57 protein-coding genes and 1 riboswitch (2 of these 58 cut by a window edge) are annotated in these 55839 nt (G+C 73.3%); of the genes, 23 read left to right on the top strand and 34 right to left on the bottom strand.

Annotation, left to right across the window (positions count from 1 at the left end):
* A protein-coding gene (gene purB / locus OG422_RS00955; protein ID WP_143940434.1) for an adenylosuccinate lyase crosses the window boundary here: on the bottom strand, positions 1–217 show its beginning. 1217 nt of this gene lie to the left of the window's left edge; 217 of the gene's 1434 nt are visible here — the first part of the coding sequence; the start codon lies at positions 215–217; its stop codon lies off the left edge, out of view.
* A 100-nt stretch (positions 218–317) separates the two neighbouring features.
* Positions 318–1088 carry an SGNH/GDSL hydrolase family protein gene (locus OG422_RS00950; protein WP_405738529.1) on the bottom strand — a complete coding sequence of 257 codons (771 nt, stop codon included), beginning with the start codon at positions 1086–1088 and terminating at the stop codon, positions 318–320.
* A 77-nt stretch (positions 1089–1165) separates the two neighbouring features.
* Here OG422_RS00950 and OG422_RS00945 point away from each other — a divergent pair, with 77 nt between their 5' ends.
* Positions 1166–1789 (top strand): TetR/AcrR family transcriptional regulator, encoded by a 624-nt coding sequence (locus tag OG422_RS00945; RefSeq protein ID WP_405738527.1) that lies wholly within the window; start codon positions 1166–1168, stop codon positions 1787–1789.
* A gap of 109 nt (positions 1790–1898) precedes the next feature.
* Here OG422_RS00945 and OG422_RS00940 read toward each other — a convergent pair whose 3' ends face one another.
* From OG422_RS00940 to OG422_RS00915, 6 genes are all read right to left on the bottom strand, one after another.
* The gene (locus OG422_RS00940; protein WP_405738524.1) at positions 1899–3122 is read right to left on the bottom strand and encodes an FAD-dependent oxidoreductase; all 1224 of its coding nucleotides are present in this window, start codon (positions 3120–3122) and stop codon (positions 1899–1901) included.
* A gap of 184 nt (positions 3123–3306) precedes the next feature.
* Positions 3307–4326, bottom strand: coding sequence for a hemolysin family protein (locus tag OG422_RS00935; protein ID WP_143940427.1), 1020 nt, complete (start codon positions 4324–4326; stop codon positions 3307–3309).
* Positions 4323–5666, bottom strand: a complete 1344-nt coding sequence (locus tag OG422_RS00930) for a hemolysin family protein (RefSeq protein WP_143940426.1) — start codon at positions 5664–5666, stop codon at positions 4323–4325. Before OG422_RS00930 ends, OG422_RS00935 begins: the two co-directional genes overlap by 4 nt.
* 295 nt (positions 5667–5961) lie before the next feature.
* Complete coding sequence (locus OG422_RS00925; RefSeq protein ID WP_405738520.1) at positions 5962–7221, bottom strand: acyltransferase family protein; 1260 nt, start codon at positions 7219–7221, stop codon at positions 5962–5964.
* 225 nt (positions 7222–7446) lie between these two features.
* Entirely contained in the window at positions 7447–7881 is a 435-nt protein-coding gene (locus tag OG422_RS00920) for a GNAT family N-acetyltransferase (RefSeq protein ID WP_143940424.1), read from the bottom strand.
* 131 nt (positions 7882–8012) lie between these two features.
* Positions 8013–8909: a TIGR03621 family F420-dependent LLM class oxidoreductase gene (locus OG422_RS00915; protein WP_405738517.1), complete on the bottom strand. Its 897-nt coding sequence runs from the start codon at positions 8907–8909 to the stop codon at positions 8013–8015.
* A gap of 348 nt (positions 8910–9257) precedes the next feature.
* Here OG422_RS00915 and OG422_RS00910 point away from each other — a divergent pair, with 348 nt between their 5' ends.
* Positions 9258–9440 carry a hypothetical protein gene (locus OG422_RS00910; protein WP_405748074.1) on the top strand — a complete coding sequence of 61 codons (183 nt, stop codon included), beginning with the start codon at positions 9258–9260 and terminating at the stop codon, positions 9438–9440.
* Between the two features lie 91 nt (positions 9441–9531).
* On the top strand, positions 9532–10758 hold the full coding sequence (locus tag OG422_RS00905; RefSeq protein WP_405738514.1) for a cytochrome P450: 1227 nt from the start codon (positions 9532–9534) through the stop codon (positions 10756–10758).
* A 63-nt stretch (positions 10759–10821) separates the two neighbouring features.
* Here the strand turns inward: OG422_RS00905 and OG422_RS00900 are convergent, their stop codons facing one another.
* Positions 10822–11460, bottom strand: coding sequence for a GntR family transcriptional regulator (locus OG422_RS00900; RefSeq protein WP_143940420.1), 639 nt, complete (start codon positions 11458–11460; stop codon positions 10822–10824).
* 172 nt (positions 11461–11632) lie between these two features.
* Here OG422_RS00900 and OG422_RS00895 point away from each other — a divergent pair, with 172 nt between their 5' ends.
* From OG422_RS00895 to OG422_RS00880, 4 genes are all read left to right on the top strand, one after another.
* Positions 11633–12670, top strand: coding sequence for a multidrug resistance efflux transporter family protein (locus OG422_RS00895; protein ID WP_405738511.1), 1038 nt, complete (start codon positions 11633–11635; stop codon positions 12668–12670).
* Positions 12671–12775: 105 nt separating this feature from the next.
* A complete protein-coding gene (locus tag OG422_RS00890) occupies positions 12776–13048 on the top strand; it encodes a hypothetical protein (protein ID WP_405738509.1) in 273 nt (90 codons plus the stop codon).
* Positions 13045–13416: a fic family toxin-antitoxin system, toxin component gene (locus tag OG422_RS00885; RefSeq protein WP_143940418.1), complete on the top strand. Its 372-nt coding sequence runs from the start codon at positions 13045–13047 to the stop codon at positions 13414–13416. Before OG422_RS00890 ends, OG422_RS00885 begins: the two co-directional genes overlap by 4 nt.
* A gap of 211 nt (positions 13417–13627) precedes the next feature.
* A complete protein-coding gene (locus tag OG422_RS00880; RefSeq protein ID WP_143940417.1) occupies positions 13628–14899 on the top strand; it encodes an MFS transporter in 1272 nt (423 codons plus the stop codon).
* Here the strand turns inward: OG422_RS00880 and OG422_RS00875 are convergent.
* From OG422_RS00875 to bioB, 4 genes are all read right to left on the bottom strand, one after another.
* Entirely contained in the window at positions 14865–15164 is a 300-nt protein-coding gene (locus OG422_RS00875) for a hypothetical protein (RefSeq protein WP_405738505.1), read from the bottom strand. The genes OG422_RS00880 and OG422_RS00875 overlap by 35 nt on opposite strands.
* 135 nt (positions 15165–15299) lie before the next feature.
* Positions 15300–16001, bottom strand: coding sequence for a dethiobiotin synthase (gene bioD / locus OG422_RS00870; RefSeq protein ID WP_143940415.1), 702 nt, complete (start codon positions 15999–16001; stop codon positions 15300–15302).
* Positions 16002–16141: 140 nt separating this feature from the next.
* A complete protein-coding gene (locus OG422_RS00865; protein WP_405738501.1) occupies positions 16142–17446 on the bottom strand; it encodes an adenosylmethionine--8-amino-7-oxononanoate transaminase in 1305 nt (434 codons plus the stop codon).
* Entirely contained in the window at positions 17439–18623 is a 1185-nt protein-coding gene (gene bioB / locus OG422_RS00860; protein ID WP_143940413.1) for a biotin synthase BioB, read from the bottom strand. The genes OG422_RS00865 and bioB overlap by 8 nt, the downstream gene beginning before the upstream one ends.
* A 201-nt stretch (positions 18624–18824) precedes the next feature.
* On the opposite strand from bioB, the gene OG422_RS00855 reads away from it, so the two are divergent.
* Both OG422_RS00855 and OG422_RS00850 read left to right on the top strand, forming a co-directional pair.
* Positions 18825–20030, top strand: a complete 1206-nt coding sequence (locus OG422_RS00855) for an 8-amino-7-oxononanoate synthase (protein WP_405738497.1) — start codon at positions 18825–18827, stop codon at positions 20028–20030.
* Positions 20031–20306: 276 nt separating this feature from the next.
* Positions 20307–20735, top strand: a complete 429-nt coding sequence (locus OG422_RS00850) for an ATP-binding protein (RefSeq protein WP_405738494.1) — start codon at positions 20307–20309, stop codon at positions 20733–20735.
* Positions 20736–20752: 17 nt separating this feature from the next.
* On the opposite strand, the gene OG422_RS00845 is transcribed toward OG422_RS00850, so the two are convergent.
* Complete coding sequence (locus OG422_RS00845) at positions 20753–21217, bottom strand: C40 family peptidase (protein WP_405738491.1); 465 nt, start codon at positions 21215–21217, stop codon at positions 20753–20755.
* Between the two features lie 4 nt (positions 21218–21221).
* A riboswitch (cyclic di-AMP (ydaO/yuaA leader) is annotated at positions 21222–21422 on the bottom strand.
* Between the two features lie 423 nt (positions 21423–21845).
* Positions 21846–22787 (bottom strand): M28 family metallopeptidase, encoded by a 942-nt coding sequence (locus tag OG422_RS00840; protein WP_143940409.1) that lies wholly within the window; start codon positions 22785–22787, stop codon positions 21846–21848.
* A 525-nt stretch (positions 22788–23312) separates the two neighbouring features.
* On the opposite strand from OG422_RS00840, the gene OG422_RS00835 reads away from it, so the two are divergent.
* The 6 genes from OG422_RS00835 (at position 23313) to OG422_RS00810 (ending at position 27989) form a co-directional block, all read left to right on the top strand.
* A complete protein-coding gene (locus OG422_RS00835) occupies positions 23313–23615 on the top strand; it encodes an urease subunit gamma (protein ID WP_143940408.1) in 303 nt (100 codons plus the stop codon).
* 17 nt (positions 23616–23632) lie between these two features.
* Complete coding sequence (locus OG422_RS00830; protein WP_143940407.1) at positions 23633–23944, top strand: urease subunit beta; 312 nt, start codon at positions 23633–23635, stop codon at positions 23942–23944.
* Positions 23937–25658, top strand: a complete 1722-nt coding sequence (locus tag OG422_RS00825; RefSeq protein WP_405738486.1) for an urease subunit alpha — start codon at positions 23937–23939, stop codon at positions 25656–25658. The genes OG422_RS00830 and OG422_RS00825 overlap by 8 nt, the downstream gene beginning before the upstream one ends.
* Before the next feature lie 51 nt (positions 25659–25709).
* Complete coding sequence (locus OG422_RS00820; protein WP_405738483.1) at positions 25710–26384, top strand: urease accessory protein UreF; 675 nt, start codon at positions 25710–25712, stop codon at positions 26382–26384.
* 73 nt (positions 26385–26457) lie between these two features.
* On the top strand, positions 26458–27159 hold the full coding sequence (gene ureG / locus OG422_RS00815; RefSeq protein ID WP_143940404.1) for an urease accessory protein UreG: 702 nt from the start codon (positions 26458–26460) through the stop codon (positions 27157–27159).
* Positions 27156–27989, top strand: a complete 834-nt coding sequence (locus tag OG422_RS00810; RefSeq protein WP_405738480.1) for an urease accessory protein UreD — start codon at positions 27156–27158, stop codon at positions 27987–27989. Before ureG ends, OG422_RS00810 begins: the two co-directional genes overlap by 4 nt.
* Before the next feature lie 5 nt (positions 27990–27994).
* On the opposite strand, the gene OG422_RS00805 is transcribed toward OG422_RS00810, so the two are convergent.
* The 4 genes from OG422_RS00805 to OG422_RS00790 form a co-directional block, all read right to left on the bottom strand.
* A complete protein-coding gene (locus OG422_RS00805) occupies positions 27995–28369 on the bottom strand; it encodes a hypothetical protein (RefSeq protein WP_143940402.1) in 375 nt (124 codons plus the stop codon).
* Between the two features lie 111 nt (positions 28370–28480).
* The gene (locus OG422_RS00800) at positions 28481–28870 is read right to left on the bottom strand and encodes a roadblock/LC7 domain-containing protein (protein ID WP_143940401.1); all 390 of its coding nucleotides are present in this window, start codon (positions 28868–28870) and stop codon (positions 28481–28483) included.
* Between the two features lie 58 nt (positions 28871–28928).
* Positions 28929–30341, bottom strand: a complete 1413-nt coding sequence (locus OG422_RS00795; RefSeq protein ID WP_405738476.1) for a hypothetical protein — start codon at positions 30339–30341, stop codon at positions 28929–28931.
* Positions 30342–30451: 110 nt separating this feature from the next.
* Positions 30452–30838 (bottom strand): hypothetical protein, encoded by a 387-nt coding sequence (locus OG422_RS00790; protein WP_030281373.1) that lies wholly within the window; start codon positions 30836–30838, stop codon positions 30452–30454.
* 541 nt (positions 30839–31379) lie between these two features.
* Here OG422_RS00790 and OG422_RS00785 point away from each other — a divergent pair.
* The 3 genes from OG422_RS00785 (at position 31380) to OG422_RS00775 (ending at position 35223) form a co-directional block, all read left to right on the top strand.
* Entirely contained in the window at positions 31380–33017 is a 1638-nt protein-coding gene (locus tag OG422_RS00785; RefSeq protein ID WP_405738473.1) for an alpha/beta hydrolase, read from the top strand.
* 187 nt (positions 33018–33204) lie between these two features.
* The gene (locus OG422_RS00780) at positions 33205–34182 is read left to right on the top strand and encodes a LacI family DNA-binding transcriptional regulator (RefSeq protein ID WP_405738470.1); all 978 of its coding nucleotides are present in this window, start codon (positions 33205–33207) and stop codon (positions 34180–34182) included.
* Between the two features lie 291 nt (positions 34183–34473).
* On the top strand, positions 34474–35223 hold the full coding sequence (locus OG422_RS00775; RefSeq protein WP_405738467.1) for a dienelactone hydrolase family protein: 750 nt from the start codon (positions 34474–34476) through the stop codon (positions 35221–35223).
* A 138-nt stretch (positions 35224–35361) separates the two neighbouring features.
* Here the strand turns inward: OG422_RS00775 and OG422_RS00770 are convergent, their stop codons facing one another.
* From OG422_RS00770 to OG422_RS00730, 9 genes are all read right to left on the bottom strand, one after another.
* Complete coding sequence (locus OG422_RS00770) at positions 35362–35496, bottom strand: hypothetical protein (RefSeq protein ID WP_405738464.1); 135 nt, start codon at positions 35494–35496, stop codon at positions 35362–35364.
* A gap of 33 nt (positions 35497–35529) precedes the next feature.
* Positions 35530–37368 carry a carbamoyltransferase gene (locus tag OG422_RS00765; protein ID WP_405738461.1) on the bottom strand — a complete coding sequence of 613 codons (1839 nt, stop codon included), beginning with the start codon at positions 37366–37368 and terminating at the stop codon, positions 35530–35532.
* Between the two features lie 22 nt (positions 37369–37390).
* Positions 37391–39595, bottom strand: coding sequence for an iron-containing redox enzyme family protein (locus tag OG422_RS00760; protein ID WP_405738458.1), 2205 nt, complete (start codon positions 39593–39595; stop codon positions 37391–37393).
* A gap of 215 nt (positions 39596–39810) precedes the next feature.
* Positions 39811–40842, bottom strand: coding sequence for an SGNH/GDSL hydrolase family protein (locus OG422_RS00755; protein WP_405738455.1), 1032 nt, complete (start codon positions 40840–40842; stop codon positions 39811–39813).
* A complete protein-coding gene (locus tag OG422_RS00750; protein WP_405738452.1) occupies positions 40839–41618 on the bottom strand; it encodes an AfsA-related hotdog domain-containing protein in 780 nt (259 codons plus the stop codon). Before OG422_RS00750 ends, OG422_RS00755 begins: the two co-directional genes overlap by 4 nt.
* Positions 41619–41638: 20 nt before the next feature.
* Entirely contained in the window at positions 41639–41914 is a 276-nt protein-coding gene (locus OG422_RS00745) for a hypothetical protein (protein WP_251076510.1), read from the bottom strand.
* Complete coding sequence (locus OG422_RS00740; protein WP_405738450.1) at positions 41908–42672, bottom strand: SDR family NAD(P)-dependent oxidoreductase; 765 nt, start codon at positions 42670–42672, stop codon at positions 41908–41910. Before OG422_RS00740 ends, OG422_RS00745 begins: the two co-directional genes overlap by 7 nt.
* Complete coding sequence (locus OG422_RS00735) at positions 42669–44015, bottom strand: class I adenylate-forming enzyme family protein (RefSeq protein ID WP_405738447.1); 1347 nt, start codon at positions 44013–44015, stop codon at positions 42669–42671. The genes OG422_RS00740 and OG422_RS00735 overlap by 4 nt, the downstream gene beginning before the upstream one ends.
* A 694-nt stretch (positions 44016–44709) precedes the next feature.
* Positions 44710–45354, bottom strand: coding sequence for an ATP-binding protein (locus OG422_RS00730; RefSeq protein ID WP_405738444.1), 645 nt, complete (start codon positions 45352–45354; stop codon positions 44710–44712).
* Positions 45355–45541: 187 nt separating this feature from the next.
* Here OG422_RS00730 and OG422_RS00725 point away from each other — a divergent pair, with 187 nt between their 5' ends.
* The 3 genes from OG422_RS00725 (at position 45542) to OG422_RS00715 (ending at position 49416) form a co-directional block, all read left to right on the top strand.
* Positions 45542–46915 (top strand): NCS2 family permease, encoded by a 1374-nt coding sequence (locus OG422_RS00725; protein ID WP_405738441.1) that lies wholly within the window; start codon positions 45542–45544, stop codon positions 46913–46915.
* 26 nt (positions 46916–46941) lie between these two features.
* Positions 46942–48666 carry an adenine deaminase gene (locus OG422_RS00720; protein WP_405738438.1) on the top strand — a complete coding sequence of 575 codons (1725 nt, stop codon included), beginning with the start codon at positions 46942–46944 and terminating at the stop codon, positions 48664–48666.
* A gap of 333 nt (positions 48667–48999) precedes the next feature.
* Positions 49000–49416, top strand: a complete 417-nt coding sequence (locus OG422_RS00715; protein WP_143940923.1) for an SSI family serine proteinase inhibitor — start codon at positions 49000–49002, stop codon at positions 49414–49416.
* Between the two features lie 30 nt (positions 49417–49446).
* Here the strand turns inward: OG422_RS00715 and OG422_RS00710 are convergent, their stop codons facing one another.
* The 5 genes from OG422_RS00710 to OG422_RS00690 all read right to left on the bottom strand — a co-directional run bounded on the left by OG422_RS00710 (position 49447) and on the right by OG422_RS00690 (position 53965).
* Entirely contained in the window at positions 49447–49605 is a 159-nt protein-coding gene (locus OG422_RS00710) for a hypothetical protein (RefSeq protein WP_185994003.1), read from the bottom strand.
* Positions 49606–49707: 102 nt separating this feature from the next.
* A complete protein-coding gene (locus OG422_RS00705; RefSeq protein ID WP_405738433.1) occupies positions 49708–50658 on the bottom strand; it encodes a cytochrome c oxidase assembly protein in 951 nt (316 codons plus the stop codon).
* Between the two features lie 116 nt (positions 50659–50774).
* Entirely contained in the window at positions 50775–51800 is a 1026-nt protein-coding gene (locus tag OG422_RS00700) for a 6-phosphofructokinase (protein WP_143940925.1), read from the bottom strand.
* 168 nt (positions 51801–51968) lie between these two features.
* Positions 51969–52697, bottom strand: coding sequence for a type 1 glutamine amidotransferase (locus OG422_RS00695; RefSeq protein WP_405738430.1), 729 nt, complete (start codon positions 52695–52697; stop codon positions 51969–51971).
* 29 nt (positions 52698–52726) lie between these two features.
* Positions 52727–53965, bottom strand: coding sequence for a MurT ligase domain-containing protein (locus OG422_RS00690; RefSeq protein WP_143940927.1), 1239 nt, complete (start codon positions 53963–53965; stop codon positions 52727–52729).
* Between the two features lie 188 nt (positions 53966–54153).
* Here OG422_RS00690 and def point away from each other — a divergent pair, with 188 nt between their 5' ends.
* On the top strand, positions 54154–54711 hold the full coding sequence (gene def / locus OG422_RS00685) for a peptide deformylase (RefSeq protein ID WP_143940928.1): 558 nt from the start codon (positions 54154–54156) through the stop codon (positions 54709–54711).
* Positions 54712–54721: 10 nt separating this feature from the next.
* Here the strand turns inward: def and OG422_RS00680 are convergent, their stop codons facing one another.
* Positions 54722–55366 carry a TetR family transcriptional regulator gene (locus OG422_RS00680; protein WP_405738426.1) on the bottom strand — a complete coding sequence of 215 codons (645 nt, stop codon included), beginning with the start codon at positions 55364–55366 and terminating at the stop codon, positions 54722–54724.
* A gap of 162 nt (positions 55367–55528) precedes the next feature.
* Here OG422_RS00680 and OG422_RS00675 point away from each other — a divergent pair, with 162 nt between their 5' ends.
* A protein-coding gene (locus tag OG422_RS00675; RefSeq protein ID WP_405738423.1) for an acyl-CoA dehydrogenase family protein crosses the window boundary here: on the top strand, positions 55529–55839 show its 5' portion. Its footprint extends 916 nt past the window's final position; the window shows 311 of its 1227 coding nt (coding positions 1–311); its start codon is at positions 55529–55531; the stop codon falls past the right edge of the window.

Here is a 55839-nt window from a genome sequence, read left to right as displayed (position 1 = left end):
CCGCGATGGAGGCGAGGTCGACGGTGTCGAGGGCCCGCTCGTAGTCCGCCAACGCCTCGTCCGGGACCTCCACGCCCAGGTCCTTCTGCGCGCGCAGAACGGCGAGCCACAGCTTCCGCTCCAGCTTGACCTTGTACTCGGGGGACCACAGCACGGCCAGCTCGGTGGAGGCGTAGCGGCCGGCCAGGACATTGGGGATGCGGGGCTTCGCAGTCACAGCAGTCACATGGCCAGAGTCTACTGTCGCTTTCCGCAGGCCGGCGCCCCGGTCCCGGCTGTACGTTCCTCCAGGTCCGCCGCCGGTGGCCGCCGGCCGCTCAGCCGTCGTACGGCAGCAGCGCGGGCCGCTTGGCGGGGCGGCCGTCCCCGGAGGAGCGGCCGGTCAGCCGACGGCTGATCCACGGCACCAGATGCTCACGCGCGAACCGCGCATCCGCCGAGCGGCGCGCCCGCCAGCCCGGCGCCACCGCGGGCGGCAGCGGGGCGTCCCAGTCGCTCTCCGCGCCGAACCCCAGTGTCTGCCAGACGGCCTCCGCCACCCGCCGGTGGCCCTCGGCGTTGAGGTGCAGCCGGTCGTCGGCCCACATCCGCGGATCGGCCAGCGCCCGGGACGCGTACAGATCGACGACGAGCGCGCCGTGCCGGGCGGCGACCGCGTCGATGTGCGCGTACAGCTCCTCCATCCGCGGCCGGAAGCGCTCCAGGACCGGGCCCTGACGGCCGGGGCTGCGCATCAGCACCGGCTGCCCGCCGCCCCTGGCGAGGACCGCCGCCGCGGCGGAGAACCGTTCGCACACCTGTGCCACATCGCATGTGGGCCGCAGTACGTCGTTGAGCCCGCCGACCATCGTCACCAGATCGGCGCCCATCGCCGCCGCGGGCCCGGCCTGATCGTCGGCGATCTGCCCGATGAGCTTGCCGCGGACGGCCAGGTTGGCGTAGCGGAAGCCGGGCGTACGGGCGGCGAGGCGGGCCGCGAGCAGATCGGCCCAGCCGCGGTAGGAGCCGTCCGGCAGGCCGTCCGACATTCCCTCGGTGAAGCTGTCGCCGACCGCGACAAAACTGGTGTAATGGGCATTCATCTCCATGGCGCGGCGATCCTATCCCGCGGTGTACCGTCACCTACCGACCGGTGTGCACAACGAACGAGGAGGGCGGGTCCGCGATGACGCCTCGCCGCGGCGCGGGCGGCGCCACGCCGACCTTCACGGAGAGCGCCCGCAAGCAGCAGCTGATCGACTGCACGATCGAGCTGATCGCGACCCGCGGCTACCCGGCGACCTCGCTCGCCGCCATCGCGGAGCGCGCGGGCCTGTCCAAGGCGGCCGTTCTCTACCACTTCTCCTCCAAGGACAACCTCACCCGCGCCACGCTCACCCAGGTCCTGGAGGCGTTCGCCGCGTACGTCACCGAGCAGGTGGCGAAGGAGAGCGATCCGCGGGACGCGGTGCTCGCCTACGTCCGGGCGATGGTCGGCTACCAGCAGGCCCACCGCAGCCACGTCCGCGTGATCACCGAGATGCTGCTCGACGACGAGGGCGGCACCCGGCTCAAGACACCCGGCTCGCACGACGCCCACGGCCGCTGGCAGTTCCTGGCCGCGCTGCTCGCCGCCGGTCAGGACGCCGGACGGTTGCGGCGGTGCGACACCCGGACCGTCGCGCTCGCCATCGGCGGCGCCATCGACGGCGTGATCGCCCACTGGCTGGCCCACCCCGACCTCGATCTGGACGCGGCCACCGCCGAGCTGGAGACGTTCACGCGGTACGCGATCGAGCCCCGGGACTGAACGGGATGCGGGCCGCCGGGCCCGCACCGCCCGGCCCGCATCCGCCCGCCCCCGTGCGTCCTCGGCCCGGGGCGCGGCCGGACCCCGTACGGCCCGCGCCCCGGACCGCTCATCCCCGCCGGGCGAACGGCGGGGCGTGTTCCGGGCGGATCCCGATGGCGCCCAGATAGCCGGTGACCGTCCGCAGCGGCGGCACCCGGCGCAGCAGTCGCAGCATCGGCGGCAGACGGTGCGCGTCGAGGGTGCCGTCGAGGGCGGCGGTGATCAGCCCGTGCTCGGTGTGCTGGGCCTTCTGCGCGACGGTCAGCGGCAGCCGCCGACGGCGCTGGACGCGCGCCAGGTCGCGGACGGAGAGGGTGCCCGCGCGCAGCGGACCGGCGAGGATCCGGGCGGCCGCGACGGCGTCCTGGAGCGCGAGGTTGACGCCGACGCCGCCCACCGGCGACATGGTGTGCGCCGCGTCCCCGATGCAGAGCAGCCCCGGCCGGTACCAGCGGCGCAGCCGCCCGAAGGTGACCTCCAGCAGCTTGACGTCGTCCCAGGAGCCGATCGTGCCGGTCACCCGCGCGTCCCAGCCGAAGAGTGCGCCGAGCCGGTCGCGCAACCACTGGACGTCGTGGCGCCGCAGCTCGGCGTCGCGGCCCTTGCCGATCAGGTACGACGTCTGGAAGTAGTCGCCGCGGTCCATCGTGACGGCGGCCTGCCCGCCGCCGAAGCAGGCGAAGACCCGGCCGGACGTGACGGCGTCGGCCGGGGCGTCGACCTGTACCTGCCACACGTCCATCGGTACGTCGAACAGTTCCTGGCGCAGCCCGGCGGCGGCCGCCACGGCCGAGCCGCGGCCGTCGCAGGCGACGGTGAGGCCGGCGGTGAGGGTGCCGTCGCGGCCGTCCGCGTCGCGGAGGCGGACGCCGGTCACCCGGCCGCCCTCGGTCAGCAGGCCGGTGACCTCGGTGCACATCCGCAGTTCGAAGGAGGGCTCGGCGGCCGCGGCGCGGGCGAGCAGATCGAGGAAGTCCCACTGCGGCACCATCGCGATGTACGGATGACGGCCGGGCAGGCGCCGCATATCGGCCATCACGACGCTGGTGTCGTCGATCCGGACCCGCATCTCCTCCAGCCGCGGGAACGGGATCTTGGCGAACTCCGCGCCGAGCCCCAGTTCGTCGAGGAGGCGCAGCGTGGAGGGGTGGACGGTGTCGCCGCGGAAATCGCGCAGGAAGTCGGGGTGTTTCTCCAGGACGGTGACCTTCAGCCCCGCCCTGGCCAGCAGCAGGCCGAGCATCATCCCGGCGGGTCCGCCGCCCGCGATGCAGCAGGTGGTGCGTGCCATTTCCGTGCCCCCTCGGTGTCGGCCGCGGTCGTACGCCACGGCGGATCGACCGGCCAGGGCGTACGGCACGCCGTCGGCGCACCAAGCCTGACCGATCGGTCAGTAAACTAACCGATCGGTCAGACGGTGGGTGGTGAGGGGCCCCGTCCGGGCCGTACGGGGGTGTGGTTCGGCCCGGACGGGCTCAGGCCGTCGGCTGTTGCAGGACCAGTTCGCGCAGGACGTCCTCCATCGTCACCAGTCCGGCCAGCGTGCCGCCGTCGCCGATGACCGCCGCCAGATGTGTCCGGGAGCCGCGCATCGCGGTCAGCACATCGTCCAGCGGGGTCGCGGCGCGCACCCGGGCGATCGGCCGCATCGCCGGCACCGGGAACGGCACGTCCCGCGGAATGGCGTCCAGGGCGTCCTTGACGTGCAGATATCCCAGGATCCGGTGGGTGTCGTCGACGACCGGGAAGCGCGAGAACCCGGACGCGGCGGCCAGCCGCTCCAGGCCCTCCGGGGTGATCCCCAGACCGGCCGAGACGACCTTCTCCACCGGCAGCACCACATCGCGCACCGGCCGCCGGCCCAGCTCCAGGGCGTCCCGCAGCCGCTCCTTGGCGCGCTCGTCCAGCAGCCCCGCCGCACGCGAATCGTCGACCATCCGGGCCAGCTGATCGTCCGAGAACGTCGCCGTGACCTCGTCCTTGACCTCGACCCGCAACAGCCGGAGCGCCCCGTTGGCCAGCTTGTTCACCGCGAAGATCACCGGGCGCAGCGCGCGGGTCAGCGCCACCAGCGGTGGCCCCAGCAGCAGCGCGGTGCGCACCGGCTCGGCCAGCGCCACGTTCTTCGGCACCATCTCGCCGAAGAGCATGTGCAGATAGGTCGCGAGCGCCAGCGCGATCACGAACGAGACCGGGTGGACCAGCGCGTCCGGCACGGACACCGCGTCGAAGACCGGCTCCAGCAGATGCGCGATGGCCGGTTCGGCGACCGCGCCCAGCACCAGCGTGCACAGCGTGATGCCGAGCTGGGCGGTGGCCAGCAGCGCCGAGACGTGCTGGAGCCCCCACAGCACGCGGTGCGCGCGGCGGTCGCCCTCGTCGGCGTGCGGCTCGATCTGGCTGCGGCGCACCGAGATCAGCGCGAACTCGGCGCCCACGAAGAACGCGTTGACGACGAGGGTGAGCAGGCCGACGAAGATCTGTAGCACGGTCATCGCGCGGCCTCCCGTCCCGGCTCACCGGGCGGCTCCGCGGCCGGCGCGTGCAGCAGCACCCGCGCGGCGCGTCGCCCGGACGCGTCGAGCACGTCCATGGTCCAGCCCGCCACTTCCAGCGTGTCGCCCTCGGCCGGGATCCGGCCGAGACCGGCGGCGATCACCCCGGCCAGCGTCTCGTACGGGCCCTCGGGCAGCCGCAGTCCGATGCGGGCGAGCTGGTCGGTGCGGGCGGCGCCGTCCGCGTGGTAGAGAACGCGGCCCTCGGGGTCGCTGCCCGCCGCGGCGAGGTCGGGGGTCTCCATCGGGTCGTGCTCGTCACGGACCTCGCCGACCACCTCCTCGACGATGTCCTCCAGGGTGACGACGCCCGCGGTGCCGCCGTACTCGTCGATGACCACGGCCATGGTGCGCTTGCCGGAGAGCCGGTCCAGGAGCTGGTCGACCGGCAGCGTCGCCGGGACCAGCAGCGGTTCGCGCAGCAGCTCGGACACCGGGCGGCGGGTGCGCAGCCCGGCCGGGATGGCCAGCACGTCCTTGATGTGCGCGACGCCGACGACGCTGTCGAGGCCGCCGCGGTAGACGGGGAAGCGGGACAGGCCGGTCGCCCGCGTCGCGTTGGCGACGTCCTCGGCGTTGGCCTGCACGTCCAGGGCGGTGACCTGGACGCGGGGCGTCATGACGTTCTCGGCGGTGAGACCGGGGAGGTTGAGGGTGCGGACGAACAGCTCGGCGGTGTCCGGCTCCAGCGCGCCCTCCTTGGCGGAGTGCCGGGCCAGCGCCACCAGCTCCTGCGGCCCGCGGGCGGAGGCCAGCTCCTCGGCGGGCTCCAGCCCCATCCGGCGCACGGTGCGGTTCGCGGTGGCGTTGAGATGGCCGATGAACGGGGAGAACGCGGCGCTGAACGCCCGCTGCACCCCCGCGACCCGCTTCGCGACGGGCAGCGGGCTGGAGATCGCCCAGTTCTTGGGGACCAGCTCGCCGACGACCATCAGGACGACGGTGGAGAGCGCCGTGCCGAGGATCAGCGCCACGGACTGGGCGGCGGCGTCCGGCAGCCCGGCCGCGTCGAGCGGTCCGGCGAGCAGGGTGGCCAGGGCCGGTTTGGAGAGCATGCCGATGACCAGGCCGGTCACGGTGATGCCCAGCTGGGCGCCGGAGAGCTGGAAGGTCAGGCGGCGGACGGCCTTGAGCGCGCTCTCCGCGCCGCGCTCGCCGCGCTCCACGGCGCGTTCGAGATCGCTGCGCTCGACGGTCGTCAACGAGAACTCGGCCGCGACGAAGACGCCGCAGGCCAGCGTCAGAAGGAGAGCCAGGGCCAGGAGGAGCAGCTCGGTCATCGGGTCACCTCCGTCCCATGATCGAACAGGGTCCGGAGGTTCGCGCTCTGCCGGGAGCAGGCTCGGCAACTGGGAGGTTCGCCCATGGCTGGACGTTCACACACCTTTCGCTGGGGGCGTACGGGGCACCGTGTGCGCCTGCGTACGAGGGAAGAGACCCCACCATGGTAAAGGATCAGCAAAAGGCGGGGCGGTGCGTGCGGTGCGGGGTTATCGGGCACACGTAAGGGGCCGCCTCCCGGGAGGCGGCCCCTTGTGCTGTTCCGTGTGTGCTCGCGCGCCGGTCCCGCTCGCGTCACACGCCGCTGGGCACCGGCCGCGCGGCCGCCTCCGCGCCGCTCGCCGCGGGCTGCCGCGGCGGTGCGCCGGTGCCGCTCCGGCCGGTCGTGCGGTCCGTCGCGTTCATCCCCCGGGTGAGGTGGTGCCGCAGGATCCGCCCGGCGGGCCGGTCGACGAGGCGGTACAGGGCGTAGGCCAGCAGCAGGGCGAAGGCGAGGCCCGCCGCCACGGACGGCAGCAGACCCAGGCCCGGAGCCACCTGGAGCAGCCCCTTGGCCACCGGCACGCCGATGCTCTGGTGCACCAGATAGAACGGATAGGTGAGCGCGCCCGCCGTCACGAGGGCGCGCCACCGTATCCGGGCCAGCGGGCCGAACGCTGCGAGCGCCAGCACGACGAGGAAGAAGGTCAGCAGCGCGGCGCACGCGGCCCAGGAGAGCGCCCCGCCCGCGGCGGGCTTCACGGTGTGCCCGGCCACCCGGTCGTGCAGCACCGTCAGCTCGTAACACCAGGCGAACCCGGCCAGCAGCCACAGCACGATGTTCTGCCCGAAGCGGTGCATCAGGTAGAGCGCGATCCCGGTGACGAACAGGCCCGCGTACTGGCTCAGCACCACCGCGTCGAGCGCCTCGGAGTGCAGTTCGCGGGCGAGCAGCGCCAGGGTCAGCCAGGCGCCGCAGAACGCGATCATGCGGCGGTAGGTGAGCCCGAGGAAGAGCATCAGCGCCATCAACAGGTAGAAGCGCGCCTCCACCCACAGCGTCCAGGCGACACCGTCGATCAGCGTGAGCCCCATCGGCCCCGGCGCCATCGTCAGATTCCCCAGCACCGTCCGCGGATCGATCGGCGTCGCCGCGTCCAGATGCGCCACCCGCGCGGTCAGTACCAGCGCGATGACGAGCAGCACCGCGCACCAGTACGTGGGGAACAGCCGGGACACGCGCGAGACGACGAACTGCGCCGGGGTGCGCCCCCAGCAGCTCATGCAGATCACGAACCCGCTGATCAGGAAGAAGAACTCCACCCCGAGCCAGCCGTAGCGGCTGACCTCGTGCAGCACCGGAACGGTCTCCCGCAGGTCGTACGCGCCCCAGAAGTGCGGGGTGGTCGTGCCCAGGAAGTGGTACGCGGCCACCGCGGCGGCGGCCACCAGCCGCAGCCCGTCGATGGCGGCCAGCCGCGCCCCGCCGCCCGAGGCCGGGGGGGCGCCGCCCGTCCGGTCCGCCGCGGACGCGCGCCCCTTCCGGGCGGGAAGTAGCGAAGTGCCCCTGAGCACGGTGGTCCTCCAGAACGAGTCGAACGCCCCGCCGGTCGACGGGAAAGCCGACTATATAACGCGTGTATACGCGCAATGTATATACGGAGGGGATAGGGGAGTTCGGTGGGTCAACCAGCGGGCGTGGGAGGCGAGTTGAGGGGGGAACACGGAACGGGGGCTTCCCGCCGGACCTGGACGGCCCGGCGGGAAGCCCCCGCGGCTCGCTGTACGGCGCCGGGCGCCTCACCCCTCCACGGGCAGCGGTTTCACCCAGCGGCGCCAGTGGTCCTCGCGGTGGTAGCCCGCGGCGGCCCAGGTGCGGTGCGCCGGTTCGTTGGCCTCCAGGACCATCGCGTCGACCCGGCGGCCACCCAATGCGCGAAACCGTGCCTGCGCCGCGTCCATGAGCGCGGTCGCGACGCCCTGCCTGCGGTGGCCGGGGTGGACCGCCAGCCGGTAGGCGGAGCACCGCCAGCCGTCGAACCCGGCGATGACCGTCCCCGCCAGCTCCCCGTCCCGCTCGGCCAGGAGCAGGGACTCGGGGTCGCGGGTCAGCAGAAGGACCATGCCCTCGTGGTCGTCACTGATGCTGGTGCCCTCCGCGGCCGTCCGCCAGAAGCGGAGCACGGCGTCGATGTCGGAGAGGCGGGCACAACGGATACGGAGATGATCACTCATGGCGCCATCCCATCAACGACCCCGCGCGCACGTCGAACCCTTTCGTTGAGGGGATGGCGCCACGATGCGGGCGGCCGCCCGGTACCCGGCGCCGCGGGGCCCGGCGGCACCCGGCCGGACCCGCGGACGCGTCAGCCGCGCCGAACCTCCTCGATCACCGGCGCGAACTCCTCCATGACCGGATCCAGCACGGTGATGTACGAGAACCCGAACCGCTCGCGGCGCTCGCGCAGCTGGTCCGCGATCTCGGCGGACGTCCCGATGAGCACCGTCGGCGCCTGGAGCAACTGCTCCGCGTCGAGCCCCAGGCCCTCCGCCGCCAACTCCCGCGCCGCGGCCCGGCGGTCGTCGGTCACCACCACCCGCTGAACGAGGACGTTCCGCTCGGCCGGATCGGTGCGCCCGGCGGCCTCCTCGTACGTCGCGTAGCGGGCCACCGACGCCGCCACCTCCTCGGCGGACAGCAGCTCCAGCGTGCCCTCGGTGCGCCCGGGGGCCTGCCGGGCGCCGGAGAACGCCGTGATCTGCGCATGCGCGGCGGCCAGTTGCAGCATCCGCGGGCCGTTGCCGCCGATGAGCAGCGGCGGGCCCGGCCGCTGCGCCGGTCGCGGGGCGAACTCCGGGTCGCCCAGCAGCCGGTCCAACTCCTCGACGGTGCGGGTCAGATGGTCGACGCGCTCGCCCGGCGACCCGAAGGGCAACCCCGCCGTCTCGTGCTCGGCGCGGACGTAACCGGTGCCAAGACCGAGCTCCAGCCGCCCGCCGGTGAGCGTGTCGGTGGTGGCCGCCTCGCGGGCGAGCAGCGCGGGGTGGAAGAAACCGGCGTTGAGGACGAACGTGCCGACCCGCGGCCTGGAGGTCACCTCCGCCGCTGTGACCAGCGCCGGGAACGGCGCCGGACGGCCGAGATGGTCCGGTACGAGCAGTACGTCGTAGCCCAGCTCCTCGGCCCGTCGGCACGTCCGGCGCCAGGTCGCGCCGGTGTCGATGGTGAGGATGGCGAGTCCGAAACGGAACGGTCGGGACATGGGACCCCCTTGGCGACGGGTACCCAAGGCCCGGTACCCGTGGGCGCGTTCGGCTGCGTCCGAACGGAGTCATGCAACCACGGGAGCCGGTCGGGGCGGGATGGTCTCGGGGGAGTGCCTGGGTGAGCCCGGTGGCGTCGCTCGGCGTCAGGCGGTGCCATGTGGTGCCGTGTGGTGCCATCTGGCGTCATTGTGTGCCTCCTCTGGCGCGGGGGCGTGTGTGGTGGCGCCGTGAGACGAGTTGAATTTCCTGCGTTCTCGCAGTTCAGGCGGTTGCCTCTGCGTCTGTGCCGCGCGGGTTGTCGCTGGGGCTTGCGCGTGGCGCCATTGTGGCGCCATTATGGCGTCATGGATCTCACCCCGGTCGGTATCCGCGAAGGCGCCGCCGCCTGGATCGACGTCGCCTCCATCTCCGGCCAGGTCCGCAACGCGCTCACCGGCGCCGAAGCCCCGCAGAAGGCGACGGACACCGTCGAGGTCCACGCCCGCACCCGCCACGGCAACATCGACATCCTCCGCGCCCACGCCTGAACACTCGCCCCGCACCCCACCACGTACCGCCTCACGGGCGTATTTGTCATGCCCATATCCCCTCGCGATCGCCCTCACGAAAGGTCACCCCATGTCTCACGCCGACCCCGCCACCCGCGCCCTCCCCACGGAGCGCGACGCCGGTCCCTTCGACCCGCCCCGGGAGATAACCCGGATGCGCGAGGCCCGCCCCGTCAGCCCGCTGCGCTTCCCCGACGGTCACGAGGGCTGGATCGTCACCGGCTACGACGAGGCCCGGCAGCTGCTGGCCGACAGCCGGTTCAGCTCCCGCCAGGACATCGGCATCCTCCATGTGCCGTACGAAACCCCGGGGATGCCCGTGCCGACCGAACCGTCCCCGCAGGTGCCGGGCCTGTTCATCGCCATGGACCCGCCGGACCACACCCGGCTGCGGCGCAAGCTCACCGGCGCGTTCACCGTCAAGCGGATGAGGAGACTCGAAGAGCACATCGCCGACGTCGTCGAACAGCAGCTGGACGCGTTGGCGCGCCTGGCCCCGCCGGTCGACCTGGTCAAGGAGTTCGCGCTGCCGGTGCCCTCGCTGGTGATCTGCGAACTGCTCGGCGTCCCCTACGAGGACCGCGACACCTTCCAGACCAACTCCGCCCGCTTCCTGCTCAAGGAGCAGACGCTCGAAGAGAAGATGGCCGCGTACGGCGCGATGACCGCCTACCTCGCCGAGCTGGTCACCCGTAAGCGCGCCGAACCCGGCGACGACATCCTCTCCGACCTGGCCCGCCACGACGACCTCACCATCGAGGAGTTGACCGGCATCGCCTTCCTGCTGCTGCTCGCGGGCCACGAGACCACCGCCAACATGCTGGGCCTGGGCGCCTTCGCGCTCCTGGAGCACCCCGAGCAGCTGGCCGCGCTGCGCGCCGACCCGGAGCTGACGCCGGGCGCCGTCGAGGAGCTGATGCGCTACCTGTCCGTCGCCGACATGTTCTACCGCTATGCCACGGAGGACATCGCGCTGGGCGGCGAAACCCTCCCCGAGGGCTCGACCGTCGTCGTCTCCCTGCTGGCCGCCAACCGTGACCCCCGCCGCTTCGACGACCCCGACGCCCTGGACATCCGCCGCAACGCCCGCGGCCACCTCTCCTTCGGGCACGGCGTCCACCAGTGCCTCGGCCAGCAACTGGCCCGTATCGAGATGCGCGCCGGGTTCGACGGACTGCTGCGCCGCTTCCCGGACCTCGCCCTCGCCGTCCCCGCCGACGAGGTGCGGTTGCGGACCGACATGAACATCTACGGGGTCCATGCCCTGCCGGTCACGTGGACGGACACGGCCCGGTAGCCCGTCGGCCGCGCACCGGGCCCGCCCCGGGGACCGTTCCGCGCACGGTCCCCGGGGGCGCGCTCAGCTCACCGCGTCCAAGCCGCTCCAGATCTCCCCGGACAGCGCCACCGCGGCGTCCGTCGCGCCCGCCGCGCAGGCGTCGATCAGTGCGTCGTGCCGGGCGGCCGAGGCGCGCGCCGCCGCCCCGGAGAACCGGCGCCGCTCCCACCGGCGCAGCAACGGCGTGTACCGGCGGACCGTCTCGGCGAGCGCGGCGTTGCCGCAGACCTCGACCGGGACGGCGTGCAGCGCGTCGTCCGCGGCGAGCGCCGCCGTGGCGTCCTCGGCGTCCAGCGCGCGGACGAAGTCCTCGTTGGCCGCCCGCATCCGCGCCAGATCGGCGGCGGTCAGCCGCGGCACCGCCTCCCGTACGGCCAGCGCGTGCATCGCCCGCACCACCGCGAGCGCGTCCCGGGTCTCCCGCGCGTCGACCGGCGCGACCCGGGTATAGCTCTGCGGCTTCGACACCACCAGGCGCTCGCCGGTCAGCCGCGCCAGGGCCTGGCGGACCGGCGCGCGGGACAGGCCCAGGCGCGCGGCCAGTTCGGCGTCGTTGAGTTTCTGCCCGGGAGGCAGCTCACCGGAGACGATCGCCTCCAGCAGCGCGTCGTACGCCTCGTCGCGCAGCAGCCTTCTCGGGACCGGTTCCAGTGCGGTCACCCGGCGATCCTAAGGTGCCCGCCCGGGCGGGCCGCGGTGACGGGTGGGGGCGGGCGCCCCGGCCCGCACCGGGTGTCGTACCGTGACCCGACGCCACTGACATTTCAGATGTCAGTCACCTCGGCGCGCGCCCGCCCCGGCGCGACGGCCTCGACACACGGGAGAGACGACTGTGCGGATACGCCCCGGCCGCCCGCGCCGGATGCCGGCCCTCGCCACGCCCATGGGCCTCGGCGTCCTCGCCGCCGCCGGATTCGCCATGAGCTTCGTGCTCAACCGCGGGATGAGCCTGTCCGGCGGCTCGTGGATGTGGACCGCGAGCCTGCGCTACCTCTTCATGGTGGTGCCGATGACCGCCCTGGTCGCGGTGCGCGGCGGCCTGCCCGCCGTGCTGCGCAGCCTGCGCACCCGCCCCGCCCGGTGGCTCCTGTGGTCGACGGTCGGCTTCGGCCTCTTCTACGCGCCGCTCGCCTGGGCGTCCGAGGCGGGCGCCGGGTGGCTGGTCGCCTCGACCTGGCAGCTGGTCATCGTCGCGGGCATCGCCATCGGCGCGCTGGGCGGCGCCCGCGTCCCGCTGCGTACCGTCCTGGTCTCCGTGCTGATCGTCGTCGGCGTTGTTCTGACCCAGCTGGAACACGTCGGTGATACGGGCGCGTCCGCCGCGTTCACGGTGGTGGTGCCGGTGCTGATCGGGGCCGTCGCCTACCCGCTCGGCAACCGCATGCTGCTCGGCACGGACGGGCTCGACGGCGTCCAGCGCACCCTGGCGATGACGCTCGGCTCGCTGCCGCTGTGGCTGGTGCTGGCGGCCACCGCGGGCGTCACCGTGGGGCCGCCGTCCGGCGGGCAGGTGGTGCAGTGCGTGATCGTCGCGCTGGCCTCCGGCGTCCTCGCCACGACGCTCTTCTTCCGCGCGACGGACCTCGTCCGCGCTCAGCCGGCGGCGCTCGGGGCGGTCGAGGCGACGCAGGCGGCCGAGGTGCCGTTCACGCTGCTCGGCGAGGCGCTGCTGCTCGGGGTCGCGGCGCCCGCGGCGTCCGGCTGGCTCGGGCTCGCCCTGATCCTCGCGGGCCTGTGCGTGCACGCCCTCGGTCACGGGCCCGGCGACGGGAACGCCCCGCGGACCGTGGCCGCCGGGGGCCCGACGACCACGCGGGACGCGGCGGACGCCCCGCTCGCCCCGAACGGCTGTGGCACCCGTGGCCCCTGAGCCGCGCCGGGGCGTGTGCCGCGGGCCGGGGCGGGGCACACGGCTCCGGTTGCCGGGGCCGCCGACCGCTTGCCGGTGCTAGCGGATGCGCGCTAGCGTGGAGAGGTGGCGAAAACACAGTTGAACGTCCGCGTGGACGAAGCCACCGCCGAAGCGGCCCGGGAGCGCGCCCTGCAGCGGGGAGTGAGCGTGAATCGCTATATCGAGGAACTCGTCCTCCGGGACGCCGGGGAGGTCGGCCAGACCTTCGTCGAGGCGGCCTCCGACTTCATGAAGCAGTACGAGCGCGTCTTCGCCGAGGAATTCGGGCGCGGTGCGGCGGGGCCCGCCGCGCGCGGCGCGGCCGGCGGCAGGGAAGGGCACCCGGGCAAGAAGTGACCCTGCGCATCGACCTCGCCTGGCTCCTCCTCGTCGCCGAACAGCACACCCCGGGCGACCCCGCGATCACCGACTGGGGCGCCCTCGTCGCCGCCGTCAGCCGCCACGAAGCGGAGATCATCGGCGTCCCCGTCTACACCGACCCGCAGGACCGCGCCGCGGCCCTCCTCCAGATCCTGCTGCGGGTACCGGCGCTGGAGCGGTCCAACGCCCTGTTCGCGACGGCCGTGGCCTACGGCTACCTCGTCGCCAGCGGCCTCAAGATCGCGACCTCGCCCGAGCGCGTCCGTGACCTCGCCCGCCTCGTCAAGGACGACACCACCGAACTGGCCGCCATCGCCGACGAACTGCGCAGTTGGACGGTCTGACGCACCGCCGGGCCCGCCCCGGCCCCGTACGCACCCCTCGACCGGATACCCGTGCGAACGAATCGCGCCACGCCCCCTGGAATGGCCCGTCGGCCCCGCGCGCGGCCGGACACGGTGGCACACGGCACCGGCAGCATCCCGTACGGGAGACACCGACCGCCTTCGGCCCGGCTTCGGCCGCCCCCGCTCCGTACGCAGCACTGAAGGACGCATGCCCCAGCACTCCGCGCCGTCGGCACCCCCGCCCCCCTCCGAGACGACGGCCGCGGATCCCGCGCCGCCCGACGCCGCCGCGGACCGTTACGCCCGCAAGGCCGTCGTCGCCTCCGCCGTCGGCTACGGCCTCGAAGGCTTCGACCTCCTCATCCTCAGCTTCGCGCTCTCCGCCGTCACCGCCGGACTGCATCTGACGTCCACCCAGGCCGGATCGCTGACCACGCTCACCCTCATCGGGTGCGTCGCCGGCGGCCTGCTCTTCGGGATGCTCTCCGACCGCCTCGGCCGGATCCGGGTGCTGTCCTGGTCGATCGTGCTCTTCGCCGTCTTCACCGGCGCCACCGCCCTCGCCCAGGACTTCCCGCAGCTCGCCGCCTTCCGCTTCCTCGCCGGGATGGGCATTGGCGGCGAGTTCGGCATCGGCATGGCGCTCGCCGCCGAGGCGTTCCCCAGCCGCAAACGCGCCCGCGGCACCTCCTACGTCGGCCTCGGCTGGCAGGCGGGCGTTCTCACCGCCGCCCTCGTCTCCGCGCCAGTCATCAACGCCTGGGGCTGGCGCGCCCTCTTCGCCCTCGGCGTGGTGCCCGCCCTCGCCGCGTTCCTCTTCCGCCGCACCATGCGGGAACCGGCCGCGTTCACCGCCTCCACCGATCGCGCCCGCCCGGCCACCACACCGCTGCGCAGCCTCGTCGACACCCCCGCCGCGCGCCGCGCCACCCTCGGCGTCCTCGTTCTGACCTCCGTCCAGAACTTCGGCTACTACGGCCTGATGACCTGGCTGCCCAGCTACCTCTCCCAGCAGTTCGGCTACAGCCTCACCAAGTCCGGCGCCTGGACCGCCGTCACCGTCCTCGGCATGGCCTGCGGCATCCTCGCCTTCGGCCACCTCGCCGACCGCATCGGCCGCCGCCCCACCTTCTGGCTCTTCCAGACCGGCGCGGTCCTCACCGTCCTCGCCTACGCCACCCTCACCACGCCCGTCGCGCTGCTCATCGGCGGCGCCGTCATGGGCGCGTTCGTCAACGGCATGACCGGCGGCTACGGCGCGCTCATCGCCGAGCTGTACCCGACGCACGCCCGCGCCACCGCGCAGAACGTGCTGTTCAACCTCGGCCGCGGCGTCGGCGGCTTCGCCCCGCTCGTCGTCGCGCTGGTCGCCGGGAGCTTCGGTTTCCAGAAGGCCATCGGCCTGCTGGCGGTCCTCTACGTCCTGGACATGGCGGCGATGTTCCTCATCCCCGAACGCAAGGGCGCCGCCCTGGACTGACCCCCGCCACGGTGATGATCTCGGGGCTCGCCGCACCGAACGGGGAGCGGTCCCAGTCGCCGTACCGCTCCTCGACGGCGAGCCCCGCACCGGCCAGGAACTCGCCGAGGGCGTCCGCGGGCAGGAAGCGCAGGGTGCTGTCCGCCCGCACGGGGCGCGGCAGACCGGGCTCGGTGAGGGTGGTGGTGAAGCGGACCAACTGGCCGTCCACGGGCTGCCGCACCCGGTGCGCGATCCGGGCCCGCGCGCCGTCAGGCCCGGTCACCTCCACCGCGTGCGCGGGGGTCCACCGCTCGCACGCCCGCGCCGCCGGATTCCGCGTCTCGCACGCGAACCGGCCGCCGGGGGCCAGCGCCCGGCTGCCGTGGGAGTACGGGCGTGCGCCGGGCCCCGCCCGCCCTCACCCCGGCAAGCGAAACGCCCCCGACCCCCCGAGCGCGGGCGCCAGCCACCCCGGGGCCGCGGAGCGGAACGCGCCCGGCGGCAGGCTCCCGGCGCCCTCCGGTACCAGCCCGAGCAGTGGCGCGTCCGCGGCCGCGGGCAGGTCGTCGAGGTTGCAGCGGGAGGCCAGGTCGGGTTCGGCGGGCCAGCTGCCGATCACCGTGCCCGCGCAGCGCAGGCCGTGGGTGCGCAGGGCCAGTGCGGTCAGCGCGGTCGCGTTGAGCGTGCCGAGACCGGCCTCCGTCACCACGAGCACCGGCGCGTCCGCCAGCCGCGCCGCGTCCGCGAGGGTGCCGCCGACCGCGTCGAACCGGACCAGCAGCCCGCCCGCGCCCTCGACCAGTACCAGATCGTGCGAGGCCGCCAGCTTCTCCGCGGCGTCGGCGACCTCCTGCGGCCCGACCGGCGCCAGACCCGCCCGCGCGGCCGCCGTCGCCGGGGCCAACGGCTCGGGGAACCGTGCCAGTTCCGCCGCCGTCACCGCACCCGCCAGCCGCGCCACCTCCGCCGCGTCGCCCGGCTCGTCCGCCCCGACGCCGGTCTGCGCGGGCTTGAGCACGGCCACCGAACGCCCGCCCGCGAGCGCCGCCGCCGCGAGCGCCGCCGTCGTCACGGTCTTGCCGATCCCGGTGCCCGTACCCGTCACGAACAGCACCGTCATGGTGTCTCCTTCAGCCTTGTCGTACGTGCCTGTCGTCCGCGAGGGAACGCGAGATCACGCGCGGGAACGCGGGGAAAAGCTCTGGAAAAAGGGGCCGAGGCCCCGGGCGTCCCGGGAAGGCCCCGGGACGCCCGCGCCGGTCAGCCCTCCCGGGCGGCCGCGCACACCGCGGCGCAGATCCGGGCCACGTCGTCGTCGCCGGTGACGTACGGCGGCATCGTGTAGACGAGGTCCCGGAACGGGCGCAGCCAGACGCCCTCGCGGACCGCCGCCGCCGTCGCCGCGGCCAGGTCCACCTCGTGATCGAGCTGGACCACGCCGATCGCGCCCAGCACCCGGACGTCCCGCACCCCGGGAAGGTCCCGGGCCGCCGCCAGGCCCGTCCGCAGTCCGGACTCGATGCGGCGCACCTCGCCCGCCCAGTCCTGCGACAGCAGCAGATCGACGCTGGCACCGGCGACCGCGGTGGCCAGCGGATTGCCCATGAACGTCGGGCCGTGCGCCAGCACCGGCACCTCGCCGCGCGAGATACCCGCCGCCACCTCCGCCGTGCACAGCGTCGCCGCCAGCGTCAGGTAACCGCCGGTCAGCGCCTTGCCCAGACACATCACATCCGGGGCGACCCCGGCGTGCCCGGCGGCGAAGAGCGAGCCCGTACGGCCGAAACCGGTGGCGATCTCGTCGAGGACCAGCAGCACGCCGTGGGCGTCGCACGCCTCGCGCAGCACCCGCAGATAGCCGGGGGAGTGGAACGCCATCCCGCCCGCGCCCTGCACCACCGGCTCCACGATCACCGCGGCCAGCTCGTCGGCGTGACGGCCGATCAGCTCCCGCAGATGCGCCGCGTACGCCTCGTCGACCGGGGCGTCGAAGCCCGGCGGCGGCGCGTCCGCGAAGATCTGCCGCGGCAGGACGCCCTGCCACAGCTCGTGCATCCCGCCCTCGGGGTCGCACACCGACATCGGATGCCAGGTGTCACCGTGGTAGCCGCCGCGCCAGGTCAGCAGCCGCTGCTTGCGCGGGCGGCCCACCGAGCGCCAGTACTGCAGACACATCTTGACGGCGACCTCGACCGCCACCGAACCGGAGTCGGCGAGGAAGACATGGCGCAGCGGCTCGGGCGTGACGGCGACCAGCCGTTCGGCCAGCCGCACGGCGGGCTCGTGGGTGAGCCCGCCGAACATCACATGGCTCATCCGCCCCAGCTGCTCGTGCGCCGCCTCGTCCAGCACCGGGTGCCGGTAGCCGTGCACCGCCGACCACCACGACGCCATCCCGTCGACCAGCTCACGGTGCCCGCCCGCCGGTTCGGCCAGCCGCAGCCGCACCCCGGCCGCCGACTCGACGACCAGCGGTGCCGCGCGGCCGGGCATCGGACCGTACGGATGCCAGACGTGCTGCCGGTCGAGGGCGAGCAGGTCGGCCGGGGGAAGCGGCTCAGGCATTGGGCGGCAGCTCCGTGCCCGCGCCCCGGCGGCGCACCGACACCAGGCCCCGCCGGACCTCGTCGGAGGGGGCGCCATCGGACGAGGCGGCCTGTTCGGGGACCTCGCCGGAGCTGTGGCAGCCGCCCGCCTCCGCGTCGCCGCAGCCACCGTCGCCGCAGACGCCGCCCTGGACGCGGTGGCCGGGCAGCGTCGTGGTGTCGGTGCCCTCCACCTCGAAACCGGCGTCCGCGATCATCGCCAGATCGTCCTTGCCCGCCTGCCCCTCGCTGGTCAGATAGTCGCCCAGGAACAGGGAGTTGACGAGGTGCAGCGCCAGCGGCTGCATGCTGCGCAGATGCACCTCCCGCCCACCGGCCAGCCGCACCTCGACGTCCGGGCAGACGAACCGCGTCATCGCCAGGATCCGCAGCGCCCGCTGCGGCGTGAGGTTCCACTCCTTCGCCAGCGGCGTCCCCTCGAACGGGATCAGGAAGTTCACCGGCACCGAGTCCGGGTCCAGCTCCCGCAGCGCGAACACCACGTCGACCAGGTCCGCGTCGCTCTCGCCCATCCCGGCGATCAGCCCGGAACACGCCGACATCCCGGCCGCCTGCGCCTGCCGCACGGTCTCCACCCGGTCCCCGAAGTCATGGGTGGTGCAGATGTCGCCGTACGTCGCCTCCGAGGTGTTGAGGTTGTGGTTGTAGGCGTCCGCACCGGCCTCCCGCAGCCGACCGGCCTGACCATCCGTCAGCAATCCGAGGCAGGCGCACACCTCGACGCCCTCGTTCTGCTCCTTGATGGCGGAGATGGTCTCCGAGACCCGCTCGACGTCCCGGTCGGTCGGACCGCGCCCGCTGGCCACCAGGCACACCCGCTTCGCGCCCCCGGCCACCCCGGCGGCCGCGGCCCGCGACGCGTCTTCCGGCTTCAGCCAGGTGTACTTGAGGATCTCCGCCTTCGACCCGAGCCGCTGCGAGCAGTACGAGCAGTCCTCGGGGCAGAGCCCGGACTTGAGGTTGACGAGGTAGTTGAGCTTCACCCGTCGGCCGAACCACTGACGGCGCACCTTCCCGGCCGCGGCCACGACGTCGAGCAGGTCGTCATCGGACGTCGCCAGTACGGCGAGTGCCTCTTCGCGGGTCGGCAGCTCGCGCCGCAGCCCCTTCTCCACCAACGTGTTCAGCAGCTCCATGGCGATGATCCTGACGTACGCCGGTGCCCCGGGCCAAGGAGGATTCCCACAACGCGCCCGGATCGGGGTGTGTGTATCACCACACCCTGGGGCGGTGGAACGACCGCTAACGTCTATCAGCAGTCCACAATCACCAACGACCTCGCCCGCGACGCCGCCGACCCTCGCGGGCGGGGCCGCACAGGGAATCGAAGGAAGCCGATGCCAGCGGATCCCGCCCTGCCGCCACCCCGTGACGCCCCCTCCGCCGACGCCGCCCCGCCGGATCCCGGCGTGGCGTTCGGCTGGCTCGACACGGCCCACGACGCGCGGCTGCACGCGGGTCTGCGCCGCGCCCTGCGCCCGCGCTCCGCCTCCTGCGAACTGCTGGACCTGGCGAGCAACGACTACCTCGGACTCGCCCGCCACCCGCTGGTCACCCGCGCCGCGGCACAGGCCGCGCACCGCTGGGGCGCCGGGGCCACCGGCTCCCGGCTGGTCACCGGCTCCATCGAACTCCACGCCACGCTGGAGGCCGAACTCGCCGCGTTCTGCGGCTTCGAGGCGGCCCTCGTCCTCTCCTCCGGGTACGCCGCCAACCTCGCCGCCGTCACCGCCCTCACCGGACCCGGCGCCCTCGTCGTCTCCGACGCCGGCAACCACGCCTCCCTCATCGACGGCTGCCGCCTCTCCCGGGCCCGCAAGGCCGTCGTCGCGCACGCCGACCCCGCCGCCGTGGACGCCGCGCTCTCCGCGCACGGCGGCCGGGCGCTCACCGTCACCGACGGGGTGTTCTCCGTCGACGGTGACGCCGCGCCGCTGCCCGCCCTCGCCGCCGCCTGCCGTCGCCATGGCGCGGGTCTCCTCGTCGACGACGCCCACGGGCTCGGGGTGCTCGGCGACGGCGGGCGCGGCGCCGTCGCCGCCGCCGGGCTCGCCGGGGCGCCGGACACCGTCGCCACCGTGACGCTGTCGAAATCCCTCGGCTCCCAGGGCGGCGCGGTCCTCGGCCCGGCCCGGGTCATCGAGCATCTGGTCAACACCGCGCGGACGTTCATCTTCGACACCGGGCTCGCCCCGGCGGCGGCCGGCGGCGCCCTCGGCGCGCTGCGGCTGCTGCGCCGCGAACCGGAGCGCGCGGCCCGCACCGGCGAGGCCGCCGCCGCCCTCTACCACCGGCTGACCGCCGCCGGGCTGGCCGCGGTCCGGCCGGACGCCGCCGTCGTCGCGGTCCGCGCCCCGTCGCCGGATGCCGCCGTCCGCTGGGCGGCCGACTGCCGCGCCGCCGGCCTCCTCGTCGGCTGCTTCCGCCCGCCGTCCGTGCCCGACGGCGTCTCCCGGCTGCGTCTGACGGCCCGCGCCGATCTGACGGACGCCCATCTCCACACGGCGGTACGGATCCTGACGGCGACCGCGCCGCGCGGATGAGCCTTCGGGCGGCGGGGCGCACCGGACGGTGCGTGCGCCGGAGCCGCCGGTAGCGGCCGGAGGGCCGCCGGGGGCGCCCGAACCGCTCTCGCGTCGTACGATTCACCGCTTCGAGCGAGAGATATGGGCATTTCGTGGTGGATCGCGGGGCGTACCGGCAGCATGGACCGCCGGTCCGCACCCCGGCGTGCGTGGCCGACTCGGTGACCGAGCGGCGTCCCGCCTCCCGCCCGTGCGCCGGATCCGACCCCCGGTGGGAAAAAGGATGGCACCGCGATGGCAGATCACCAGGAATCCACCCTCACCCTCCCCGGCGCGCCGGAGTCGGTCGCGACCGCGCGCAGGCACGTTTCCGCGGTGCTCGGCGCCTGGGGCCTGGACCCGGCCGCGCCGTTCACCGACGCGGTCCGGCTGATCGTCTCCGAGCTGGCCACCAACGCCGTCCGGCACACCGGCGACACCTCCCCGTACTTCACCGTCGCGCTGCGGCTCGACCGCGACGAGACGCTGACCGCGGGCGTCACCGACCGCGACCCCCGGCCGCCCCGGCGGCTCCCCGCCGAGCTGTGCCGGGACGGCGGCCGCGGCCTGCTGATCGTCGGTCTGCTGGCCGCCGAGTCCGGGGGAGAGGTGGCGACCGTGCCGGACCCGGGCGGCGGCAAGACCGTCCGGGTCCGGCTGCCGTGGCCGTCCGCCGGGCGGTGACCCGCGGCCCCCGCCGCTCAGCCGACCCGGCCGTACGACACCGCGCCGGTCCAGATCTTCTCCAGGCGGACGACGGTGCCGGTGCGCGGGGCGTGCCAGATGCGGCTGTGACCGGCGTAGATCCCGACGTGGTAGACGCCCTGGCCGCCGTGGAAGAAGACCAGGTCACCGGCCTTGCGGGCGGCGGCGCGGATGTGGCGCGTGCGGTTGTACTGCGCGGAGGTGGTGCGTGGCAGGCTCCGTCCGGCGCGCTTGAAGGCGTACTGCGTCAGCCCCGAGCAGTCGAAACGGTGCGGCCCCCGGGCGCCGTACTGGTAGGGCGCGCCCTTCTTGGACGCGGCGATCCGTACCGCCGTGGCGGAGACGGGGCTGGCGTCGGCGCCCGGGGGGAGCGTGACGGTCGCGCCGACGGTGGCGAGTGTGAGAGCGGAGATGGTTCCGGCCCGGGCGACCGCGGCCGGCATGTGCATGCGCACAGTCATGCGCAAACCCTTCGTCAGCCGCCTGCGAAGGAAGACCTGTCGGGTTCGGGCAGGCGAAGTTGCCCGGCCGTGCGTACGGCTTCACCCCAAGGGGCCCGTCGGCCTGACGGCCGTGGCCCCGTCGTGCTCGGGTCCTCCGCTCCTGCCGATGCGTCCGCGTCGACCTGACATCCGGGACGGCGGCAGGATTCGGCGTCCGTCCGGACCGCCCCGCCGCTGTGGCGGGGGCTTGTCGTCGAGGGGATCGTCACGCATCGGGCGGGCGAATTCCGCGCTGAAATGACGAAGTGTGACATTGATCACAAGTGCGTCAAGTGGTGCTTTCGGGGCGTCCGGTGCCGGGCGCCCGGTCCGCCCGCGCGCCCCGGACCAGCGGGAAAGCGGTCCCGCGCCGCGCTCTCCGCCCTGGCGCCCTGCAACATGACGTCCCCGTGAGAGCCGGGAACGGGCTGGTCCGTACGGGCGAGCCCGGTCGGGCGAGGGGTGTCGGGCGCGGACGCGGCCGGACCGGCGGCGCGCGGCGGTCGGCCACCGTCGTGGCATGCCGCGGCCCGGCCGCCGGGAGGGGCGGCCGGGCCGCGGGAGCCGACCGGGTGAGGTCAGGCCGGTAGCGCGCGAGCGCGGGAGGTCAGGAGCTCAGCTCCCAGACCGCTTGGGCGATGGCGTCGGTGTGGTTGTCCAGCGCCGTGTCGTCGATGTTCTTCGAGGTGTCGCAGGACTCGTGGTAGCAGGCGTCGAACGCCTTGCCCGCCTCGCCACCCCACGCCTTGGCCTGCGCGTCGGTCTTGATGTAGTCGGCGCCGGAGAACAGCCCGCCGACCGGGACCCCGGCGTCCTTGAACGGTGCGTGGTCGGAGCGGCCGTCGCCCTCGGTCTCCTTCTCGGTGGCGATGTCCTTGGACGCGAACCAGTCCTTGAACACCTTCTCCAGCCGCGCGTCGTCGTCGTAGACGAAGTAGCCGGGGTTGGGGGAGCCGATCATGTCGAAGTTCAGATACGAATCGAGCTTCGCGGTGTCGGCGCCGAGCGAGTCGACGTAGTGGGAGGAGCCGATCATGCCGTCCTCCTCGTCGCCCCACCAGCCGAACCGCAGGTGCTTGGTGGGCTTGAGGTCCGCCTTGGCGACCGCGAGCGCGACCTCCAGGATCCCGGCGGAACCGGACCCGTTGTCGTTGATGCCGGGGCCCGCGGGGACGGAGTCGAGGTGGGCGCCGGACATCACGGTCTTGCTCTCGTCGCCGCCCGGCCAGTCGGCGATGAGGTTGTACCCCTTCGCGCCGCCGCTGTTGAACTCCTGGACCTGCGTGGTGAACCCGGCGGCGTCCAGCTTGCCCTTCACATAGTCGATCGACGCCTGGTACCCGGCGGTGCCGTGGGCGCGGGTGCCGTTGTTGGCGTCGGCTATGGACTGGAACTTGGCGAGGTCGGCCTTGATGTCGGCCACCGGGATGTCGGGCGCGGCGGTCGGCGCGGTCGCCTGGGCGCTGGCCGCGACGCCGAGCAGGCCGACGACGGCGGCGCAGGCGCCGGTGGCGAGGGTGAGGCGGCGGGTACGGGCGGTGCGAGTCACGGTGTGGCTCCGATGCTGGTGTGGGGGGTGGTGCGGAGCGTTTTGACGCGCACATGAGGATCGTGAGCGATCTCCGCCCCGTCAAGAGCGGATACCGGACAGTGGTGTTCGTCGAGCGCTGGATGGCCCGGATTGCCCGGAGCGTGCAATTCGCGGCACCCGGGGTGTCGTGCCCGATCGGTCCGGCCGGCGTTCCGGGATGTGGAATTCGCCGCCGCATTACGGCTGTCGGGAATTTCCGGATCGGGAAATCCGGAAGGGGAATTCGGTCGCCACTCGGTAACTCCCGGTAAGGAAGGTGCCGACTCTCCAGTGATGAGAAGGGTTCCTCAGGTGGGCAGTCGTGTAACGCCGAGGAAATGTGCCCGAACTCACCGCTGCGCGAGGGGGTGTTGATGACCTCTTGCGGAGGGGCGGTTTGCTCTCCCTTTAGTCGCTGTGTGATACATCTACCCATACGGGCGTGTCCACGCCTGTGACCTGGGCGAACGCGTACCCGGGCAGGAAGTCTGTGAGGTGGAACGTATGCAACTGACACCGCATGAGCAGGAACGCCTGATGATTCATGTGGCAGCCGACGTGGCCGAAAAGCGCCGAGCGCGGGGGCTGAAGCTCAACCACCCGGAATCCATTGCGCTGCTGACCGCCCACATCCTCGAAGGGGCACGCGACGGCCGCACGGTCGCCGAGCTGATGTCCTCCGGACGCCAGGTGCTCAGCCGCGACGACGTCATGGACGGCGTCCCCGAAATGATTCATGACGTGCAGGTCGAGGCCACCTTCCCCGACGGCACCAAGCTCGTCACCGTTCACGAACCCATCAACTGACCACGGGAGAGCAGAAGATGATCCCGGGACAGATCCTCTACGCCGACGAGCCGGTACGCCTCAACGAAGGCCGCCCCCTCACGCGCATGACCGTCCTCAACTCCGCCGACCGCCCCGTGCAGGTCGGCTCCCACTACCACTTCGCCGAGGCCAACCCGGGCCTGGCGTTCGACCGTGCAGCCGCGCACGGCATGCGGCTCAACGTCGCGGCGGGCTCCGCCGTGCGTTTCGAGCCCGGTATCCCCACCGAGGTCGAGCTGGTCCCCCTCGCGGGCAAGCGGATCGTCGCCGGGCTGCGCGGTGAGACCGGAGGCACCCTCGATGGCTGAGCTTTCCCGCCAGGACTACGCCGACCTCTTCGGCCCGACGACCGGCGACCGTATCCGCCTCGCCGACACCGACCTGGTCATCGAGATCGAGGAGGACCGCAGCGGCGGTCCCGGACGCGCCGGGGACGAGGCCGTCTTCGGCGGCGGCAAGGTCATCCGCGAGTCGATGGGCCAATCCCGCGTCACCCGCGCCGAGGGCGCCCCCGACACCGTCATCACCGGCGCCGTCGTCCTCGACCACTGGGGCATCGTCAAGGCGGACGTCGGCATCCGCGACGGCCGGATCGTCGCCCTGGGCAAGGCGGGCAACCCCGAGACGATGGACGGGGTCCACCCCGGCCTCGTCATCGGCCCGGAGACCGAGATCATCGCCGGTAACGGCAAGATCCTCACTGCCGGTGCCATCGACACCCACGTCCACTTCATCTGCCCCCAGCAGGTGGACGAGGCCCTCGCCTCCGGCGTCACCACTCTCGTCGGCGGCGGCACCGGCCCCGCCGAGGGCAGCAAGGCCACCACCATCACCCCCGGCGCCTGGCACATCTCCCGGCTCCTGGAGTCGATGGACAACCTCCCCGTCAACGTCGGTCTGCTGGGCAAGGGCAACACCATGTCCGCCGACTCGATGCGCGACCAGCTGCGCGCCGGGGTCCTCGGCTTCAAGATCCACGAGGACTGGGGGGCCACGCCCGCCGTCCTCGACGCCTGCCTGAACATCTGTGAGGAGAGCGGCGCCCAGCTCGCGATCCACACCGACACCCTCAACGAGGCCGGATTCCTCGGCGACACCATCGCGGCCATCGCCGGGCGCTCCATACACGCCTTCCACGTCGAGGGCGCGGGCGGCGGTCACGCCCCCGACATGATCGCCATGGTCTCCGAGCCCAACGTGCTCCCCGCGTCGACCAACCCGACCCGGCCGCACACCGTCAACACCGTCGAGGAACACCTCGACATGCTGATGGTCTGTCACCACCTCAACCCGGCGGTCCCCGAGGACCTGGCGTTCGCCGAGTCCCGCATCCGGCCCTCGACCATCGCCGCCGAGGACATCCTGCACGACCTCGGCGCCATCTCGATCATGTCCTCGGACGCCCAGGCCATGGGCCGCATCGGCGAGGTCGTGCTGCGCACCTGGCAGACCGCACACGTGATGAAGAAGCGCCGCGGCCTGCTGACCGGCGACACCGCCGCCGACAACACCCGCGCCCGCCGGTACGTCGCGAAGTACACCATCAACCCGGCCGCGGCCCAGGGCATCGACCACGTCATCGGCTCCGTCGAGGACGGCAAGCTCGCCGACCTGGTGCTGTGGGACCCGGCGTTCTTCGGCGTCAAGCCGCTGCTCGTCATCAAGGGCGGCCAGATAGCCTACGCGCAGGTCGGCGACGCCAACGCCTCCATCCCCACCCCGCAGCCGATCCTGCCGCGCCCCATGTTCGGCGCCATCGGCCGCGCCCCGGGCAGCAACTCCGTCAACTTCGTCTCCGCGCAGGCGGTCGAGGACGGTATCGCCGAACGGCTCCCGCTCGCCAAGGCGTACGAGCCGATCCGCAGCACCCGGTCCGTCACCAAGGCGTCGATGCGCAACAACGACGCCCTGCCGCGGGTCCACGTGGAGCCGGACACCTTCACGGTGACCATCGACGACGAGGTGGTCGAGCCCGCCCCCGCCGCCGAACTCCCCATGGCGCAGCGCTACTTCCTCTTCTGAGATGACGCAGATGACCTCATCCAGGAACGGCACGCACCCCGGAGGCCCGCGATGAACCGCGCCGCCCTCATGGTGCTCGCCGACGGCCGGTTCCCCGCCGGAGGGCACGCGCACTCCGGCGGGGCGGAGGCCGCGGTCGCGGCCGGACGCATCACGGACGCCGCCTCGCTGGAGGCGTTCTGCCGCGGTCGGCTGCACACCGCCGGGCTGGTCGCGGCGGGGCTTGCCGCGGCCGCCGCGGCGGGCGGCGACCCGCTGGCCCTCGACGACGCGGCGGACGCCCGCACGCCCGTCCCGGCGCTGCGCGCCGCCGCCCGCCGCCTGGGCCGCCAGATGATGCGGGCGGCGCGGGCGGCCTGGCCGTCGGCGGAGCTGGCCGCGCTGGCCGCGGCGCGGCCGCGCGGCGCCCACCAGCCGGTGGTGCTGGGCGTCGCCGCCCGCGCCGCCGGGCTGACGCCGCTGGACGCCGCCTACGCCGCGGCGTACGAGAACGTCAGCGGTCCGGCGACCGCGGTGGTCCGGCTGCTCAGCCTGGACCCCTTCGACGCCACCGCCGTCCTCGCCCGCCTCGCCGGCGACCTCGACCGTCTCGCGGCCGACGCCGCGGCGGCCGGGGCCCGCTTCCCGACGGAGGGGCCGCACGTGCTGCCCGCCGCGTCGGCGCCGCTGCTCGACATCACCGCCGAACAGCACGCCGCCTGGCCGGTCCGCCTCTTCGCCTCCTGACCACCGCCGCCGGGAGCCACCCGCTCCCGGCGGCCCCCTGCGCCTCGCGCGCTCGCACGACTACGGAGTCCGTATGCACCTCGACCACGAACTCGACGAGATCTTCCCGCACCGCCACAGCTACAGCGCCGCGGTGTCCACCCGCCCCGACGGCACCCGCCGCGCCCTGCGCATCGGCCTGGGCGGCCCGGTCGGCACCGGCAAGACCGCCACCGTCGCCGCCCTGTGCCGGGCGCTACGCGACGAACTGTCCCTCGCCGTCGTCACCAACGACATCTACACGCGGGAGGACGCCGAGTTCCTGCTGCGCGAGGCGGTCCTGCCCGGTGAGCGGATCAAGGCGGTGGAGACCGGCGCCTGCCCGCACACCGCGATCCGCGACGACATCTCCGCCAACCTGGAGGCCGTCGAGGACCTGGAGGACGAGGTCGGCCCGCTCGATCTGATCCTCGTCGAGTCCGGCGGCGACAACCTGACCGCCACCTTCTCCAAGGGCCTCGTCGACGCGCAGATCTTCGTCATCGACGTCGCGGGCGGCGACGACATCCCCCGCAAGGGCGGCCCCGGCGTCACCACCGCGGACCTGCTGATCGTCAACAAGACCGACCTCGCGCCCCACGTCGGCGTCGACCTGGAGGGCATGGCCCGCGACGCCAAGGCCCAGCGCGGTGAACTGCCCGTCGTGTTCACCAACGTCAAGTCCGACGGCGGCGTCACCCCGGTCGCAGAGTGGGTCCGTGCCCGCCTCGCCGGCTGGACCACGAGCGCCGCATGAGCCCCGCGCCCACCACCACCCGGCCGTCCGGCGTCCCGGCCACGGCCGCCGGACTGCGGGCCACCGCCCGCGTCCTCGCCCGCACCGACGCGCACGGCATTACCCGGCTGCCCGTCCTGGACGGTTCCGGGCCGTTCGCGCTGCGCCGGACCGGCTTCCCCGGGCCGCAGGCCCGCGTCTGCATGGTGGGCGCGATGAGCGCCCCGCTCGGCGGTGACCGGCTGGCCGTCGAGGCCACCGCCGAGGCCGGGGCGTCGCTCCACCTGACCGCGGCCGCCGCCACCGTCGCGCTGCCCGGCCGCACCGGCGACGCCGCCACCTACGACGTCCGGCTGACCGTCGGCGACGGCGCCCGCCTCGACTGGCTGCCCGAACCGCTGATCTGCGCCGAGGGCAGCGACCTGTGGATGACCACCACCGTCGAACTGGCCCCCACCGCCCGCCTCGTTCTGCGCGAGGAACAGGTCCTGGGCCGCAGCGGCGAGCACACCGGCACGCTGCACAGCCGCCTGACGGTCCGCCGCGCCGGACGCACCCTGCTGGACCAGGAGACCGCCTACGGCCCCGGCGTACCCGGCTGGGACACCTCCGCCGCCCTCGGCGGCCACCGGGCTCTCGGTCAACTCCTCGCCGTAGGGCCGGAGTTCGAGGACGCCGAGCAGCGGGTTCGGCTGCTGGGCGGGGCCGCGCCGGAGCGGCGGGACGCGACCGGCGGGCAGGGCGTGCTGGCGCCGCTGACCGGCCCCGCGGTCCTCACCACCGCCGTCGCCCCGGATGCCCTGCGGCTGCGCGCCGTCCTCGACGAGGCGGCCCGGAGCCTGCCGGGCTGAACCGCTCAGACCTCCAGTACCTCCTCGACCCGGGCGAGCCGGTGGCGGGCCAGCGCGAGATTGGCGCGCTTGCGGTCGAGCACCAGATAGAGGAAGAGCCCGGCGCCGTGGCGCCCGGTCACCGGCCGGATCAGGTGGTACTGCGAGGTGAGCGTGATCAGCATGTCCTCGATGGAGCCCTGCAGATCCAGCATCTCCATCGTGCGCAGCTTCGCGCGGACGAGATCGGTGTTCCCGGCAGCGGCGACCTCCATATCCAGTGAGTTGCTGCCGCCGAGCGCCGCCAGCGTCATCCCGCTGGTGTGATCGACGAGGGCGATGCCGATGACGCCTTCGATGGTCGACATCGCATCGGCGAGCGCGTTTTCCATGGATGCCATAACGGTGCACACCTTTCTGGGTACGGGTTGCGGCGGGGCGTGAAACGCGGGGCCCGGACGGGGCGTTGGGGGAGCGGCGACCGGTGGAGGCGGGCGGGAACGGCGGTGGGATCAGGACGGGTCCGCGGCGGGCGCCTCGTCCACCAGCGCACCGATGCGCTCCGCGGCCTGACGGGCCTGCAGATGCAGTCGCCCCACATTGATCTCCGGGCCGCCCACGGTGGTCAGCACCGCCTTCGCCCCCGCCGCGTACGCCGCGACGTAGCCGTGCGTGCCGCGGGTGAGGGTCTCCTCGAAGCCGCCCTGACCGGTCGCCTCGGTGAGACGCTTGGCGACGCCGATGGCCGCCGCGGTGAGCGCGGCGAGGGCGTCCGGTTCGATGTTCCGCAGATCGTGGGCGATGACCATGCCGTCCGCGCTGGCCACCATGCCGCCGCGGAGATGGCGCACCTGGTCGCGCAGCGCGTGCAGTTCGTCCCGCACCCTGGGCTGGATCGTCATCAGTCTCCTCTTCTCGGCGCGCCGTGCGAGGGCACGTCTCATGGGTCGTCACAACGGTTCACAGGTTCTCCTCCAGTGCCGTACGCAGGCGGGTGAGGAGGGTGACATCGGGGTCGGCGGTCTCCGGGAGCCCGGCCGGCAGCCCCGGCGCCCCGGCGGACGGCTGCGGGTCCCGCTCCCGCGCCTCCTCCAGGCACACCCCCGGACGCCGCCGGGGCAGCGCGCCCGGCGTCCCGCCGTCGTCCGCGGCGGAGTGCGTCGGCCGCTCCGCGTCCCGCTCGCGCCCGGCGGCCCGCGACGACGGCCCGCCGCTCCGCCCGCCCGCGGGAGGCCGCGACGGCAGCCCGCCGTCGGGGCCACCGGGGCCACCGCGCGTCGGCAGCGCGGGCGCGGCACCCGACCGCTTGTCCGGGCCGCCCCGGTCCCGCCCGGCCGTGCCGGATCGCTTCTCCCCGCCGCCCCGAGGCCGCCCGGACCCGCCCGGCCGCGCCCCGCCACCGCTCCGGCCCGCGGGGCGGGCGCCGGACGGCTCCGGGCTCGTGCCACCGGCCGTCCCCGCGCCGCCGGTCGCTTCCGCGCCGCCGGTCGCCTTCCCGCCGCTCGTCGCCGCCGTACCGCCGCCTGCTTTCCTGCCACCGCCCGTCGCCGTACCGCCGGTGGTCGGCGTTCGGCCGGTTGCCGCCGCGCCGCCGGTGGTGGGGCTTCCGCCGCTCGCCGCCGCACCACCGGCCGTGTCCGTGCCACCGGCCGTCCCCGTCCCGCCGGCCGCCCCCGCGCCCTCCGGGAGCACAACCAGCCCGCCCGCGGCCAGCCGCCGTACCTCCAGCAGCGTCCAGAACACCGAGTGCCCCAGCGCGTGGGCGAGACCGGCGGGGGTACGCCGCCCGTCCGCCGCCGCCAGCAGGAGCCGGGCCCGCCAGCCGGGGCCGTCCTCGCGGCGGGTGTCCGGGGTCAGGACGACCGGCGCGCCGTCCACCGCCTCCCACGTCCGCCAGGCGTCCAGCTGCGCCCGGCGGACGGCGACCGCCCGCAGCAGCGCGGCGACGCCCACCTGCCGTACGGCCTCGGGGCAGTGCTCCGCGCCGGGCGTGAACGACGTGCCCTCCTCGGGGAGCGGCAGCACCAGGAACGCCGCGTCCAGCAGCAGCGTCAGATGGCGGATCTGCCGCAGCACCAAGCTCTCCGGCGCGACGTCCCCGGCGCCCGCCCCGGACGCGGGACCGCCTCCGGAGGTACGCGCCCGCCCGCCGGCTCCGGACGCCGCCCGGCCCTGCCGCGTACGGCGTGATCGCCCGCCCTCGCGGGGCGGGGCGGATCCGGGCAGGTCGTCGCACTCCACCCAGGAGACTGCGCCGTCTCGGAGACGGATGCGGCCACCGGGGAAGTGGAGTGCGCCGGTGGCCCGTTCGGCGGCGAGTCGCGCGAGCGGGCCGTCCGGTCCGGTCGGGGGAGTGGAGGCGGACTGGCCCATGGCGTTCCCCTAGCGTGTCCGGTCGAGCGGTACCGGGCCGAGCACGGCCCCGCGCACCGAGGGTGCCGGGGCCGCGGGCGTGTCGCGGCGGCGCGGGAGAGCCCGCGCGGTCAGCCCGGCACGAGCCCGGCCGCCAGATCGTGCAGCCGCCTGCGCGCCACGGCCAGATTGGCCCGCTCCCGGTCCAGGTACAGGTACAGGTACGTCTGACTGTCGAAGGCGGTGTGGACGAAGCGGATGAGGTGGTAGCCCCCGGCTGCGGTGAGGATCAGGTCTTCCAGGCCCGGTCGCGCCCCGTCGGCGCCGGAGTCGAAGGTGGCGCTGCGCTGGACGGCCTGGACGACCTCGGCGGTGTCCGCGGCCGCGGCGTCGTGGTCGTTCCCCGGCGCCCGGCCCGCCGTACCGAGGGACAGCCCGCTGGTCCAGTCGATCAGCCCGGCGCCGAGAACGCCGGGGATACCCATCGCCTCGGACAACACCTGATCGATACCCGGCACGCGGAACTCCTTCTCGGTCACGGGACGGAGGCGAAACGCCGACAGCTCTCCCCGCGCGGCTGGCACGGAGGAGAGCCCGCTTGAAGGCTACTCACCGTACGCGTCCCGGCACAGAGGCGGAACGTACATGACGGACGATTGACGCGTTCTGGTCCGTCGTTCGGCGTCCCGGGTACCCACCGTGACGCCCCGCACCGCGCGGTCCGGCCCCTGAACGCCGGTTTCTCCTCAGCCGGTTGGCGGACCGCTGTCCCGAAAACGTCCCGGAACGCCGCGAAACACGGTGGCCACGACGGATTCCGGCCGTGCTGGGGTCGTCCCGGCCGCCACTGTCCGTGACGGCAGGGAAAGGAGGCGGAGGGGCGGCGGATGGGGCGCAAGAGGCCGGGGTGCACATCCTCCACCACCCCCACGATTCCTACAGATTGATAAAGAAATGATGTTCGAATCTTCTCCTGGGGGGCGTGGGACGGCAGGATCCCCCTCGTCATGCCGTGATCAGCCGCCCCGCGCGGCGCACCCTTGCAGGGGGAACCACCACGTGAGAAGAACAGCAGCACTCGGCGCCGCCGGCACCCTGGTGACCGGCGCGCTCCTCGCCGGAGCGATCTCCGCCACGCCCGCCACCGCCGGTGAGCGCCACCCCGCCTCCTCCGCCGAGGACCGCGGCGTGCGGACCGCCGCCGCCCGCGCCGCCGCCCAGGGCATCAACTGGCAGGACTGCCCCGCCGACTGGGGCCTGAAGGCCCCGATCCAGTGCGGTTACGTCACCGTCCCCGTGGACTACGCCCGCCCCGGCGGCCGCACCATCAAGATCGCCGTCGACCGGGTCCGCAACACCGGCGGCAAGGACGCGCGTCAGGGCGCCCTCGTCTACAACCCCGGCGGCCCCGGCGGCTCCGGTATGCGCTTCCCCTCCCGCGTGACCGACGGCAAGCCGCTGTGGAAGAAGACCGCCGCCGCCTACGACTTCGTCGGTTTCGACCCGCGCGGCGTCGGCCACTCCGCCGCCATCTCCTGCGTCGACCCGCAGGAGTTCGTCAGCGCCCCCAAGGCCGACCCGGTCCCCGGCAACGAGGCCGACAAGCGCGCCCAGCGCAAGCTCGCCAAGGCGTACGCGGACGGTTGCGCGGCCCGCAGCGGTGACCTCCTGCCGTATCTGACGACGCCCAACACCGCCCGCGACCTGGACGTCATCCGCGCCGCGCTCGGCGAGAAGAAGCTCAACTACCTCGGCGTCTCCTACGGCACCTACCTCGGCGCCGTCTACGGCACGCTCTTCCCGGGCCACGTCCGTCGCATGGTCGTCGACAGCGTCGTCAACCCCTCGCGCGACAAGGTCTGGTACCAGGCCAACCTCGACCAGGACGTCGCCTTCGAGACCCGCTGGGGCGACTGGAAGAAGTGGGTCGCCAAGAACGACGCGACGTACCACATCGGCGACACCCCCGAGAAGGTCCAGGCGCAGTGGGAGAAGCTCCGCGCGAGCGCCAAGAAGAGCCCCATCGGCGGCCTCGTCGGCCCCGCCGAGCTGATCGGGTTCTTCCAGCAGGCGCCCTACTACGACTCGATGTGGGCGCCCGCCGCCGAGGTGTGGAGCGCGTACCGCGCCGGTGACGAGAAGCAGCTGATCGAGAACGCCGGACCGGACCTGAAGGACACCGCCGGCAACATCGCCGCCGAGAACGGCAACGCGGTCTACACCGCCGTCGAGTGCGCCGACACCAAGTGGCCCACCGACTGGCGCACCTGGGACCGCGACAACACCCGCGTCCACGCCCAGGCGCCCTTCATGACCTGGGCGAACGCCTGGATGAACCTGCCCTGCGCGACCTGGTCCGCCAAGCAGCAGCGCCCCGTCGAGGTCAAGAGCGGCAAGGGCCTGCCCCCGGTGCTGCTCGTCCAGAGCACCCGCGACGCCGCCACCCCGTACGAGGGCGCGGTCGAGCTGCACAAGCGGTTCGCCGGTTCGCGGCTGATCACCGAGCGGGACGCCGGTTCGCACGGCGTCACCGGCCTCGTCAACCCCTGCATCAACGACCGGGTCGACGCCTACCTGCTGGAGGGCAGGACCGACGCCCGGGATGTGACGTGTGCACCGCACGCCGCCCCCGAGCCCGCCAAGGCGAGCGCCAAGACCGCCGCCAAGGGCGCGAGCGACCTGCCCGTCGCTCCCTGACCGGCGTACTCGTACGGCGCGGGCGTCCCGGACCTCTCCGGGGCGCCCGCGCCCGCGTGTTGAGGCTCCGCCACGTACTCCGGTACATCCGGGGAACCGGTTTCAGAGAGCGGTTGCACTAGCATCGGACGCCGGACCGCGCACCCGCGCGGTGCCCGGCCGACGTCCGGTCAGAAGGAGGCATCAGGTGGCGACACTCGCGGACGTGGCGCGCGCGGCCGGGGTTTCCAAGGCCACCGCCTCGCGCGCGCTGACCCGCCCGGAGATGGTGACGGAGGCGACCCGCGAGAAAGTACGGGCCGCCGCCGACCGCCTCGGCTTCCAGCCCAACCGCAGCGCCCGCGCGCTGACCACCGGCCGCACGGGCCTGATCGGCCTGATCGTGCCGACGCTGGCCAACCCCTTTTTCTCCCCGCTGGTGCTGGGCGCGCAACGCGCCGCCGAGGAGGCCGACGCCCACCTCCTCATCAGCGTCTCCGAGGCCGACGCCGACCGGGAGGCGGCGCTCGCCGCGCGCCTCGGCGAACAGGCCGACGGCGTCGTCATGGTGGCGCCCGTCGGCACGGACGCCGCGCTGCGCGAGCACGCACGGCAGCGCCCGCTGATCCTCGTCGACCGCCGCGTCGGCCGCCTGCCCGCCGTCGTCCTGGACGCCGAGGAGGGCGCCACCCGCCTCGCCGACCACCTGCTGGAGCTGGGCCACCGCGACCTCGCGTACGTCTCCGGGCCGCCCGGCTCCTGGTCGGACACCCGGCGCAGGGCGGCGCTGGCCGAACGGACCGCGGCCGCCGGTGCCCGCCTGCACGTCCTGGGCCCGCTGCCGCCCACCTTCGACGCGGGCATCGCCGCCGCGGACCGACTGCCCGCCGACGCCACGGCGGTGCTCGTCTACAACAGCTACCTCACCCTCGGCCTGCTGCACGGCCTGCGCGCCGCGGGCCGCCGCGTCCCCGACGACCTGAGCGTCGCCGCGGGCGATGACCTCACCGCCTTCGCGGTCACCGACCCACCGGTCACCGCCCTGTCCTTCCCGGTCGAGGAGGCCGGTGCCACGGCCGTCCGCCGCCTCCTCGACCTGTGCGGCGGGACGGGGGCCCGTACCACCACGCGGCTGGCGCCCCGGCTGGAGGTCCGCGCGTCCACGGGGGCTCCGGGGCGGAGGTGAGTGCGGATCGGACGGGGCGGCACGGTGCCGATCCGGGACCGGGCGGGGCGTCACCAGCCCGGCGCCTCGGGTGCGTTCGGCCTGACGACCCCGGGGGCAGCGCGCCGACCGCCCCGCGTACCCATGCCGGATCATGGCCGACGACCCCCGGCGCCCTCAGCCGCCCGCCACCCCCTTCTCGTCGCTCCACCCGCGACGTCACGCCCCGGCCGCGCGCCGGGGTGATCTCCTGAAGACCTCCACCCCGACCGGGGCTGCGCACTGACGGCAGCCCGAGGAAGGAAAACCACCATGCCCATCAAGTCGCTGCAGATTCCCACCCCGGACGGCCAGGCCGACGGCTTCGCCGCCTTTCCCGACGGAGGCGGGCGGCACCCGGGGGTGCTGCTGTACCCGGACGCCTTCGGCGTGCGGCCCGTCCTGCGGGAGATGGCCCAGGAACTGGCCGGACACGGCTACTACGTGCTCGTCCCCAACCTCTACTACCGCACCGGCCCGGCGCCGGTCGTCGACCTGCCCGAGCACATCGGGGAGGAGTCCCGGCCCGCGCTCTTCGGTCAGCTGATGCCGCTGATCGAGGAGCACACCACCGACCGTGTCCTGCGCGACGCCGACGCCTACCTCCGGTTCCTCACCGCGCAGCCCGAGGTCGCCGCCGGGCCCGTCGCCACGATCGGCTACTGCCTGGGCGCCGTCCTGGCGATGCGCACCGCCACGGCCCACCCCGGCCAGGTGGCCGCCGTCGCCGGATTCCACCCCGCCGCCCTGGTCACCGACGCCCCCGACAGCCCGCACCGCCTGGTCCCCGAGCTGACCGCCCAGGTCCACATCGGCCTCGCCGAGGGCGACATGACGCCCGAGGCCATCGAGGAGTTCAACCAGGCCCTCGACGCCGCGGGTGTCGGCTACACGACCGAGGTCTACCCCGGCGCCGTTCACGGCTTCACCATGTCCGACACCGCCGCCTTCGATCCCTCCGCACTCCAGCGCCACTGGGACCGCCTGCTCCCCCTCCTCGACCGCACCCTGACCAAGAGCTGAGGCCCGGACGGCCCGGAGCCCGGAGCTGAAGTGCGCAGTTCCGGGAGCCGTCGGCCCGCACGCCGGCCGCGCCTTCGCAACGGCGCCGAGGGGCCCGCGCGGATGTCTGCCGCAACGGCCCCTCGGCGGACGCCGGGCCTACCCCGGATGCGTCCAGTAGCTGCCTGCTCCCGGCCGGCGGCGCCGGGCCATCGGATCGTGGACGAGCCGCAGGAGCAGCCCGGCGGGCGTCACCAGCAGGGCGTACGCGAGGAGGAGGAGCGGTTTGCGCATGGTGCTCGGTTCCTTTCGGGGTGCGGGGCCCGGTCAGTCCAGCGGGATCGTCTCGCGCCAGTCGCCCTCTTCCTCCCAGCGCGGCTGATCGTTCTTCTCCAGCAGGTGGTTGCCCAGGACCAGCAGGTCGATGTCGGTGCGCATGAAGCAGGTGTACGCCTCCTCGGGGGTGTTGACGATCGGTTCGCCGCGGACGTTGAACGAGGTGTTGATCAGGACCGGGCAGCCGGTGGTCTCCTTGAAGGCGGTCAGCAGCCGGTGGTAGGGCGCGTTGGCCTCCTCGGTCACCGTCTGGACGCGGGCGGAGCAGTCGACATGGGTCACGGCCGGGATCGTGGAGCGCAGGGTCTTCAGCCGGTCCAGGCCGGTGGTGTCGTCCGCGTCCGCCGCCACGAGGCGCTGGGTGTCGGCGATCTGTCCGACCACCAGCATGTACGGGCTCTCCTGTAGCAGCGCGAAGTAGTCCTTGGCGTCCTTGGCGAGGACCGAGGGGGCGAAGGGCCGGAAGGACTCCCGAAACTTGATCTTGAGGTTCATCGCGGACTGCATCCCGGGGTCGCGCGGATCCCCGAGGATGGAGCGCGCACCGAGGGCCCGCGGCCCGAACTCCGTCCGGCCCTGGAACCAGCCGACGACCGCGCCCTCGGCGAGCCGCTTCGCCACCGCCTGGGCGACGTCGTCCGGGGCCGGCGCGGTGTGCGGCAGGGACCGGGAGCGCAGGAACGCGGCGATCTCCTCGTCGCCGTAGCCCGGGCCGAGCAGGGAGCCGGCCATCGCGTCCCGGCCGCTCCCCAGGTGCGGACGGCCGGCGCCGCGTTCGGCGGCGACGGACAGGGCGGCCCCCAGGGCGCCCCCGGCGTCCCCCGCGGCGGGCTGCACCCACACCTCGTCGAAGATCCGTTCCTCGATGATCCGGCCGTTGGCGACGCAGTTGAGGGCGACCCCGCCGGCCAGGCAGAGGCGGCGTTCGCCGGTCCGCTCCCGGGCGGACCGGGCCAGCTTGATCATCACCTCCTCGGTGACCTCCTGCACGGACGCGGCCAGATCGCACTCCCGCTCGGTCAGCGGACTCTCCGGCCGCCGCCGGGGCCCGCCGAAGAGTTTCTCGAAGGCTCGCCCGGTCATGACCTGGCCGCGCAGATACGCGAAGTACGCCATGTTCAGGCGGAACGAGCCGTCGGGTTTGACGTCGATCAGCCGCTCGCGGATGAGCCCGGCGTAGCGGGGCGTGCCGTAGGGGGCGAGGCCCATGAGCTTGTACTCGCCGGAGTCGACCTTGAAGCCGCAGAAGTAGGTGAACGCCGAGTACAGCAGCCCCAGCGAGTGCGGGAAGCGCAGCTCGGCCAGGGGCGTCACCGCGGTGCCCCGGCCGTGCCAGAGCGTGGTCGTCGCCCACTCCCCGACGCCGTCGACGCAGAGCACCGCCGCCGACTTGTACGGGCTCGGCAGGAACGCCGAGGCCGCGTGGGACTCGTGGTGACGGCGGGTCACGATCTCCGGTACCGGGCCGTCGCCGAGGCCGGCGAGGCCGTGCCGCACGGTGCGGTGGATGTCGCGTTTCCACGACAGCCAGGGCGGCAGGGTCTCCCGGAACGACGCGAAGCCGTGTGGCGCGGTGGCCAGATACGTGCCCAGGACCCGCCGGAACTTCAGCTTCGCGTCCTCGTAGTAGGCCACCGCCGCGATGTCGCCCAGATCCGCACCCGCCTCGCGCAGGCAGTACTCCACCGCCCGCACGGGGAAGGCGGAGTCGTGACGGCGGCGGCTGAACCGCTCCTCCTGCGCCGCCGCCACGATGTGCCCGCCGCGTACCAGCGCGGCGGCGCTGTCGTGGTAGAAGGCGGAGATTCCCAGTACCAGGTCGTTGCTCATGAGCGTGTTCCTTCGCGCGTCGTCACGCCGTGGGAAAGCCGTGCCGGCGGCGACCGCGTGGCATCCGCCGTACGCGTCGCGCCCGCAGGCCGCCGGGGGGCTGGAGGGAGAGGTAACCGGTCCGGATCCGTTCCCAGGCCCGGCCCCTGATGCCCTCCCGGTCGTCCGCCGGCAGGGTGGCCAGATAGGTGTCGATGGCGTCCGCCGCCCAGGCGGAGTGCCCGGTGGCGACGTTGTCGATGGTGTTGTGGATGTCGACGAAGCGGGTGCTGAACCCGTACGCGCGGAGCGCGAGCCGTCCCCTGCGGTACGAGCCGCCCACACCGGACAGCTCCATCGCGAGGTTCAGTCCCAGTACCTCCGGCAGGAACGTCCGGGGGAAGCGCCCGATGCTCAGCCAGTACACCGGCAAGGCGAACGACTCGTCCTGGAAGCCCGGCCACCGTGCGAACTCCGGTGACCCGGTGGGCGGCAGGCGCACGTCCATCTCCGCCAGGACCTCGCGGTAGATCAGCGGATGGTTCAGCTTCACCTCGCCGTTGCCCAGTTCGTCCCAGTAAGTGGCGAAGAGGAAGTGCCCGACGTCCGACGTGGCCTCGGCGTAGTCGGTGAAGCCCCGGATCCAGCTGCCGTCGATCAGGGTCAGCGGCGCCAGCTGCACGGTCGAGTCGATGAGTTCCTCGCGCGAGGGGAGCGGGACGCGCGCGGTCTCCTCGAACTCCGCGCCGTGCCGATCGTGCTGGTCCAGGAGCCAGGGCCGCAGGCCCCCGGGGGCCCAGCGGTCGGGCAGCGGGAGCCCGCCGCGCCGGGCGCCCAGACGCGTGGCGGCCAGCCAGCGGCGGGTGTGGTCCAGCGCGAAGCGGCGCAGCGCCGGGGTGTCCGCGCGCTTCTGCAACAGGTGGTACGCCTCCCGTATGTCGGCCGGGACCCGGCCCTCGTCCCCGGCGCCTGCGGACAGGGCCGGGAGGGCCGGGAGGGCCGCCGCCGGGGCGGGCACGGGCGACGGGGCCAGGGAACCCGCGTCGGAGGAGTCCGCGTCGCGGGAGGCGCCGAGGGAGGCGATCCAGCGGCGGATGACGGCGACGTCGTCCGGTGAGAAGACCCGGAACATCGGGCCGCGCTCCCCGATCAGGGCGTTCACCAAGGGGCTGCGGTCCGGGGCACCCGGCCGGATCAGCCGGCTCGTGGACAGCGCGGCCAACAGCGGCCCGGGGTCGGTGACGCACTCGGCCAGCCACTGCGCCAGCGGGCGCCCTTGGAGCGGGAAGTCGTGGTGGTAGACCGCGCCCTCCCGGGCCCGCTGCCGCAGCAGCTCCCGCATGTCGTGCGCCGGGTCGAGGGAGGCGCACAACGCGTCGTGGAGGGCGTCGCTCCACTGCCGCAGCGCCCACAGGGCCCAGGCGTGACCCCGCCCGACCGCGGCACCGTCCGCCGCCCGCACCGGCGCCCCGTCCGCGCCACCGTCCTCCGGACGACCGGCCACCGTCGCATCCCGCGTGGTCCCGAGGTCGAGGGCGTCCCAGTCCGCCGCGTCGGGCAGCGCGTCCCGGACGAAGCCCAGGGCCGGGAGCAGCCCCACGGCACGCAGACACCGGTCGGCGCCGATGATCTCGTACCGGAACGTCTCGGGGAACCGGCTCATCGTCAGCAGCACCGCCGGGAGCCGGAAACACCCGTCGGCGATGCGCCGGTCGAACGACAGCCGGGACGCCGGGACGGCCTGCTCCGACAGGTGCAGCTTGCGCAGCAGTTCGAGCCAGGCGCTGCCGCGGGAGGCCCGGGGATGCCCGACGCCCACGTCCTGCGCGTACCGGGTGAGCAGGTGCAGGGTCTCGGGATCGTCGGCGTTGCCCGGGTCGCTCAGCCACTGCAGCCACGCCCCGGACAGCAGGGCCAGCGGGGCACAGCCCAGAACCGCCTTGTGTACCAGGACCTCCCGCGCCGCCCCGTCCGCCCGGGCGTACAGCGCGCGGAACCGCGCGGCCTCCCGGGCCGCCCAGGCGGCGGGATCGTCCGGTTCCGTCCCGGCCGGATCGCCGGAGGGACCGGCCGGTCCCGGAGCGGCTTGCTCCGGGACCGGCTCCGTCCGCGCGTGTGCCAGCTCGGCGCGGAGCTGCGCCGGGCCGAGGCGGCCGTAGGGGAAGAGCCCCTCGGGATCGGCCGCGGACATGTACAGCAACCGGTTCGTCCCCTCGGGGCCCTCGTACGGGCCGAGGCGGCTTCGCACCTGCTGTCTCCTTCACTTGCCGTGCGTCGGGCGACGAGCGCCGCGCGGTGTCGGGAGCGGTCGGAACAGGGGTCAGAACATGGGGTAGATGGACGCGTCCTGCTTGGTGCGGCGGCGCTTGCGCCGCAGTACGTGGTCGCGCAGCCACCTGAGAATCGTCATGGAATGTCCTCATCTGTGGTCAGGGGAATCTGTTGTCCGCGGAAGAACGCAGGTCAGCGCAGGTCGAGGCAGTCGGTCAACAGCCGGGCGACCGTGTCGTAGCCGTGGTCGGTGCAGTGCGCCCGGTCGACGTAGAGCCAGTCCTCGGGGGTGGTGGCCTCGGCGAGGACGGGGTTGAGGTCGAGGAACGGCACGTCCTGCTTCTCGCAGGCCGTTCGCAGCGCCTCGGCGTACGCCCGGCCGGTCTCCGGAGTGACGATGTCGCCGAAGAGGTCCTCGAAGATACCGAGCCGGGACATCTTGTCCAGCTCCTTGAACAGGACGGCCTCCTGCGGCGCCGGCTCCTGACGCACCCAGGTCGCCAGGGGCTGGAGCACGTACGACAGGCGTGCCCCGGTGACAGAGGCGAGTTTGCGCCAGGTCTCCAGGTGGCGCACGGTCAACTCCACGGACCGGCCGATGAGTTCCGGGGTGGGGGGCACGGGCGCGTCGTCGGGCGGAGCGGGGGAGCGGCGCTGCGCGCGGCGGCCGAACCCCGGCTTCGCCTTGCGGTGACGCGTCTGCAACGCGTCCATCTGCGCGTGGTAGTCGCCGCAGAAGAAGAACGCGCCGTGCTCGCCCTGCTGATGCTCCGGCAGCCGCGCGAGCGCCAGATTGTTGAACCCGGAGAGGATCACGATCTCCTCGACCGGCGGCAGCAGATGCTGGTGGAGCACGAAGAGCAGCAGCTCCTGCGCGGAACTGTAGCTGCGTCCGCCGAAGTTGAGCCAGGGCGTCGAGGGGGCGTAGCGGCTCCACAGCCGGGAGGAGAGGGTCGCGGCGTCCGTGGTGGCGCCGATGCCGAACGCGGTGGAACTGCCCACGAGCAGCTTCACCGGGCCCGGCGGCCGCTCCCCGGCGACCGAGGCGTGCCCGCGGGCGCCGTGGCCGACGCGGAAGCCCAGCCGGTCGGTGTTGAGCACCTCGGAGCGGTAGCCGGAGCGGTGGTAGTACATGAGATAGGGCAGATACCGCGTCTCGCCGCGGTCGTCGAAGTCGTCGTACTGCTCCATCTGCGGGGTGAGTGCGTAGCGTCGCAGTTTCAAGCGGGTATTCCTCCCGGGTGCGTGTCCGCCGCCGTCGCGGGCTGCGCCGCCCGCAGCGGCGCGAGGGCGTCGTGGAGCGCCTGTCGGGCCGCCAGCGCCTCCTGCTTCTTCGCGACGGCCTCCGGCAGGACGCCGATCTCCGCGGCGATCTCCGTGGTGAGCCGCTGGTTCTGGTGGAAGGAGACGGTGAAGCCGAACCGCTGCGCCGGGACCTTCCCGTGGGCCGTCAGCCGGAACTCGACCGTGGCCGGCAGCGGGAACACGTAGTGGTGGTAGGCGGCTCGCACGCCCGTGACCTCGCTGATCACACAGGTGGCGCGTTCCTCGTCAGAGAGCAGGAACTGCTCGGTGACGGTCACCCACGTCTGCCGGGCGGCCTCCAGCAGGGTGATCGCCGAGATGTGCTGGCTGCTCAGCCGGTCCTGGAGCAGATCCACCCGTTCGTCGAGGAGGAGCGGCGCCGTGAACCGGTCCGCGGCCGCCCGCTCCACCCGTCCGATGAGCGCGGTCGGCGGATGCCCCGGCCGGACGACGCGGTGCTCGGCGGGGACGGGGACGCCGCCGTGGCACACGGCCGTGCCGTCGCCGGACGCGGCGAACTTCTCGATCTCGGCGAGTTGTTGCGGTAGCAGGCCCTGCCCCACGGCCAGGCGGAGCGGGCCGTGCACCTCGCCGGAGCGGAGCCGCTCCAGGAGCTGCGAGGCGGTCACCGTGCCGCGGTTGGCGGCGAACTGCGGGAATCGGTCGCCCACGACGACCAGGACTTCTTCCGGCATCGCCGGTCACCTCCTTCGGTTCAGCCGACCGCGGACGCCTGGAGCGTCTGCCGGTAGGCGTCGATGAGTTCGTCCACGGTGCGGATGTCGGAGACGACGTACCGCTCCTCGAAGGGGTCGGCGCCGAGGGCGGCCTCCAGCTGGATGATCAGCCGGGCCAGCAGCAGGGAGGTGAAGCCGATGTCGGTGATCCGTTCGGCGCCGGTGAAGGACACCGGGTCGAACTCCGCGTCCTTGAGGATCTCGTTGAGCGTGTCGTGCACCACCGCGGTGATGTCGTCACGGGAGTTCAGCACGTGATGCCTCCGTCGACTATGAGGGACTGTCCGGTGATGAAGGACGCCTGGGGGGAGAGGAGATAGCTCACGGCGTCGGCGATCTCCTCGATGTCCGCCAGCCGTCCCAGGGGGGTGCGGCGCCGGATGCGGTCGCGGTGCTCGTCGGTGACGTCCCGGGTCAGCTCGCTGTCGAAGAATCCGGGCACGACCGAGTTGACCCGGATGCCCAGCGGGCCCAGCTCCCGTGCCAGGCTGCGGACCATTCCGTCGAGGCCGCTCTTGGCCGCGGTGTAGACGGCCACCCCGCGGTAGCCGCGTACCGCGTTGACCGAGGAGACGTTCAGGATCTGTCCGCCCGTCCCGCGGGCCATGACCTTGGCGCACGCCTGCGTCAGGACGAGGGGGCCGGTCAGGTTGACGGCGACCGACTCCTCGACGCGGCGGCCCGGGGTGGTGAGGAAGAGCTCCTGGCGGCCGAGCGAGGCGGCGTTGTTGAGCAGCGCGTCGATCCGCCCGAACCGCTCGGCGGTCTCCGCCACGAAGGCGCGGAGCCGCGTGGGATCGGCGAGGTCGGCGGCGTGCCACCAGAAGGCGTCCGGCCACCGCTCCCGTGCTTCGTCGACGAACGCGTTGGCGCTGCGGCTGAAGGCCGCGACCCGCCAGCCGTCCCGCAGCAACCGTTCGGCCATGAGCCGCCCCAGACCGCGGCTGCCCCCGCTGATCACGGCCACCGGTCCCTCGCCCGAGCCGTCGGGCCGCGGTGCCCGCCCGGTCACGACAGGCCCGCCCTGCTCTTCTTGTACCGGTCGGAGTGCTGCTGCGCGGTCGACACCGTCAGGAGAGCGGGCACCTTGTACGCCTCCAGCCGCGTCCGGCAGTGCCGGCGGGCCCGGCTGACGAGATCGCGCGTGTCCTCCTCCCCGGCGGGGAGCAGCGTCGCCCGGACCACCATGCCGGTCACCGGGCTCGGATGACCGCTGACCGTGGCCTCGGCGACGCCGGGCACCTCCAGCAATACGCTCTCCACCTCGCTGGGATAAACCTTCTCGCCGCCTACGTTGATGATTTCCGAACGGCGGCCGAGAACTCTTATCCATTCACCGTCGCGCACCACCACGTCCTCGGTGTTGAAGAATCCTTCGGCATCGAAGGGGGCCGGGGCGTTGAGATATCCGAGCATCGCCATGTCCGAACGTATCCACAGCACATTGTCGGCGATTTTGTGGGCGAATCCGGTGCCGCCCAACTTCATCCACAACTCGCCGTTTCCGCGGGATTTCGTGGGCAGGATGCCCAGTTCGGAAAGGCCGTAGGTCTGCTTCAGGCGGGCTTGCGGAAAACCGCGGCAGAGCCATTCCAGGGTCCGCTGCGGCATCGGTTCGGTGCCGTAGGTGATCAGTTCGAGGGAGGAGGCGTCATGGCGTTCGGCGGCGCCGGAGACCAGCACCATGTTCAGGAACGTCGGCGTGGTGGGCAGCACCTGGACGCGGTGTGCGGCGACCGCGGCCAGCACCGCGTCCGGGGTGCGGTCCGAGACGGTTACCACGGTGCCGCCGGTGCTGAGCGTGTGCAGGACGGTGTTGACGCCGCCGATGTGGTCCATGCTGAGGAAGGACATGATGCGGCGCCCGGGCCCGCCCGCGGCGTACCGGGCCAGCATCTTCTCCAGGTCGAGCAGCGACGCCTTGCTGCGCCCGGTCGTCCCGGAGCTGAACAGCACGAGCCCGGGGTGACCGTCCCGGCGCAGGCGTGCGTAGAGGGGGTGCCCGGCGGTGCGGCCGGTGCGGTCGGCGTGTCTGCTGCCGTCCGGAAGGACCGTGACGGTCACCTCGGCCTCGGCCACGTCGAGGTATTCCGCGCGCTTGGCGGCGGGCGGGTTGTTCAGCGGCACGGTGATCGCGCCGCGTTCGGCCAGGGCGAGCAGCCCCGCGACGGTCTGCGGCGAGCACGGCCCCTCCAGGGTCACGACCTGACCCTGGGAAATGGCACAGGAGTCGAGATGGGATCGCCATTCGGTGACATGTTCGGAAAGTTCTCGGTAACTGAACGTACGGTGGTCGAAAACCATGGCAGCGGAGTCGCCGAAACGCTCCAGTGAGGCAGACAGGGGAAAGGGCATACCGCTCTCCGGGATCAGGAAAGAGGGGCAGTTCCTGAGGCGGCCTCGAAGGAACTGATGGGGTGCGTGCGGAGCGTTCTGCGGCCACGGAGAAACGCTCTCATCGTATTATCAATTCATCGTAAGAACAGCACGTCGTGATCTTTCCCCGGGCCTCGGCTGCGGGAAACCAGGCGAAGTTGATCACGAACGCCCCCACCTCTTTCCGGACACGGCCGGCTACCTCCGGCGCGGCGCGGCTCCCGCCCGGTCCTTCGGCATGCGCGAGGCCGCCGGAGGCAGGGCGGTGCCCGTGCCGCGGCCCAGGTCGGCGCCCGGGCGCCGAAGAGGGAGGCGCTCCGCCGCTGACGGTCCGGGGCGGCCCGCGCCGGCGGCGAACGAGGGCGCGGCACACTCCTAAGTGTCCGGAAATCGCGTCATCCGAAGGCGTAGAGAGGAACGCGGGGCGCTCCGGCGGGGGAGGCGAGCATCTGACGGAGAGCAACGGGGGCGCCCTCGGGGCGCGTCGGTCGTGGGTGCCGAGGTGCCGAGGTGCCGAGGTGCCGAGGTGCCGGGGTTCGGGCGTCGGTCGCCTCCCGGTTCCATGGCCTTCCGGGTGGTGTCGCCCAGGTGCGTGCGGCCGGGGCGGGTCCGTGAAGTCCCGCCGTCGCCCGGAGGGCGGGGCTCGCGGGGTGCCCCGGCCGTGCCTTCGCAGTCATCGTCCCGACCGGTCCCCGCGGCCGCGCCGATCATCGATGCGGACGGTCAACTCCGGCCACTGCGCGGACCACCGGGCCGCCTCGTCCCCGGTCGGCGACCACCGCGGCCCCAGGGCTCCGTCCGGCAGGAAGGGGACCCGGGTACCGGTGGTCCCGTCGGCCGTGACGGGCTCCAGGCCGGTCACCGGTACGCCGCGCTCGTAGCGCCTGTGCCAGGCGCCGTTGGCGCGGCGGTTGGTGTGCGTCAGCCACCGGCTCAGCGCCGCAACGACGGACATCCCGCGGCGCGGCTGCCCGTCCGGAAGCCGTTCCGCCGCCGGGGCGTCGAAGAAGCGCAGGTCCTTGGTGGCCATGACCGGCTTCTGCACCGCCCGGCCGAGCTCGTCGAACCGGGTGTCCGTACCCCGGCCGTCGTCCTCCACCGATACGGAACCGTCGGGGTGCAGGGCGACCACACACCGCCCGCCGCCCCGGCCCGCCGCCTCGTCGGCGGCGTAGGCGAGTACCTCCAGGACGAGGTGGACCGGCCCGCCCGGCGCGAACTCTGCGGGCGCCCGGCGGATGAGCCCGAGATGGTCCCCGTCCACGGTGGCGGCCCAGTCGTGGGTGGTGTTGATCCAGGAGTCCCTTGGGCGTGTCATCGGGCAAGTATGCGGGGAGCCACGGACCTCGGCCGTGTGGCCCCGCCCGGCCCTCAGTGAGCCCTTCCCCCAGCCCACCTGCCATGGCATCCTGTCTGCAACCGGTCTCTGCAACCGGTTGCAGTGACAGTCGGCGGCGACCGGGGAGAGACTTCCCGGAGCTGCCCCGTCCTCCTCCGAGGTGTTCATGCCCCCTACCGACGCACGCGGCGCCGTCCCGACGGCCCCGGCCCCGCCGGGCTCCCAGGCGCCCGCCTCCCGCCTGGAGCGGCTCTTCCGGGTGCGGGAGCGTGGCAGTACACCCCGGACCGAGGCGCTGGCGGGGCTGTCGATGTTCGTGGCGGCCGCCTACGCGGTGGTCGTCGTGCCCAGTCAGCTCGCCAAGGCCGGGATTCCGCACGGCGCCGCCACCACCGCCGTCCTCATCGCGATCGTGCTGGCGACGCTGGCCATGGGCCTCGTCGCCAACCTCCCGTTCGTCGTCGCCCCGGGGCTCGGCGGCGTCGCCCTGCTCGCCGTCACCATCGTCGGCCAGGACAAGGTCCCCTGGGACGCGGCCCTCGGCATGGTCCTCTGGTCCGGCGTCGCCTTTCTGCTGCTGACCGCGCTCGGCATCCGTGACCTCATCACCCGCATGATGCCGCTGAACCTCAAGTACGCCATCAGCGGCGGCCTCGGCCTCTACATCGCCCTGATCGGCTTCCGCGACAGCGGCCTGGTCAAGGCCCGCCCGGACAGCGCCGCGCTCACCGTCGGCGACCTCGCCGCCCCGGCCGGACTGCTGGCCCTCGCCGGGCTCGTCCTGCTCACCGCGCTGGCCACCCGTAAGGTTCCCGGCGCGTTCCTGATCACCATGGCCGCGGTCACCCTCGCCGGAATCCCGCTCGGCGTGACCCACCTGCCCGGCCATCTGCTGGCCCTGCCGGAGAGCCCCGGCCCGGCGGTCTTCCACGTCGACGTCCTCGGCGCCCTCAAGCCCGAGTACTTCCCGTACATCTTCGCCTTCTTCGTCTCCGAGTTCTTCTCGATGACCGGCACGCTGCTCGCCGTCGCGGGCCGCGCCGGGCTCACCGACGCGGACGGCAACCTCCCCGGCGTCCGGAAGCCGTTCTACGTCGACTCCGGCGCCGTCATCGGCGGCGCGGCCCTCGGCGCGCCCAGCATGACCGCCTACCTGGAGTCCTCGGCGGGCGCCGACAGCGGTGCCCGCACCGGTCTCGCCTCGGTCTGGGCGGCGCTCGGCTTCGCCGCGCTGCTCCTGGTCACGCCGTTCGCCACGCTCATCCCGTCGGCGGCGACCGCGCCGGTGCTGATGTACGTCGGACTGACGATGCTCGGCGCCCTGCGGAAGGTCGACTTCACCGATCCGACCGACGCCGTCCCGGCCGCCCTCACCGTCGCCACGACGCTCTTCTTCGGCAACTTCGGCACCGGCATCGCCGTCGGCCTGACCGCCCATGTCCTGGTCAAGGCCGTCGCCGGGCGCTTCCGCGAGATCCCGTGGGGCCTGTGGATCGTCCTGATCCCGCTGGGCTACTACTTCTACACGCTCGCCACCTGACCCCGCCTGCACGAGGAGATACGCCCATGACCTCCCCCCGCCCGCACGACCTGAGGATCAGCGGCGGCCAGGTGGTGTCCAGCTTCACCGGCGAACGGTTCGCCGCCGACGTCCTGGTGCGCTCCGACCTGATCAGCGGCGTCCTGCCGCCCGGCACCCCGGCCGACGCCCGCGAGCACCTGGACGCCACCGGTCTGCTGATCGCGCCCGGCTTCGTCGACGCGCACATGCACATCGAGAGCTCGTTCCTCACCCCGCAGACCTTCGCCGCCCTCACCCTGGCCCGCGGCACCACCACCGTCCTCGCCGACCCGCACGAGATCGTCAACGTCGCCGGTGCCGCCGCCATGCGCTGGATGATCGACGCGGGCGCCACCACCGCCCAGACCCAGCTGTGGGGCGTCCCCTCCTGCGTCCCCGCCCTGGAGGGCCTGGAGCACGCCGGGGCGCGCCTGACCGCCGACGACATCGACGAGATGCTCGGCTGGCCCGGCGTCATCGCCCTCGGCGAGGTCATGGACTACCGCGCCGTCGTCGGCGGCGACCCCCGCATGCGCGAGGTGGTCGGCGTCGCCCGCCGCCGCGGCATGATCCTCGACGGCCACTGCCCCAACCTCAGCGGTGCCGACCTCAGCGCCTACCTCGCCACCGGCGTCGACTCCGACCACACCAAGAACCGCACCGAGGTCGTCCTGGAGAAGGCCCGCCTGGGCATGCTGATGATGCTCCAGGAGAAGTGCCTGCTCCCCGAGGTCGCCCAGGCGCTCCTCGCGCTCCCGCAGCTCCCGCCGTTCTGCCTGGTCACCGACGACCTCGCGGCCGACCACATCCTGGCCCACGGCCACCTCGACCACATCGCCCGCGTCGCCGTCCGCGCCGGACTCCCCGCCGAGGCGGTGCTGCGCGCCCTGACCTGGAACCCGGCCCAGCGGCTGCGCCTGTACGACAGGGGAGTGGTCGCCCCCGGCAAGCGCGCCGACCTCGTCCTCCTCCGCGGTGAGCTCGCCGCCTTCGACCCGGCCGTGGTCCTGGCCGGGGGCCGCATCGTGGCCCGCGACGCCGTCGCCGTGGCGGAGACGGCCGGCCCTGGCACCTCCGCCGCCGGCACCGATGCCCTCACCGACACCGTCCACGTCGAACCGCAGGACGCGGACGGCTTCCGCTGGCGCACCGACCTCCCCGACGGCACTCACCGCTTCCGCGCCCTGCGCCTCAACCCCCGCGACACCTACACCGAGGAGGACGCCCTCGACCTGCCGGTCCGCGACGGCGAGGTCGACTGGGAGGGCCGCGCCACCGTCGTCCGGGTCCGCAACCGCTACGGGCGCGCCGGAACCGTCTTCGCGCCGCTGCTGGGCCGCACCCTCACCGACGGCGCGCTGGCCACCACGTACGCCCACGACAGCCACAACCTCGTCACCCTCGGCACCTCGCGGACGGCGATGGCCGCCGCCGCGCGGGAGGTCGTCGCGTCCGGCGGCGGGGTGGCCGTCGCCCACGGCGACCGCGTCGTGGCGAGCCTGCCGCTGCCGGTCGGCGGCGTGATGTCGCCCGCGCCCGCCGATGAGACGGTCCGCCGCTCACAGGCGGTCCGCGACGCCCTCGACGCCTGGGGCTGGGACCACCTCAACCCGTTCATGAGCGTCTCCACCCTCACCCTCGCCGTCTCCCCGAGCCTGAAGATCACCGACCGGTCGCTGGTGGACGTGGTCCGCCGCGCGCCCGTCGGCCCGCTCGCCGACGGCGCCTGACGGGTCGCCGTACCCCGGGCGCCGTCCGGGCGACCGCACGGCGAGCCCGCTTGCCGCCCGGCCCCGCGCGCGGTGCGCTAACGGCCTGGGGAGCAAGAGTCCTCGGGAAAGGGAGCGGTGTCCGGTGCGGTCGATCGCAAGGCGCCGGGATGCCCTTGTAGCGGAGCTACCAGGGCATTTCGGCAACGCCGCGAGCGGCCGTGCCGGGCGGCGTGACGCCGAGGACTCTTGCTCCCTAGGCCGCAAGGCGGCTACGGGCGCGCCCGCCGGCACACCACGGCCGGACGGGCGCGCCCGCTGCCGCCCACCCCCACGAGCGCCCAGGAGACACCCATGCCCGTCAGCCGACGCCGCCGAGCGGCCCGCGCCGCAGCGGTCACCGCCGCCGCCTTCGTCACCGCGGTGGCCGTCGCCCCCGCCACCCCCGCCGACGCCGCCGCACCCCAGGAGGAGCGGGGCGTCTTCCTCACCGTCTCGGACACCGCGCACACCTGGATCCGCGGCGTCCTGCTGCGCTGCCCCGACGGCCGCGACCACCATCCGCAGCACGACGCCGCCTGTTCCGCACTGACCTGGGCCCGCGGCGATCTCGACGCGCTGCGTGGCGAACCGCACGCCTGCACCAAGCAGTACGACCCGGTGACGGTCACCGCCGAGGGCGTCTGGCGGGGCCGGCGCATCGACTGGGAGCGCACCTTCGCCAACGCCTGCACCATGGACGCCGCCACCGGCCCGCTGTTCCGATTCTGATCCGTTTCCGATCCGTCGGATCCCGGCGCCTCACCGTGGGGCCGCCACAACCATCGCCGCCGTCACCAGCGCCACCACCACCCAGGTGAGCCAGACCCACGGATTGCCGCCCAGCGCCACGCTGTACGCGGTCGCCACCACCAGTCCGGCCACCGTGAACCCGGTCATCGTCCTCGTGGATCCGCTCATCGGCGTACCTCCTTGACAAAGGCCGCGGCACAAAGGCGGCGGGCCGCGGCCTGGGGACCATCGTCCCCGGCCGCGGCCCGCACCGCCATCCGTCCGCCCGCGTCAGCGACCGCGCGCGTTCAGCGACGCCAGATACGCGTTGTAGTCCGCCAGGTCCTGATCACCGTTGCGGTCCGCCGCCCGGTCCGCGCGCTGCGACTGCCGCTCCTCGGACCGGTACCACTGGTAGACCAGCGCGATCAGCACCACCACCGACGGGATCTCGCTGAACGCCCATGCGATGCCACCGGCCGCCATCTGGTCGGACAGCGCGTCGATGCCCAGCGAGGCCGGCGGGTGCAGATACGTGTCCACCATCGGCTCGGTGCCCATCATCAGCGCGATGCCGAAGAATGCGTGGAACGGCATGCCCGCGAACAGCTCCAGCATCCGCATCACATAGCCGGGCCGGTGCGGTCCCGGGTCCACGCCCATGATCGGCCAGAAGAACGCCAGACCCACCGCGAGGAAGTGCACCATCATCGCGATGTGCCCCACCCGCGACTCCATCAGGAAGTCGAAGATCGGCGAGAAGTACAGCGCGTACAGGCTCGCGATGAACAGCGGGATGGTGAACGCCGGATGCGAGATGATCCGCACATACCGGCTGTGCAACAGCGCCACCAGCAGCTCCCGCGGCCCCTTGCGGCCCCGCCCGGCGGCCGGGAGCGCGCGCAGCGCCAGCGTCACCGGCGCCCCGAGCAGCAGCAGGATCGGCGACAGCATGGAGATCACCATGTGCTGCACCATGTGCACGCTGAACATGACCATGCCGTAGTCGTTGAGCTGGGTGCACATCACCAGCGCGACGGTCAGGATGCCGATGACCCAGGCGACCGTCCGCCCCACCGGCCACGCGTCCCCGCGCCGCCGCAGCCGCGCCACCGCCCAGCCGTACAGCACCAGAGCCAGCAGGCAACCTACGAGAAAGAACGGATCACCGCCGAACTCCATCCCCCGTCCCAGCGTGAACGGCGGCAGATCCATCGTCATGCCGTGCCCGCTGTGATCCATCCGCTCGCTCCTGGTCCGTACCGATACTCCGGCGACCAGACTAGAACCGCCCCCGGCGCCTGCCTCGGCCGGGGGCGGTTCACACGGCGCGCCTCACACCGGGGCGCGGCCGCCGGTCACAGCACGCACTCGGCCTCGGCGTACCGGTCGCCGGGCACCGTCTTCAGCGTCTCGACGGCCTCCGCCAGCGGCACCAGCGTGATGTCCGTCCCGCGCAGCGCCGTCATCATCCCGAACTCCCCGCGGTGCGCCGCCTCCACCGCATGCCACCCGAAGCGGGTCGCCAGCACCCGGTCGTACGCGGTCGGGGTCCCGCCGCGCTGCACATGTCCGAGGATCACCGGGCGGGCCTCCTTGCCGAGCCGGTGCTCCAGCTCCCGCGCCAGCTGCCGCGCCACCCCGGCGAACCGCTCGTGCCCGTACATGTCGGTGTCGCCGACCTCGAACCGCATCGACCCCTCACGCGGCTTCGCGCCCTCGGCCGCCACCACGATCGCGAACTTCTTGCCCGCCGCGAACCGCTCGCCGACCCGCTCCGCCAACTCCTCGATGTCGAACGGCCGCTCCGGCACCACGATCGCGTGCGCGCCCGCGGCCATCCCCGAGTGCAGCGCGATCCAGCCGGTGTGCCGCCCCATCACCTCGACGATCAGCACCCGCTGATGCGACTCGGCGGTCGTCTTGAGCCGGTCCAGGGCCTCCGTCGCCACACCCACCGCGGTGTCGAAACCGAACGTCACATCGGTGACCGCGATGTCGTTGTCGATGGTCTTGGGTACGCCGACGATCGGCAGCCCGGCGTCCGACAGCAGCCGCGCCGCCTTCAGCGTGCCCTCGCCGCCGATCGGGATGATCGCGTCAAGACCCAGCTCCGCGACGTGCCCGCGGGCCCGCTCGACACCGTCGCGCAGATGCGCCGGCTGCACCCGGGACGAGCCGAGGATGGTGCCGCCCAGCGCCAGGATGCCGCCGACGGCATCGAGGTCGAGCTTGCGGTAATCGCACTCCAGCAGGCCCTTCCAGCCGTCGTGGAAGCCGATGACCTCGTCGCCGTGGTCGGCCGTGGCGCGGTGGACGACGGAGCGGATGACGGCGTTCAGACCGGGGCAGTCGCCGCCGGAGGTGAGTACACCAATACGCATGCCAGAAACCCTCTGCAACTCAACCGGGGGGCCCGGACCCCGTCGTCCGGTGGGATGGCGCTCACCCTACAAGCGCGGGGCAGCTGCGCACGCGTACGCCCGCAGTGCGGGACTGCGGGCGTACGGGATCGGGCATGGCCGCGCGGGGGCGGGCCCGCGCGGTGGCCGTCAGGCGGTCTCGGTCGCGGCGGCGATCCGCTCCTGACGCAGTGCCTCGTACCACCGGTCGTCGGCCGGGGGCAGGGCGTTGACGTCCAGGGCCAGCTTCAGCAGCAGGTCCGCGATGTGCGGGTTACGTGCCATCACCGGGCCGTGCATGTAGGTGCCGAAGACGGTGTCCTGCCAGGCGCCCTCGAAGCCGTCGCCGACGCCGTTGCCGTTGCCGAACCGGACCTTCGCGAACGGGCGGGCCGTCGGCCCCAGGTGCGTGACGCCCTGGTGGTTCTCGAAACCGGTCAGCGGCGGCAGGTTGAGCCGCGGGTCGATGTCGGCGAGGACGTCACCGACGCACCGCTCCGCCTCGCCGCGGGTGCTCACCACGTCGAGGAGGCCCAGGCCCTGCTGCTGCGTGCCCTGGTCGTTGATGAACTCGTGACCGAGGATCTGGTAGCCGGCGCAGACCGAGAAGAGGATTGCGCCGTTGGAGGCGGCGCGGCTCAGACCGCCGTCGCGCAGCAGCCGCTCGGCCGCCAGCCGCTGCGGCCGGTCCTCACCGCCACCGATCAGGTAGATGTCACCGGAGGTGGGGATCGGCTGGTCGGACCGTACGTCGAGGCGCTGCACGTCCAGTCCGCGCTGCCGGGCCCGGCGCTCCACGACCAGCGCGTTGCCCTGGTCGCCGTAGGTGCTCAGCAGGTCCGGGTAGATCCACACCAGCCGCAGGCTGTTGTCGCTCATTCTCGCTCGTCCTTGTCTTTCCGACGCTGTCAATTGCCCACGCGCCGACGCAGGTCCTGGAAGGCCGTGTAGTTGGCGATGACCTCGATACGGCCGGGCGGCGCCATCTGCACCGCCTGGTCGAGGCTGTCGCAGACCTCGAAGTCGAGCCCCGCGACCTCCAGGCGGACCGCGAGGTCCAGCTTCCGGTCACCCAGCACGAACAGCGGGTGCCCGGCGAGGCGGGTGTAGTCGACGTCCCACAGCCAGGAGGTGTCGGTGCCGTCCGCGCCCCGGGCGTTGACCGACATGATCACCGGGGTCGGCGGCGGGTCGATCAGCGAGAACGTCTCCAGCCACCCGGCCGGGTTCTTCGCCAGCAGCAGCCGCAGCTCCCGCTCCATGAACGACACCACGTCGTACCGGCCGGCGACCGCCTGCACGCTGTACATCCGCTCCAGTGCCACCTGCGGGGGCACGCCGAAGGCGGCGGCCACCGCGGCGGACGTCGTCGCGTTCGCCTTGTTGGCACGGCCGGGCAGCTGCAGCTTGATCGGCCAGGCGCTGCCGTGCGGGTCGAGGACGTAATCGCCCGACAGGGCCCAGCTCGGCGTCGGACGGCGGAAGCCGCACTCGCCGCAGAACCAGTTGTCATCGGGGCGCTGCATCACACCGCCGCAGGACGGGCACGACCAGGCGTCGTCCTTCCACTCCTGACCGGCCGCGACCCACACCACATTCGCCGACGAGGAGGCCGCCCACACGATGAGCGGGTCGTCGGCGTTGGCGATGATCAGCGCCTTGGAGCCGGAGAGGCCCTCGCGCCAGTGCTCGGCCAGCATGCGGGTCTCCGCCGCGCGGTCGAGCTGGTCACGCGAGAGGTTCAGCAGCGCTATGGCTTTGGGCGTGACGTCCCGCGCCACCCCGGCGAGGTACTTCTCGTCGACCTCGATCACACCGAACTTGGCGTCCGAGCCACCCGCCAGCGCGGAGGTGATGCCCGCCGGCATGTTGGCGCCCAGCGCGTTGGAGACCACCGGGCCACCGGCCCGCAGCGCCTCGGCGATCAGCCGGGTCGTGGTCGTCTTGCCGTTGGTCGCGGAGACCAGCACGACATCCAGATGACGCGCCAGCCGGGCCAGCAGGTCGGGGTCGAGCTTGAGTGCCACCCGGCCGCCGATCACCGATCCGCTGCCGCGGCCCGCCGCGCGCGATACCGCCGCCGCGGCTCTGCCCGCCGTCACGGCCAGCTTGGCCCGCGGCGACAGCGGGTCCGTGTTGCCTGCCATCGTCCTTGATCCTCCTTGCATCCGGCGCCCGCCTGCCCTCCGGGCTGCCGGTGGAACGCCTCCTCCGCGGCCGAGGGACCGTCCGGAGGCTTCGGTCGGGGATCAGCCTATCGAGATCCGTGCCCGTGCCCGAACCCCGCCACCCCGCGCCGTCATCCGGCGTCCCGGGGGACCGTACGCTGATCCCCATGCCGTCCCGCACCATTCCCGGCCGTACCGGGCACCCGCGCCCCCTCCGTCTGCTGGGCGATCCGGTCCTCGCGGCCCCCTGCCGGGAGGTCACGTCGTTCGACGGCGAGCTGTCCCGGCTGATCGAGGACATGTTCGCGACGATGTACGCGGCCCGGGGCGTGGGCCTGGCCGCCAACCAGATCGGCGTCCCGCTGCGGGTCTTCGTCTACGACTGCCCCGACGACGAGGACCGCCGTCACCTCGGCCACCTCATCAACCCGCACCTGGCCGGGACGGACGGGCCGGTCATCCGCGGCCCCGAGGGCTGTCTCTCGCTGCCCGGCATCGAGGCCGGTACTCCGCGCCACGACGAGGCCGTGGTGGAGGGCGTCGACCGCACCGGCGCACCGGTCCGGGTGACCGGCACCGGTTTCTTCGCCCGCTGCCTCCAGCACGAGTGCGACCACCTGGAGGGCGGTCTGTACGTGGACCGGCTCACCGGGTTGCGCCGCCGTCGCGCGCTGCGCGCCGCGGCGCGCGCCCCGTGGGCGAAGGAGGCGGCGGGCGCCCGCTGACGCCCGGGGCTCAGAAGCCTGGGCCGTCCGGCCGGTCCTCGATCGCGGCGAGCTGGCCCCACAGCAGATCCGTCAGGTGGGTCACCAACTGCTGCCGGGAGCAGGGGCGTTCGCGCAGCCACCAATCCCCGGCGGCGTGCATCATGCCGACGATGCCGTGGCCCCAGACGCGGGCCTTCTCCTCGCCCGCCGGGCCGAGGTCGAGGCGTTCGCTGATCACCTCCGCCAGCTCCTCGCCGAGGCGGTGCAGCAGCGGGGCGGAGTGCCGTCCGACGTCGAATCCGGACTCGGCGGGGGCCGCCTCGTCGGCCGGGTGCATCAGGAAGCGGTAGACCTGCGGCCGGGTCTCGATGGCGAGGAGGTAGGTGTCGAGGGTGGCCTCGACCCGATCGCGGCGCGGCACCGGGGAGGCCAGCGCCGCCCGCAGCCCGGCCAGCAGCCCGTTGGTATGGCGCACCGCGAGGGCGCGGTAGAGGCCGCCCTTGTCGCCGAAGTGGCGGTAGAGGATCGGTTTGGTGATCCCGGCCTCGGCGGCGATGGCGTTCATCGACGCCTCCGGGCCGTCGCGCAGGACGATCCGCTCGGCCGCCTCCAGCAGCTCCCGCCGCCGGTCCGCGGTCGTCTGTCGTCGGCCGTCGCGCTCGGTGCTCTCCATGGTCCTGCTCCCCACCCTTGCGAATCCGTGGTGCTCGCGCAACGTAACACCCGTGCTGCGTGGAGCTCTGATCAGCGGGGGAGTTGACACGATTACTGACGGGTAACAGACTCCTGTTACCGTAAGTAACGCCTGGATGTGGCGCGTACCGCTGGAGGGGACATGGCCGAGTTCATCATGGAGCTGAACGACGAGCAGAAGGAGGTCCGGGACTGGATCCACGGCTTCGCCGCGGAGGTCATGCGTCCCGCGGCCGCCGAGTGGGACGAGCGCGAGGAGACGCCCTGGCCGGTCATCCAGGAGGCCGCCAAGATCGGCATCTACTCGCTCGACTTCTACGCCCAGCAGTACTTCGACCCCACCGGCCTCGGCATCCCCATGGCGATGGAGGAACTGTTCTGGGGCGACGCGGGCATCGCCCTGTCGATCGTCGGCACCGGCCTCGCCGCCGTTGGCGTCCTCGCCAACGGCAC

This window comes from Streptomyces sp. NBC_01525 (genome assembly GCF_045040405.1).
Lineage (GTDB): Bacteria > Actinomycetota > Actinomycetes > Streptomycetales > Streptomycetaceae > Streptomyces > Streptomyces benahoarensis.
Note: the sequence above shows the minus strand (reverse complement) of the source record. Positions and strands in the feature narration are given on the sequence as shown.

Excerpts from the sequence above, each read along its gene's own strand:
- OG422_RS00950 (WP_405738529.1), bottom strand. The coding sequence starts at position 1,088 with ATGGAGATGAATGCCCATTACACCAGTTTTGTCGCGGTCGGCGACAGC.
- OG422_RS00945 (WP_405738527.1), top strand. The coding sequence starts at position 1,166 with ATGACGCCTCGCCGCGGCGCGGGCGGCGCCACGCCGACCTTCACGGAG.
- OG422_RS00940 (WP_405738524.1), bottom strand. The coding sequence starts at position 3,122 with ATGGCACGCACCACCTGCTGCATCGCGGGCGGCGGACCCGCCGGGATG.
- OG422_RS00935 (WP_143940427.1), bottom strand. The coding sequence starts at position 4,326 with ATGACCGTGCTACAGATCTTCGTCGGCCTGCTCACCCTCGTCGTCAAC.
- OG422_RS00930 (WP_143940426.1), bottom strand. The coding sequence starts at position 5,666 with ATGACCGAGCTGCTCCTCCTGGCCCTGGCTCTCCTTCTGACGCTGGCC.
- OG422_RS00920 (WP_143940424.1), bottom strand. The coding sequence starts at position 7,881 with ATGAGTGATCATCTCCGTATCCGTTGTGCCCGCCTCTCCGACATCGAC.
- OG422_RS00915 (WP_405738517.1), bottom strand. The coding sequence starts at position 8,909 with ATGTCCCGACCGTTCCGTTTCGGACTCGCCATCCTCACCATCGACACC.
- OG422_RS00910 (WP_405748074.1), top strand. The coding sequence starts at position 9,258 with ATGGATCTCACCCCGGTCGGTATCCGCGAAGGCGCCGCCGCCTGGATC.
- OG422_RS00905 (WP_405738514.1), top strand. The coding sequence starts at position 9,532 with ATGTCTCACGCCGACCCCGCCACCCGCGCCCTCCCCACGGAGCGCGAC.
- OG422_RS00880 (WP_143940417.1), top strand. The coding sequence starts at position 13,628 with ATGCCCCAGCACTCCGCGCCGTCGGCACCCCCGCCCCCCTCCGAGACG.
- bioD (WP_143940415.1), bottom strand. The coding sequence starts at position 16,001 with ATGACGGTGCTGTTCGTGACGGGTACGGGCACCGGGATCGGCAAGACC.
- OG422_RS00865 (WP_405738501.1), bottom strand. The coding sequence starts at position 17,446 with ATGCCTGAGCCGCTTCCCCCGGCCGACCTGCTCGCCCTCGACCGGCAG.
- bioB (WP_143940413.1), bottom strand. The coding sequence starts at position 18,623 with ATGGAGCTGCTGAACACGTTGGTGGAGAAGGGGCTGCGGCGCGAGCTG.
- OG422_RS00855 (WP_405738497.1), top strand. The coding sequence starts at position 18,825 with ATGCCAGCGGATCCCGCCCTGCCGCCACCCCGTGACGCCCCCTCCGCC.
- OG422_RS00850 (WP_405738494.1), top strand. The coding sequence starts at position 20,307 with ATGGCAGATCACCAGGAATCCACCCTCACCCTCCCCGGCGCGCCGGAG.
- OG422_RS00845 (WP_405738491.1), bottom strand. The coding sequence starts at position 21,217 with ATGACTGTGCGCATGCACATGCCGGCCGCGGTCGCCCGGGCCGGAACC.
- OG422_RS00835 (WP_143940408.1), top strand. The coding sequence starts at position 23,313 with ATGCAACTGACACCGCATGAGCAGGAACGCCTGATGATTCATGTGGCA.
- OG422_RS00830 (WP_143940407.1), top strand. The coding sequence starts at position 23,633 with ATGATCCCGGGACAGATCCTCTACGCCGACGAGCCGGTACGCCTCAAC.
- OG422_RS00825 (WP_405738486.1), top strand. The coding sequence starts at position 23,937 with ATGGCTGAGCTTTCCCGCCAGGACTACGCCGACCTCTTCGGCCCGACG.
- OG422_RS00820 (WP_405738483.1), top strand. The coding sequence starts at position 25,710 with ATGAACCGCGCCGCCCTCATGGTGCTCGCCGACGGCCGGTTCCCCGCC.
- ureG (WP_143940404.1), top strand. The coding sequence starts at position 26,458 with ATGCACCTCGACCACGAACTCGACGAGATCTTCCCGCACCGCCACAGC.
- OG422_RS00810 (WP_405738480.1), top strand. The coding sequence starts at position 27,156 with ATGAGCCCCGCGCCCACCACCACCCGGCCGTCCGGCGTCCCGGCCACG.
- OG422_RS00805 (WP_143940402.1), bottom strand. The coding sequence starts at position 28,369 with ATGGCATCCATGGAAAACGCGCTCGCCGATGCGATGTCGACCATCGAA.
- OG422_RS00800 (WP_143940401.1), bottom strand. The coding sequence starts at position 28,870 with ATGACGATCCAGCCCAGGGTGCGGGACGAACTGCACGCGCTGCGCGAC.
- OG422_RS00795 (WP_405738476.1), bottom strand. The coding sequence starts at position 30,341 with ATGGGCCAGTCCGCCTCCACTCCCCCGACCGGACCGGACGGCCCGCTC.
- OG422_RS00775 (WP_405738467.1), top strand. The coding sequence starts at position 34,474 with ATGCCCATCAAGTCGCTGCAGATTCCCACCCCGGACGGCCAGGCCGAC.
- OG422_RS00770 (WP_405738464.1), bottom strand. The coding sequence starts at position 35,496 with ATGCGCAAACCGCTCCTCCTCCTCGCGTACGCCCTGCTGGTGACGCCC.
- OG422_RS00765 (WP_405738461.1), bottom strand. The coding sequence starts at position 37,368 with ATGAGCAACGACCTGGTACTGGGAATCTCCGCCTTCTACCACGACAGC.
- OG422_RS00750 (WP_405738452.1), bottom strand. The coding sequence starts at position 41,618 with ATGCCGGAAGAAGTCCTGGTCGTCGTGGGCGACCGATTCCCGCAGTTC.
- OG422_RS00735 (WP_405738447.1), bottom strand. The coding sequence starts at position 44,015 with ATGCCCTTTCCCCTGTCTGCCTCACTGGAGCGTTTCGGCGACTCCGCT.
- OG422_RS00730 (WP_405738444.1), bottom strand. The coding sequence starts at position 45,354 with ATGACACGCCCAAGGGACTCCTGGATCAACACCACCCACGACTGGGCC.
- OG422_RS00725 (WP_405738441.1), top strand. The coding sequence starts at position 45,542 with ATGCCCCCTACCGACGCACGCGGCGCCGTCCCGACGGCCCCGGCCCCG.
- OG422_RS00720 (WP_405738438.1), top strand. The coding sequence starts at position 46,942 with ATGACCTCCCCCCGCCCGCACGACCTGAGGATCAGCGGCGGCCAGGTG.
- OG422_RS00715 (WP_143940923.1), top strand. The coding sequence starts at position 49,000 with ATGCCCGTCAGCCGACGCCGCCGAGCGGCCCGCGCCGCAGCGGTCACC.
- OG422_RS00710 (WP_185994003.1), bottom strand. The coding sequence starts at position 49,605 with ATGAGCGGATCCACGAGGACGATGACCGGGTTCACGGTGGCCGGACTG.
- OG422_RS00705 (WP_405738433.1), bottom strand. The coding sequence starts at position 50,658 with ATGGATCACAGCGGGCACGGCATGACGATGGATCTGCCGCCGTTCACG.
- OG422_RS00700 (WP_143940925.1), bottom strand. The coding sequence starts at position 51,800 with ATGCGTATTGGTGTACTCACCTCCGGCGGCGACTGCCCCGGTCTGAAC.
- OG422_RS00695 (WP_405738430.1), bottom strand. The coding sequence starts at position 52,697 with ATGAGCGACAACAGCCTGCGGCTGGTGTGGATCTACCCGGACCTGCTG.
- OG422_RS00690 (WP_143940927.1), bottom strand. The coding sequence starts at position 53,965 with ATGGCAGGCAACACGGACCCGCTGTCGCCGCGGGCCAAGCTGGCCGTG.
- def (WP_143940928.1), top strand. The coding sequence starts at position 54,154 with ATGCCGTCCCGCACCATTCCCGGCCGTACCGGGCACCCGCGCCCCCTC.
- OG422_RS00680 (WP_405738426.1), bottom strand. The coding sequence starts at position 55,366 with ATGGAGAGCACCGAGCGCGACGGCCGACGACAGACGACCGCGGACCGG.